This window comes from Candidatus Methanoperedens sp. BLZ2, from assembly GCF_002487355.1.
Classification (GTDB): domain Archaea; phylum Halobacteriota; class Methanosarcinia; order Methanosarcinales; family Methanoperedenaceae; genus Methanoperedens.
The window spans coordinates 1-57,671 of sequence record NZ_NTMG01000056.1 but is presented as its reverse complement, the minus strand read 5'-3'; the positions used below and the strand labels follow the sequence as shown (position 1 = coordinate 57,671).

Sequence of the window (57,671 nt, the reverse complement as noted above, 5' to 3'; positions counted from 1 at the left end):
ATGAGAATACACGCATCATTGTCGCTGATATCGGCGAGACAGTGATGGGTTTTATCGTTGATTCAGTGAGTGAGGTAATACGCCTCCCTGAAAGCAGTGTTGAGCCGGCGCCTGCTGTCATTGCCAATAAGATAGGTACGGAATATGTGCGAGGCGTAGGCAAGATGGAAGACAGGCTGCTTATCCTGCTTGATCTTGATAAAATACTCAGCGCAAACGAACTTCATAATGTAAATGCCATAGCCGCCGAAGTTGCAGCAGCGACCACTTAAAGGGCGCTGCTTTTTCACACGTTTTTCACAAATCCATTTATAAATAGGTGGATTTCAAATTGTTATTAGAATTTATCTGAAGGGGCAAATAGGCACCTGATATATAATTAATGGAGAAATAAAATGGTAAGTATAAAAGATTTGTCTTTAAGTAAGAAGCTGCTGGGCGGATTCGGGCTTGTCAGCATCCTGCTTATAATATTGGCGATTGTAAGCATAACCACCCTTGGCACAATAAACCAGGAAACAAATAAAGTGATCGATAATGCGATTACAAGTAAAGAAAAAGCTCTTGCCATGGATGTAAGTATGCTGGAAGCAAGACGTTCCGAAAAAGACTTTTTTGCGCGTCTTGATCTTACATATGTCGATAAGGTAAAAGCATCGGTCGCGAATGTTAAGAAAGAAGCGCAAGATATTCAGGAACTTGATGTCCCCCAGGAAAGAAAGGACATGTCAGTAAAAGTGATAACTGAGATCGAAGGTTACGAAAAAGCCTTCCTTGAGACTGTTGAACTCTATAAGACAAAAGGCCTTAATGAAAACTTAGGATTGCAGTTTGAAATGAGGAGTGCGGTGCAAGCTGTTGAAGCAGAAATCACGAAACAGAACGATGACCAGTTAATGGCAGATATGCTGACACTTAGGAGAAATGAAAAGGATTACATAATGAGGCAGGATGTAGCATATCAAAAAAAATTGCATGATAATGAAAAGATCCTTATGAGCCACCTGGCGGCCAGCAAGCTGCCCCAGGATGTAAAGAATGATATCAATGCCAAGCTCCTTGTTTATACAGAAGCTTTTGATAAGATCGTGGATATAGATAATAAGATCGCATCCAAAACAGCAGAATTCACAAATTATGTACATGCAATAGAGCCTATAATAGCTGAATTCGAAACAGATGCCGATGCAGACCAGGCTGCAGCGCTTGCCGGAATAGCCAGTACGAATTCAACCGCTAAGACCACCATCATAGTGCTTTCCATAATAGCTATAGTATCAGGTCTTGGAATCGGGATATATATTTCCCGCGCTATCACAAAACCTGTGGATGAAGTTGTCCTCGGGGCGAAAGATATTGCATCTGGCAAACTGAATGTCAATATGCAGAATAAATCCAGGGATGAAATTGGCACACTTTCCGGCACATTCCAGAACATGGCAAATGACCTGAATAACGTTATAGGAGATGTTAGTAATGTGATGGGGGCGATATCAGAAGGAGACCTCTCAAAGCATGTCCAGGTGGATGCAAAAGGAGATTTCAACAAAATAACCACTTCAATCAACAATATGCAGACAGACCTCCGGCTGGTTATTGGCGATGCTAATGAAGTATTGGATTCGATGTCCCATGGCGACCTGACAAGGCATGTCCAGGTTGAAGGTAAAGGTGATTTCGGAAAGATCACAAGCGGGATAAATAACCTGCAAAAAAGCTTGCAGCAACTGATATTATCAATGAAGCAAAGCGCAGAAAGGGTAGCTTCTACAGCACAGGAACTTTCAGCGGCAAGTGAGCAAATGAAAGCTTCCACGGACCAGATTACAAATACAACACAGGATATTGCCACAGGAGTAAGCTCGCAGTCCTCCAAGATGGCTGAAGTAAGCCGTGCAATGAGGGAGATGTCAGAAAGCATACAGGAGGTCGCCACGAACTCACAGAAAGCTGCGGAAGGTGCGACATCTGCCAGCGCGACAGCCCAGCAAGTGGGCAAGATGTCAGATGATGTTGCAAATAAGATGTCTGAGATCCAGTCAACCGTGGATAATTCAGCAACAATGATAAAACAGCTTGACAATAAATCCCAGCAGATTGGCGAAATTATTGGCGTGATTACCAATATCGCAGATCAGACAAACCTCCTTGCCTTAAACGCAGCCATAGAAGCGGCCAGGGCAGGAGAACACGGCAGGGGCTTTGCAGTAGTTGCAGACGAGGTCAGGAAACTTGCCGAAGAATCCCGTGGTGCGGCAAACCAGATCACTGGATTAATAAAAGATATCCAGCAGGGTACAAAACAGGCTGTGACATCAATGGAACTGGGAACAAAGACCGTTGGTGAAGGAGCAAAGACCATCGGGGAAACAGTTGGCGCCATCAATAAGATAGTTAAAGCTGCCGGAGAAGTGGCTACAATGGTGCAGGAAATAGCTGCGGCCGCAGAAGAACAGTCCGCCTCTATCGAAGAAGTAACCTCTTCAGTAGAGGATGTATCAGCCATAAGCGAACAATCCGCAGCAGGCACACAAGAAACATCAGCAGCTGCAGAAGAGCAGTCAGCTACAATGGAGCAGCTTGTGAATGCAGCCCAGGAACTTGCAAAACTATCAAATGAATTGCAGGCTGAAGTGGGCAAGTTCAATCTCGGTGAAGCTGTAACAGCTCCTATAAAACAGGAACCGGCCAAAATAGAATTTAAACCAGTTCCTGATAATAAAGCTGCAAAAGAAGTGCAATCCAAACCAGCAAAAGAAGTGCAATCCAAACATGCGAAAGAAACGCAATCCAAGCCTGCAGTTGCTCATGAAAAAACAAAAGAATACAAGCAAGCTTCAAAGGTTAGGGCAACAAAGAAGGAAAAAGAAGAAGCTGAGGCCAGGAACAGTCCTTCTGAAGAAAGCCTTGGAGACCTTATAAAATAGGAAGACGTTATGGCAGAACAACAACCACAGGATGCAAAAGCAAAATCCGGCGACGAGCTACAGCTTGTCGTTTTTAATATCGGCACCGAAGAGTTCGGTGTCGAGATCATGAACGTGCAGGAGATCATCCGCATGACAAATATTACAAAGATACCGCAGGCATCAGGATATGTGAAGGGGATTATCAACCTTCGCGGCAGGATAATCGTGGTGATAAACCTCAATGTGATAATGGGCATGGAGAGCAAAGAAAATAATGAGAATACACGCATCATTGTCGCAGACATCGGCGAGACAGTGATGGGTTTTATCGTTGATTCGGTGAGTGAGGTAATACGCCTCCCTGAAAGCAGTGTTGAGCCGGCCCCGGCTGTCATTGCCAATAAGATAGGCACGGAATATGTGCGAGGCGTGGGTAAAATGGAAGACAGGCTGCTTATTCTCCTTGATCTTGATAAGATACTCAACGCAAACGAACTTCATAATGTAAATGCCATAGCCACCGAAGTTGCAGCAGCGACCACTTAAAGGGCGCTGCTTTTTTCACACATTTTACACTTACTCATCAGAAAATCAATGAAATCGGAGGAATAAACTGAAATGATACATATAAAAGACATGTCTTTGAGCAAGAAGCTGTTGGGGGGGTTCGGCCTTGTCAGTCTCCTGCTTATAATAATAACCGTAGTAAGTGTAATAACAATGGACACAATCCAGAATGGAAACAACAAACTGATCGAAAATACGATCACAATGAATGAAAAGAGTCTTGCCATGGATGTAAATATGCTTCAAGCAAGACGTTCCGAGAAAGACTTTTTTGCGCGTCTTGATCTTACATATATCGATAAGGTAAAAGCATCGGTCGCGAATGTTAAGAAAGAAGCGCAAGATATTCAGGAACTTGATGTCCCCCAGGAAAGAAAGGATATGGCAGGAAAAGTAATAACCGCAATAGAAGGTTATGAAAAAGCCTTCCTTGAGACTGTTGAACTCCATAAGACAAAAGGATTTGATGAAAGTTCAGGAGTACAGCTTGAACTCATTACAAAAGCCCGTGATGTTGAAACTGAAATCAAAAATCAGGGGGATAGCCTCTTATATGCAGAAATATTGGAATTGAGGCGAAATGAAAAGAATTATATAATACGAAATGAAGTTTCAAATCAGAAAACACTGCACGACAATGAGAAGATACTCATAAAAGATCTGGCAGCAAGCAAAATATCTCAGGATAAAAAGGATATTATTAATGAAAAATTACTTGCATATACGGCAACTTTTGATAAATTGGTTACCATCGATGCCAATATAGCATCAAAAACAGCAGAATTCACAACTTACGTCCATACGATAGAGCCCCTGATAGTTGAATTCGAAAAAGATGCCAGCGAAGACAAAGTAGCACAGCTTGGCCAGATGGCAAGTACAAATTCAACTGCAAAAACCACTGTCTTAGTACTCTCTTTATTAGCTATAGTATCAGGTATGGGCATTGGTTTTGTTATTCGACGCCTGATCACAAAACCTGTGGATGAATTAATATCGGGTGCAAAGACGATATCAGATGGGAAACTGGATGTTAAGCTTCTCAATAATTCAAAAGACGAAATAGGTGTACTTTCAAACACGTTCCAGACCATGGCGAACGATTTGAATGCTGTTATCGCGGATACTAATATGGTGCTTTCTGCAATGTCTCAGGGTGACCTGACCAGGAATATATCAGTGCAGGCAAGAGGAGATTTCGAGAAAATCACCACTGGTATACAGATTATGCAAAACAGCATACATAAACTCATATCATCTATGAAGGCCAGTGCAGAAAAAGTAGCATCCACTGCCCAGGAACTTTCGGCTTCAAGCGAACAGATGAAAGCTTCCACTGACCAGATATCGGGCAGCACACAGGAGATAGCAAAAGGCGTAAACTCGCAGGCATCCAAGATGACTGAGATAAGCCGTGCCATGAGAGAGATGTCAGAGAGCATCCAGACGGTCGCTACGAATGCCCAGAAAGCCTCTGAGAGTGCTGGTTCAGCCAGTTCCATAGCCCAGAATGTAGGCAGAATGTCAACTGATGTATCGAAAAAGATGACAGAAATACAGTCAAATGTAGATAATTCTGCAACTGTTATCAAACAGCTCGCGGGTAAATCGCAGGAAATAGGCGAGATAATTGGGGTTATCACCAATATCGCTGACCAGACCAACCTCCTTGCCTTAAACGCAGCCATAGAAGCTGCACGTGCAGGAGAGCATGGAAGAGGTTTTGCAGTGGTAGCGGATGAAGTAAGGAAACTCGCTGAAGAATCCCGTAGTGCTGCCAACCAGATCACAGGATTGATAAAAGATATACAGCAGGGCACAAAGCTGGCTGTAACCTCTATGGAACAGGGAACAAAGACAGTGGGCGAAGGCGCAAAGAACATAACAGATACCGTAAATGCCATAGACGGGATAGTCAAAGCAGCCGCAGACGTTGCCACAATGGTACAGGAAATAGCGGCAACCGCCGAAGAGCAGTCTGCCTCGGTTGAAGAAGTAACCTCTTCTGTAGAGGATGTTTCAAGTATAAGTGAACAATCAGCAGCAGGCACAGAGAAAACATCAGCGGTCGCTGAAGAGCAGGCAGCTACAATGGGCCAGCTTGTAGCCGCAGCCCAGGAAATGGCAAGATTGGCTTCGGATTTACATAATGAAGTGAATATGTTCAAACTTGATGATGGTGTTTCGACAAAATCAAAACATATACATGAGGCATCAAAGGATAAAAAAGCTGAATTGGAATTGAAGAACAGTCCTTCCGGTCAGGGCCCGATTGCATCTGTAAATTGTTGGGAATACAAGAAATGCGGAAGGGAACCTGGCGGAATTAATGTGAAAGAATTAGGCGTATGTAAGGCCAGTCCTCATTACGGACGAGAATGCTGGAAAGTCGCGGGAACATTCTGTGGTGGGAAAGTACAGGGAACAGCGGCTCAAAAGCAGATCAGTTGCATTGTTTGCGACTGGTATAAAGAAGTCAATACAAGAGGACATAATGACTGAAAAACAACCACAGAGATCATGAACGTGCAGGAGATCATCCGCATGACAAATATCACAAAGATACCGCAGGCATCATTGTCGCAGATATCGGCGAGACAGTGATGGGTTTTATCGTTGATTCAGTAAGTGAGGTAATACGCCTCCCTGAAAGCAGTGTTGAGCCGGCCCCTGCTGTCATTGCCAATAAGATAGGCACGGAATATGTGCGAGGCGTGGGTAAGATGGAAGACAGGCTGCTTATTCTCCTTGATCTTGATAAAATACTTGGCGCAAACGAACTTCGCAATGTAAACAAGATAGCAACAGAAGAGGCAGCAGCGACCGTATGAGGAAGTTGCTTTTTTTCACACGTTTTTCACAAATCCATTTATAAATCGGTAAACTTATTTTGTCATGTAACTTAAAATTTTTGGAAAGAGCGAATATTATGAAAACCAAAGATATCAGCATAAAATACAAAATTATAATTTTTGGATTGATTCTATCAATAATACCGGTGATCATCATAGGATTATATGCCTATAATGAAACACAAAGCTCATTAAACGCAGAGATACAGAATAAATTAACAGAACAGGTTAAACTGGAAAAAGATACTGTAGATATGACATTTTCCCTTGCACAGAATAGTGTCAACAGTTCACTCGGAGTTGCAAAAGCCCAATTCTATTCCAGGGGAAAACCCAGTATCGTAAATGGCAAGATGCAGCTGGGCGACAATTACGTAGTGAATGGGAACTTTGAGATTGTAGATTCAGTTAAAAATATGGTAGGGGGTACAGCAACTGTATTTCAGGTTATAGGGGATGAAGCTGTTCGAATTTCCACAAATGTAATCAATAACGATAGTTCGCGTGCGGTAGGAACAATAGTTTCAAAACCAGTGTATGATGCTGTTATAATGCGCGGTGAGACATATTACGGCAGAGCATGGGTAGTTAATGCATGGTATATGACAGCTTATGAACCTATTAAGGATGGATCAGGGAAGATAATCGGTATTTTGTATGTTGGTATTCCTGAAGATCCATTCGTAAATCAAATCAAAGAGAAGATGAAGAGCATAGTCGTGGGAAAAACAGGTTATCTTTATGTTATTGATTCAAAAGGCAACCTGATCATACATCCGAACCTGGAAGGGGAGAATCTCTATGAATATGATTTCATTAAAGAAATAACACAAACAAAGGAAGGATATATCCAGTATCCATGGGAAGGAAGGGATAAAGTAGTTGCATATACTTATTATGAGTCCAGGGATTGGATTATAGCTTCAGGAAGTTATCTTGAAGATTTCAGCGATCCGATTTATGCAATAAGGAATGGCCTGATAATAGTAATCTTAATTTTTTCAGTATTGGGGTCGATTATTGGAATATGGTTTTCAAGATATCTCACCAGACCAATCGGCAGAATGCTTCGCATCTCCAATAAGATTGCAGCAGGCGACCTGACAGTCGTGGTGAAAAGGATGTCAAATGATGAGATAGGTCAGTTATTCGGTGCTCTGGCTACTATGACCGAAAACCTGAGATCAGTTATCGGAAAAGTGCAAAGCTCCGCATTGAAAGTAGCCTCTACGGCTCATGAACTTTCAGCATCAAGTGAAGAGATGAAAGCATCCACCGACCAGATATCAAACACCACACAGGACATTGCAACGGGTGTAAGCTCACAGGCTTCCAAGATGTCTGAGATCACCCGTGCTATGAAGGAGATGTCAGAAAGCGTCCAGCAGGTCGCGATGAATTCCCAGAAAGCAGCACAAGGTGCAACTGCTGCCAGCACAACTGCACAGAACGTAGGGAAGTTGTCAGAAGATGTGGCCAAAAAGATGTCCGAAATCCAGTCAACTGTAGGTGGCTCAGCAACTGCTATAAAACAGCTTGCAGGTAAATCTCAGGAAATAGGCGAAATAATCGGTGTGATAACAAACATAGCTGACCAGACCAATCTCCTTGCATTGAACGCTGCAATAGAAGCTGCACGTGCAGGAGAACACGGACGGGGCTTTGCCGTAGTTGCTGATGAGGTCAGGAAACTCGCTGAAGAATCCCGTAGTGCTGCCAACCAGATCACGGGATTGATCAAAGATATACAACAGGGAACAAAACAGGCTGTGACGGCCATGGAACAGGGAACAAAGACAGTAGGTGAAGGCACAAAGAATATAGCAGATACCGTAAATGCCATAGGCGATATCGTCAAAGCAGCCGCAGACGTTGCTACAATGGTGCAGGAAATAGCGGCAACCGCCGAAGAACAGTCTGCCTCGGTTGAAGAAGTAACAGCATCTGTTGAGGATGTAACAGCCATAAGCGAACAATCCGCAGCAGGCACACAGGAAACATCAGCAGCCGCAGAAGAGCAGGCAGCCACAATGGACCAGCTTGTGAATGCAGCCCAGGAAATGTCAAAATTATCAATTGAATTGCAGGATGAGGTTGCCAAATTCAAAATAGACATATCTGCAAAAGAACAAAAACACGCATATGAACCTGCAAAGGTCGAGTACAAACCTGCCAATGAACGAAAAACTGCTGAACATGAGGCTGTGGAACATAAAACACCTGAACATAAGACTGCAAAATCCGGGCCTGAAGGCAGCCAGAAGAAAACGAAGGAACACAGTACTCCAGGCACTATATCAAGTAAGGATGAGATAGCTGACATCGGAAGCAGTCTGAAGGATTCAAGCCTTCAAGACCTGATAAAATAGGAGTATTGATATTTTAACAATATTGATGGAGAAAGAAGGATGAATATAATAAAAATAATCGATGGTGCAAATGAACAGACCATTGATAAATTCAATATTAGTTCGAAAATCATCTACAGCTTCGTTGTGGTTGATGTATTGATGTTAATTATGGGATTTGTAGGTTTATATGAGGAGAACGTAAGTGGTTTTATTGATCCGAAACTGGCTATCATGCTTTGTATCATTTTTATCATATTTTCATCCATACTCATGTGTATGGGTCTGACCCGTTCTATAATGAAACCGTTAAATGAATTTATAAATGCAGCTGACAAGATCGCTGAGGGGGATTTAACAGTGGAAGTAAATGTCTCCTCAAAAGACGAACTCGGAAAACTTGCCGAATATTTCAAGAGAATGACTTTGAATCTGCGAACTTTAACTGGCAAAGTCCAGAATGTTTCATCAAAAGTAGCCATTACTGCCCAGGAACTTTCAGGATCAAGTGAGGAAATGAAAACTTCCACAGATCAGATATCAAACACCACGCAGCATATTGCCTCAGGCATAAGCTCGCAGGCATCCAAGATCAGTGAAGTCAGCCGTGCGATGAAAGAAATATCACAGAGCGTCCAGCAAGTTGCAACGAGCTCTCAAAAAGCAGCGCAAGGCGCAACTGATGCCAGCACGACTGCTTCGCAGGTTGGTAAAATGTCCGATGATGTGACTCTTAAGATGGCTGAGATACAATCAACTGTGGATAATTCAGCAACAGTAATAAGACAGCTTGACGGCAAATCACAGCAAATAGGCGAGATAATTGGGGTTATCACCAATATCGCTGACCAGACCAACCTTCTTGCCTTAAACGCAGCCATAGAAGCTGCACGTGCAGGAGAGCATGGAAGAGGCTTTGCAGTTGTAGCTGATGAAGTCAGGAAGCTCGCAGAGGAATCCCGTAGTGCCGCAAACCAGATAACCGGCTTGATAAAAGAGATACAGCAGGGTACAAATCAGGCTGTTGTGGCCATGGAAAATGGTACAAAGACCGTTTTTGAAGGTACAAAAATTATGGAAAACACAGTATCAGCTATCAACCAGATAGTAAAGGCAGCAGCAGACGTAGCAGCAATGATTAATGAAATTGCAGCAGCCACAGAACAACAATCCGCCTCTGTTGAAGAGGTAACATCTTCTGTAGAAGATGTGTCATCGATATGTGAAGAATCAGCGGCAGGTACACAGGAAACCTCAGCCGCAGCTGAAGAGCAGACAATATCAATGGATGTGCTTGTTAATGCAGCCAGGGAGCTGGCAAAATTATCTGACGAATTGCAGGATGAGGTTGCCAAATTCAACATCGGTGAGTTTGTAACATCACAAATAAATGCATCAACAAAGACGGCAAAAAATAAACCTGAAAGAAGTCAGAAGAAAATGAAGGAACAAAGTACTTCAACTTCTGGCACTACATCAACTAAGGATAAAAAAGCTGATGTTGGAAGCAGTTATGCGGGTTCAAGCCTTGAAGACCTGACAAAATAGGAGGATACAATGGCGCAAGTACAACCACAGGACGCAAAAGCAAAATCCGGCGACGAGCTTCAGCTTGTCGTTTTTAATATCGGCACCGAAGAGTTCGGTGTCGAGATCATGAACGTGCAGGAGATCATCCGCATGACCAATATCACAAAGATACCGCAGGCATCAGGATATGTGAAGGGAATTATCAACCTTCGCGGCAGGATAATCGTGGTGATAAACCTCAATGTGATAATGGGCATGGAAAGCAAAGAAAATAATGAGAATACACGCATCATTGTCGCAGATATCGGCGAGACAGTGATGGGTTTTATCGTTGATTCAGTAAGTGAGGTAATACGACTCCCTGAAAGCAGTGTTGAGCCGGCCCCGGCTGTCATTGCCAATAAGATAGGCACGGAATATGTGCGAGGCGTGGGTAAAATGGAAGACAGGCTGCTTATCCTGCTTGACCTTGATAAGATACTTGGCGCAAACGAACTTCGCAATGTAAACAAGATAGCAACAGAAGCTGAAGCAGCAGCAGTGACCGTATAGGAAAGCTGCTTTTTTTCGTTTTTCCACACATATTTCACAAATTCATATATAAGAAAGCATGTTTAATTTTCAAGTATTGATGAAATTTGGAGAACTTTTTAGATAAAAGTTAACAGGTAATATTATGGGCTTGATGAAAATTATGGACGAGGTCAATAAGTTAACACTTGATAGGTTAAATATTGGAATGAGAATCGCATATGGTTTCATTGTAGTTAATATATTGTGGTTAGTTGTGGTGTATTTTGGCTATTATCATGAAAGAATTATTACATTTATGGACACTGATGAGATAATCATAATTTTACCTTTTTTAACAATCATGTCATCTATACTCATCTGCATTGGATTGACACGTTCCATTATGAAGCCATTAAATGAATTTGAGATCGCTGCTAATCGAATATCTGAAGGAGACCTCACACCGGATATGAAGTCTATATCCAGTGACGAGATAGGATTACTTGCAGGATACTTTATAAAAATGACGTCTACACTCAGACATATAACTGGAAAGGTACAGGATATCTCTTTAAAAATGGCAACTAAAGCACATGAGCTTTCTATATCAAGCCGGGAGTTGAAATCTTCAATTGACAATGTATCAAATAACACGCAGGGTATAGCAGAAGTGTCAAGCCAGCAATCAAAAAAAATAGATAATATCAATGAGATCGTAAATGAGATATCAATCATCAAGCAGCAGGTTACAGTTGGATCGGAAAGGACGGCACAGGCTACAAAAGATTCCAATAATACAGCAAGGGAATTACTCAAGAAATCAAATGACTTGATGAACAAAATAAAGGATATCCAGAACTCAGTAAATAAATCCGCCCTTGTAATTAAGAGTCTTGATAGTAATTCTGAGAAGATAGATGAAATAGTAGGAGTAATAACTAAAATTGCGGACCAGACAAACCTGCTTGCCTTAAACGCTGCAATTGAAGCAGCCCGCGCTGGGGAGCATGGAAAAGGGTTTGCTGTTGTGGCAAATGAAGTAAAGAAACTTGCAGAAGAATCAAGGAATTCGGCAAATAAGATCACAGAACTGATAAGAGAGATACATAAGGAAACAAAAAAGGCTGTTGATAACATGGATCTTGGGACAAAGACCGTTACTGAAGGCACAGAAACAATCGACTCCACTATATCTTCAATAGATAATATAGTTGAAGCGTCTGGAAATGCTGCTAATATGTTCAGTGAAATAATTGAAATGGCAAAAATGGAGACAACTTCGATGGAAAAAGTAAAATCCTCAGTTGATGACATTTCTATACTGGCTAAAAAATTTAAAGTGACTACTGAGGAAGCAGATGCACAACTCCATGAACAGATGGCATCTGTTAGCAGGTTCACAGATATCGCCAGGGAATTAGCAGAATTGTCGGATGAATTGAAAAATGAAGTTGCTTTATTCAAACAAAAAGATTGACAAGTTCACACATTTTTCACAACTGGGTTTATAAAGATATGGAGGATTAAAAAGAATTATGGCACCGAATAATTGCTGGGAATTAAAAAATTGCGGAAGAGAAAAAGGCGGAAAAAAAGTAAATGAATTGGGAATCTGTCCTGCATCACCTTCTCATGGCAGAGATTGCTGGGCTGTAGCAGGGACTTTCTGTGGCGGCAAGATTCAAGGAACCTTTGCTCAAAAAAAAGCAAGCTGTTTGACATGTGATTGGTATAAAACAGTAAACTCAACCTGAAAATCTTAATTCTTTATATTTGTAATAAAATTATTATTATCTTATCCTAGTAAAATCTTTTTTGGACGTAGAAATTCTCAATTTTAATCTCATCGAAGCTGTATTCACACTTTCTTCACAAAATATGTTATATTCAGGAAAAATCAATTTTCATTTAAATATAACATCGGATCTCCATCTAAAAACGATCCTTAGAGGTTTATTATGGAATTAATGAAAATTATGGATTCTGTCAATGATCGGACCCTTAACAGGTTCAAAATAGGTATGAAAATCGCTTATGGTTTCATTGTGGTTGATATTCTTATGTTGATCGTGGGTTTTATGGGTTTATATGGTGAGAGTGTAAGCGCTTTTATTGAACCGGAACAGGCCATCGTCCTGTTTATTTTATTCGCAATAATCTCATCCATACTCATGTGCATAGGATTGACACGTTCAATTATGAAACCATTGAAAGATTTTAGCCATACAGCTGACAGGATATCACAGGGAGATTTAACAACTGAGGTACTTGTCTCCTCAAAGGATGAACTCGGGCAATTGGCGCAATATTTCAGGAAAATGACATCAAACCTCAGGCATCTGGCAGGTAAAGTCCAGAACGTCTCGTCAAAAGTAGCTAATACGGCCCGTGAACTTTCTGCATCAAGTAAGCAGATAAAAGCTTCCTCAGACCAGATATCAAGCACAACATGTGAGATGGCAACAGGTGTGGGCCAGCAGTCATCCAGAATGGTTGAAGTTAGCCGGGCCATGAAGGAAATGTCAGAAAGCATCCAGCAGGTTGCAGTGAACTCGCAGAAAGCAGCACAGAGCGCAAGTACAGCCAGCACGACTGCCCAGCAGGCAGGCAAGATGTCGGGAGATGTGGCACAGAGCATGACCGGAATCCGATCGACAGTAGATGATTCAGCAACTGTAATAAAACAGCTTGATGGGAAATCACAAAAGATAGGTGAAATTATCGGCGTGATAACAAATATAGCTGACCAGACAAACCTTCTTGCATTGAACGCTGCGATAGAAGCTGCACGTGCAGGAGAACATGGCAGGGGTTTTGCAGTAGTGGCTGATGAAGTCAGAAAACTGGCAGAAGAGTCAAGAAGTGCCGCGAACCAGATTACCGGATTGATAAAAGAGATCCAGGAGGGTACGAAACAGGCTGTACTGGCAATGGAAAAAGGCACAAAGACCGTTGAGGAAGGAACAAAGACAATGGAAGGCACAGTATCAGCGATCAATAATATAGTCAAGGCTTCAGTAGATGTATCATCTATGATCCATGAAATAGCAGCCTCAGCCGAAGAACAATCCGCTTCTGTTGAAGAGGTAACCGCAACTGTAGAGGAAGTTTCAGCCATAAGCGAACAATCCGCAGCAGGCACCCAGGAAACATCAGCAGCCGCGGAAAAGCAGGCATCTTCTATGGAGCAGCTTGTGAATGCAGCCCAGGAACTTGCAGGATTATCAAATGAATTGCAGGTGGAAGTGGCTAAATTCAATATTGGTGAGAAAATAGATAAGTAAAAGGATGCAGCAGTATTTACTATTTCGATACTGGTAATATTGCTTGATGACTACCCTTCATTGATCGATACACGAGGTGTTTTATTCATTTTGGTGGCTGTTTTGGTTGTTTCAAAGTTGCCTGTCAATTATATTATTTAAATATCAGGAAAGAAGAAAATTGTATTTCAACCATAAGTTTTATTACTAACATTCACCAATAAAGAATAAACTCGTCTTTTTTTAGACCAGTTAAAATAATTAAGAGTAAGGAGGTTTAATTAAATGAATAAATATACAGGTATCCTGGCTTGTATGCTTGTGTTTGCAATGTTTGCAGGCACCGTTTCAAGCGAACAGGTTACTACAGTCGAACAGGTTGCTATAGCCGAAAAGATGCCCGCTGGTGTGATGCCAGCGCCAGATCAGGCATTTAATTTCACAAAGATTGAAATTTCTCCCCGATATACAAATTTCAGGTTAATGCCGGGAGAAAACAAAGAAACGACAATTACACTCAGGAACAAAGAGAAAAAAGCAGTTAGCGTCAAACCCAATGTAGTATCAGCGCCATACGGCGGATATAATGTGGATCCCCAATGGATCACGGTTACTCCTGAGAGTGCAGAAATACCAGCAGGTGGCAGCCAGAAATTCACCGTTAAAGTTACCGTACCGGAGGATGCATCAATAGGTAATTCCGGTGTCCAGATAGCATTCACGGATGAAACAATGCCAACGCCATATCCGAGCCCGATCCCTAATTATATTCATGCGTTGCAGCTATCAGTTGATGTATGGACTAAGCCAAAGATACAGATAATGGCACCGTATATAAACGATATGCTTGAAGCAGGAAAGGGATATGACTATGAGGTAAAACTCAAGAATATCGGGACGGAAGCAATAAAAATCGATCCTAAAATGAGTAACGATAATATGTTCTACGGAGGACCAGGACAGGCGGCGCCAGCTTTTACTGATGATGCAATAACAATAACTTCACCTGCCAGTGTTCCTGCTGGTGGGACTGAAACCGTAAAGATCCATGTGCAGGTTCCCGCAGATGCAAAAGGTTACTATAACGGGGCCATAAAACTTAATATCGATGACCCATCGGTTCAGGAATGGGACGGAAGGGTCCAGTTGAGCTTCAATGTCTGGACACAGCCATCTGAGCCATTTGTGAAGAGTTTTAGCATGAAAGAGGTAAAACCCCTGACTATTGAGATAAGCTCCGGTTCTAACTATGGGTATCCATACGGGATAGCAACAGGAAAAAATAAAAAAGAGCCGTCATTTGAAACAACACTTATTGGGCCCGGTGGTCAGGCCGACCTTAAAGTCACAAAGACAGTGATTAAGGGTATGGTTAATATGGGCGGCCAGATCCCACCATGGGAACTTGACAGCAAGGGAATATACCAGGAAAATGGGGCCCAGCTTTTAGAAACCTATGAGACAGCAGGTTTGATAGGTGAGTGGACACTAAAAGTGCTGCCAAAGAATACAGAGAGTTTTGAATACTCTATAAAAATAGGGGAGTAATCCTCTCCTGTTTATTTTCCTGGATGCATGTGAAAAGACCTATCCCTGATAGGAAAGTACTTATGGAGATTAGAAAATGAATATTAAAATAATAGTCACCATTATATTGCTGATTCTCGCACTTGGTATCGGACTGGCTCTTGACCAGGGGAACTCAAATGCCAGGCCGGAATGGGTACATAATGTCCAGTGGCAGGGTGACCGGCCGGATAACGCTGGAGAAATCGAAGAATTGTTATTTCTGGAAATAGCACCTTATAAGACAGAGTATGAACTGGTGAATATCAGTACAAATGGTGATAAGAATAAGATGGATATCAAGGTAACAGCCACCACACTTGATTCGGAAATTCCTGATATATACGATTTTGTATTTGAAGAAAATGATTTGTTGATGACAGGCTATCTCCTTGAAGCAATACCTGCGGCTTACAGGAACGATGCTATTGGAATAGCGTTAACTGACAGGGATCTGGCCACATCGGTATCGGTTAGCAATCCGGGTGTCCCTTCTGTGAAACGGATATTACCTAAAACATCTGAAAAATTCTACATGCCAAAAACCCTGCTTAGTGTTTCATGGAGAGGTATTTCCGCACTTGTTGACCCTGATGAAAGAAAAGTTGTCCAGGTCTGGAAAGAAGGCACAAATACAAATATCAAACAGTAATTGGGTGAATTTAATGAGCTTCATAGATAAGATGGTGGGAACAATAACAAGCCCGAACAACGAAACAAAAAAAATAGCAGAACAGCCCATGATCGAGGAAGCTGTAATGATAATAGGGGTATATGCGATCCTTAATGCAATCGCAGCATATATACTATCAAATAAGATCATATATATTATCCAGGGGTTTGATAATACATCAATGCGATCCCTGATGGCTCTCTCCTCTATTGTGGCAGCGTTGTTCGCAACGATCCTTATCTGGTTAATTGGTACCGGAGTAATTCACCTGTTGTCTATGGCGGCAGGTGGTGAGGGCAAGCTCTACCCGCAGATGTTGACAGTAGTCGGATTCAGCATGCTCCCCCTGATTTTCAATGGAATTATCAGCATAGGGATTTATTCAGTGATCGAGCCCCGGGTAATAAATATCTCACCTTCCAATCCAATGGCATTGAATGAATTATATTCAAGTCCATCTTTTATGGCTTTAGCGCTTATTGGTATTATAATTCAGGCATGGACCACTATTATTTTATATTTTAGCATACACAACGCTCATAAGATATCAACTAACTCATCGGCAATAATTGCTGCAATCCCATTAGTCATAAGTGTAATCTTAACGGCCTGGGGCTTCAGGGGAATGGGCATCCTATGAAGGCAGTATTGGATATTGAAAATGTCCAAAAATCATACTTGCTTGGCAAGATCGAAGTGCCGGTTTTAAACGATATCAATCTTACAATCAATGAAGGTGAGTTCGCTGCAATAATGGGGCCATCAGGAAGCGGAAAAAGTACACTTATGAATATTATCGGCTGCCTTGACAGACCTACATCCGGGAAAATTGTTATTGCAGATATGGATATTTCAAAGCTTTCCGAAATCGAACTTGCCCGGATACGCGGGAAAAAGATAGGTTTTGTTTTCCAGACATTCAATCTTATCCCGCGTCTTACTGCACAAAAAAATGTGGAACTGCCTATGGTCTACCAGGATATCCCCGGAAAGATGAGGGCAAAAAAAGCAAAAACGCTTCTCGAATTGCTGGGTCTTGGGGAGAGATCCGGCCATAAACCTGCGGAACTTTCAGGTGGCCAGCGCCAGAGAGTCGCGATCGCGCGGGCTTTAGCTAATGAGCCTGAGATCATTCTTGCTGATGAGCCAACAGGGAATCTTGATTCAAAAACAGGACAGGAAATAATGCAGATATTTGATAAACTCCACAGCGAAGGAAGAACCATTCTGATGGTCACCCACGACCGGGAGCTTGCAGGTAATTGCGACAGGATTATCAGGTTAAAGGATGGTAAGATCGAAAAAGGAGAATGAAAAAGGAGAGTAAAATGGAAAACGCGGTTCGTGTCTTGAACCTGTCTAAATCATTCAACGGGCAGAATGTTGTCAGGGACATATCATTTGATATCTCAAAAGGAGAGGTCTTCGGGCTTATAGGCCCGAACGGCGCGGGAAAGACAACGATAATACGGATGCTTCTTGATATAATAAGGCCGGATTCAGGAGAAATAAGGATACTGGATGACAGGCTTTCCGAGGAAACAAAAAACCGGATCGGTTATTTGCCGGAAGAACGGGGGCTCTATAAAAAACTCACGGTATTTGAGACCCTGACATATCTTGGCGCCCTGAAAGAAATAGATTCAGAAAAAAGAGCTACATTTCTTCTTGATAAGATGGGGATGTTACAGCACAGGGATAAAAAAATCTCTGAACTCAGCAAGGGGATGCAGCAAAAGATACAGATAATAGCGGCCATCATCCATGATCCTGATTTCATAATCCTGGATGAGCCTTTCAGCGGCCTTGATCCTGTCAATATGAAACTCGTGAAAGAACTCATAATGGAACTTGGAAAAGAGGGAAAAACAATTATTATCAGCACACACATGATGGACCAGGTGGAAAGGATGTGCAGCAGGATATTCATGATACATAAAGGAGAAGGTGTGCTGTACGGGAAAATTGAGGAGATCAAATCCCGGTACGGTAAAAACACTGTTTTACTTGAGTTCGAAGGTGAACTGAAAAACATACAGGGGATCAAAAAAATGAATAACTCTGGCAATTATGCTGAATTAATACTTGAGCCAGGAGCAGATCCGACTGAGGTCTTAAAAAAACTGGCTGAAATGGTCAGGATCAATAAATTCGAGCTTTCAATGCCTTCTCTTAATGAAATATTCATCCGGGTGGTGGAGGGGACATGAGCAAGTGGCGCATCATAGCTAAACATGAGTACCTGACAAATATCAAGCGAAAGGAATTCCTGTTTATTACATTTGTGATTCCGCTGTTTATTTTTGCAATAATGGGTCTTTCATTCCTTTTAATAGGAATAGGAGGGCACAATGAGGAAAATAAGATAGGTTACGTTGACAATACCGGCCTTTTTGATCCTTCAAACCTGACAAAATATACTGATGAGGATCTTGCAAGAAAAGACCTTCTTGACAATAAGATCACGAATTACTTTGTTATTCCCGAAAATTATACAGCTACAGGAAAAATCATAATATATTCTTCAAAAAAGAACTTCGCAGACAATATGAAGATAGAAGAGCAGATCAGGAATTTTCTTCTTGACAATCTCTTAAAGAATGAGCCTTCTGACATTATTCAGAGAATAAAGAAGCCTCTTGACCCCGAATATTTCACCCTGAATGAAAAAGGTTTAAAAAGCGAAGACAGCGGATTTGAGATAATATTATTACCTCTTGTATTTTCAATGCTTTTTTCCATCTCCATATTTGCTTCTTCGGGTTTTCTCCTTCAAAGTGTTATTGAAGAAAAAGAGAACAGGATAATGGAAGTAATACTTTCATCTGTTTCCCACAAGGATCTACTTACAGGCAAGATCATTGGTCTTGGGGCTCTTGGGCTTACCCAGGTATTTATATATTTGACAATTGCAGCGGTGATATTATTAATTAATCCTTTAGCTCTTTATCTTATCATTTCGCAGATCCATATTTCTATTCCATTATTGGCAGCCGGGATTATTTATTTTATACTGGGTTACATAGTCTTTGCAGGCATTATGGCAGGCGTTGGGGCTATCGCAACGACATCCAGGGAAGGACAGCAGATAGCAGTTATATTTTCATTAACCGGATCATTTCCCTTTATGTTCTCACAATTCATAGTCACAAACCCGAATGAAATCTTTGCAAAGGCGCTTAGCATTTTTCCACTCACATCGCCAATAACGATGATAATGAGGCTCTCAATAACAGATGTACCTTTTTATGAAATAATAATCAGTATATTTGTACTGGTTTTTTCAGCCTACTTTACTATAGAGATATCTGTAAGGATCTTCAGGGCAAGCCTGTTAATGTACGGGAAAAAACCAACTATCAAGGAGTTAATAAAATATGTACGACAAGGTTAAAATATTTCTAGCAATATCAATTATAATATTTTCTACAGGGATTGGCGAAGCCAATATCGGTGAAGACTCACTCAAGATCAGCCTCATAAAATACGACCCTTATCCGGTTAATCCTGACACGGATTTCAGCATATGGGTCCAGGTCAAGAACGTTGGTGAGAACGATGTGAGCGGGGCAACTATTGAGTTCCTGCCAAAGTACCCGTTCTCAATAAAACCAGGCGAAAGCGCCATAAGAACCCCCGGGACTATCCGGAAAAATGATGATTTCATGTATAAATATACGTTGCATGTTGATAAGAACGCTTTTGTAGGCACGAACACTCTTGAGATCGGGTACAGGATCCTGGATAACGGGTTCACGAAAAGGGAATTTGATATCGAAGTCGGAAGCGATGTAGTGGATGCAAGAGGGACTGTGAGGCTTGAAAAAACCTCATCATACCCTGAAGTCCTGATGTCAGGTGATAGCGCAACCGTAACACTGACCCTGAAGAACAGCGCAACCCAATATTCAATTAAAATGGACAATAAGGATTACAGCATGAACGCCTATATCCAATCGGCGCAGCTTGTCGGAAATGAATTCATAGAAGTGACAGGTGAACCATATTACAATGCAGGTATCATTGGACCCGGAGATTCGATAGATTTCCCTTTCTCTATAACGGCCAGGAACAATACGCCAGATGGCACATATTTCCTTGATTTCAATTTAAAGGGAGCTGCAAGGCTGTACAGCCTTAACCTGAAAATACCGATAAAAGTGGATTCTTCTTCTATCCAGAGCACGCTTTCCGAGACACCGAAATTGAATCCGGGAGGGATAATCCTGAGTGCGGCAAATAACAGGCCCAATTCAGTAACTGCTGCAACTGTTATTCCCGTAGGCAATGCGACATTTGAACCTGCGGAATATTTTATAGGTACGATGGAACCAGATGAACTTTTTACTGTCAAGTTCGATATGAAAGCAAATACGCAGGATAATATGGGTTTCAAGCTCAGGTTCAAGAACGGGAACAACTGGCATGAATCAGATGTATTGACCGTGAATCTTAACAGTTCAGGCGCATTTCCAATAGTAAATACCGAAAAATCGCCCTTGCTTCCCGTAATCATAATTATTGGGGTTCTGGCTATTATTATTTCCGGATTCTTTATAATTATGAAACGAAGGAGAGCCAAATCCGCATGAAGCTGATAGATGCCCTTGACCAGGTTTTCCTCAGCTTTAGCAGCAATAAATTCAAGACGATAATGTCATGCCTTGGCATCATAATAGGTGTCATTGCAATTGTTGTCATGCTTTCGGTTGGTGAAGGAATCCAGGCTGGTGTGGGGCAGGTGTTTAGCGGTCTTGATCTGGATATCATAACAATATTCCCTGGTGGGGCAGGATTTGAAGCAGGTAAACTCGTATATCAAAAACCTGCCGAATTTGATGATAAGGACATTCATGCCCTTGAAAATACAATAGGCGTAAAAACCGTATTACCAAGGCGTGGAGGTGGGGTATCTATAAAATTCAGGGATGAAGAGCGTTCGTTCTCATTGAACGCCATCTCTCCATCCAAAGAGCAGGATCTGGCAGAATCCATAGATATGGGACGATTTCTTCTTGAATCCGATAAAAGCGCCATAGTCATAGGGAGTGATATTGCCAGCAAGATGTTCAAATTCCCTTTAAATCCCGGGATGCGTTTGACCCTTGTCAACAAGGAGAACAATATCAGTAAGGAATTTACGATAGTGGGAATTTTTAAGGAAACAGACCAGACATCCCCATTTACAGGCAACAGGAACATGGAGATGTATACCAGTCACGAGGCAATGAAGGAATTGCTTAATTTGAATAAATATTCGTATTCCATGATACTTGTGGAGGCCGAAGACCAGAATACCATAGAAATTACAGCCAAAAAAATAGACGACAGCCTGAGGAAGCTGCATAAAGACGAAGGCTATACTGTTAATATCATGAAGTCTCTTCTTGAGTCTTTTACAGAATTCTTCAAAATACTAAAATACGGTCTCGGAGGGATAGGGGCAGTTTCGCTTGCAGTAGGAGGGATCGGGATCGTGAACGTGATGATGCTTACAGTTACCGAGCGCATAAAAGAGATAGGTGTCATGAAAGCCGTTGGCGCGACCCGTGACAATATCCGTGTGCTTTTCCTTCTTGAGTCCGGGCTTCTTGGAGCAGTGAGCGGCCTGATCGGTATAACTATCGGGGCAGGATTGTCTTTTCTAATATCAACAATGGGTGGTTTTCCGATAATGGTCAGCTGGACTTCGCTTGCGGCAGGGCTGATCTTTGCAATTGCTACTACAGTGATCGCTGGAGTTTATCCTGCAAATAAAGCAGCAAGGCTTGACCCTGTGGAGGCGCTGAGGGCTGAGTGAGGGTATGGGAAAATAACAGACAGGAAAACCAATGCAGACAAGTTCATCGAAGTCCTCCACACACAAACGACATGGCTCACCAGCCCTGCAAGTACAAAATACCACTTAAACAGAGAAGGCGGACTGTTCGAACACAGCATTGGAGTAGCCGAAACCCTGCTGCAAATGCGTACCGTACTCGCGCCAGAAATAAGCGAAGAGAGCTGTGTGATCGTTGGTCTATTCCACGATATCGGGAAGATAGGAATGCCAGGAAAGCCATATTATTTACCGGAAATCAAAGACGGCGAGCCAACAGGCGCTTACACCATAAACCCTGAGATCGTTGCCATGGGTTTATCGCTTCGCAGCCTGTATCTTGTTTCGCAGTATATCCCGCTCTCAGATGAGGAGGCACAGGCGATCGCTTACCATGATGGAATGTATGTGCCAGAAGGTCGCTCGGTGGCGCATAAAGAAGAGCCACTGCTGCTGTTGCTGCACTGGGCTGATATGTGGACGGCGAGTGTGAGGGAGAGGAAATGACTTATTTACAGAAATTGCTATTGTTTCCTATCCAAATTAACAATGTTTTTTGCCAATTCGGTTGTAACATATTTTTGTTTTGGGCTTGAGGGACTATCTGGAATTGTTTGATTTAAAAGCTCCATCTTTAATAATTTTGTCAATGAATTTTTGAAAGAGCCAGATCTTTTTATGCCAAGTTTCAATAGGATATCTTTTGATGATGCAGGATTCATACATATCTCAAGTATCTTTATTTCGCTCTCTGATAACTTATCTATTATTTCAACCTGGGCCTCTTGGGCTTGCGCCTGGGCTTTTATTCGTACAAATGTTGAGCCCAAGCTGTCCGAGGGTCTATGAAAAATGACTGTAAAGAATTTGTCGATCTGGAACTCTATCTTTAATCCTTTTTGAGCAACGGCATTCTTGATCCGATTTATGCCTGAACCCACTTTTTCGATCAGATCCAACCGAAAGAACATATCAAAAATCACGGGATTGCGGGCTACACTTTTTCGTCCCAGTTCTTCCTTACCAAATAACAGTTCTCCGGGATTACTGATCTCTACCCTGTCATCAAATATTTCCACCATTACCCTTGCCCCTTCTTCGAGATAATCACGATGAATTATGGCATTCAGAACCCCTTCTCTTAATGCTTCGTAGGGAATCTCAGGGATCTCGATACGCGGTCCAGCGTCTTTGATTTCATATTCAAGGCGTAAATGCTGTTGTAAGAATTTTATTGTATTTTCATAATCAGTGACAGGATCATCACGAAAATCCTTGCGGTCAAGGATTTTGACCTTATCCTTTCCTTTGTAAAGTACGCAGGTAATATAAGCCTGGCGCAGGTATAGCTCTCGGTTCTTCCCGAAAAATAGGATCCCTCCATTATTTATTACGAATTTTCCGTTTACCTGCCCCATACCGAGATTATGAATTATATCTTCTTTTTCCCCTGTTTGTGTGATACCGATCCTTTTTATTATGTTATTGAACTTTAGTTCATCAAAATCCTGTGGATACTTGAAATCTGTCCTCAACTGGCCCTCGAATCGTATCTTGCCGGTTTTTTGCGCATAATAGAATATCTCATCACGGCGCATTTTCTGGGAATTTGCCCTCTCCTTCCTGCAATATCTGTTCAAACCGGATTTTTTTCATGGAGAGATCTTCGATCATAGTGAATAACTCAGGTTGTAGCTATTTTATTGTCTCCTTGCTATATAGAAGCCCTGGATTCATTAAATTTGTCTTTTGTCTATGAACTGTAGCGGATATGAACCTTAGATCATTGCCATGGGTTTGTCGTTGCGCAGCCTGTATCTTGTTTCGCGGTATATCCCGCTTTCAGATGAGGAGGCGCAGGCGATAGCTTATCATTATGGGATGTATGTGCCAGAAGGTCGCTCGGTGGCTCATAAGGAAGAGCCGCTGCTATTTCTTCCTCATGCCAAAAAGTCCTTGTTAATTGGATAAAATATCGCCCAATCCTGTTGGAGTAAATTTATATTCTAGTCTGTAATTTATCTACATAATATGGATATTCTCCATTTTTGGTCATTCGGTTGAATTCTTCTCCAAATATTTCTTTTTGCATCTCCAGTATTTTTGGTGTGAGTTTTTCAAACCACTGATTAATCAATTCCTGTTGTTTTTCAGTAATTTCAAATTTTGCTATATTAAATTTTCTTCCATTCATATTTATACTATTTGTAATTATAAATATAATTATATTGTATAAATCATCCCTTCTTTTGGCAACTCTATTTCAACTCCAATATCTGACATAAACCTTTTAAAAAGCTCAGGCTGATTCGTATGTATCGGGAAGACCTTTTTCGGTTTTATCTCTTCGATAGCCTTTTTTAGTTAGCGGTGTTGCATGTCCCATGCATGCACCCGGTACAGGGGAATTCCATAATGAGCAAGCAGGTTAAAGAATTTGTCATACTTTCCCTACAATTAATTTAAATCGTTATTATTATTCTATTTATCAGTATTGTTTGAATCGGACACGTATGACACGTTGCGACATGAAAGTCGCATCACAAAATGCAAATGAACTTGTTTCTAATACCAGATATTTTGCTGAATTTGCGAATGGTAGAACTCTCTATATTACTGCAATTTTGCCTGCATCTGTAATTATGTATCCATCGTCGCCTGTTATGTATCCCATTGCCTTGAGTTCTCGCAGGTGGTTGTATGCCATGCCTTTGGAGATGCCCACTTTTATAGCTATTTCCTGAATGGAGCTCACTCCTGATTTGATTTGTTCCAGTATTGCCTTTTTTGTGTCAGATATGTTGAAGCCAAGTATTGGGAAGTCGATAATGAAATTGTCTTCTTCAGTAACATAGACTATGCGTTTTACCATATCGCTTCGTGTGTATGCGCCAAAGAGCGCCCCGAAAGCCTGGGGTTTTCTGCCGCCTGAAACATTTATCATAATGTGGTTACCACGGGCGTGCTCTTCTTCTATGATGGTTGCCACATCCTGAGCAACTTTGACCGGGTCGTAAAGGGATGTGTTCTTTTTCACAATCGTGATCACCTTACCAAACGTGTCTTCCAGGGTCTGTTCAGAGCGGAGTTTTTTTTCATCTGTTCCTTCTTCTGTGAGAAGGATGAGTTTTGATGGGGAAAGACGAGTGACACATACAATGACTGGTTCGAGTGAATATATTGTAGAGATGAGTGTAAGATTTGTCATTGATGAGTATTATAGTGTTAGTATTATATATTATTTGTGTAGGTATTTTTGTATTGTTATTGGAAACATATGGAAAAGTATATATTCAATAAATATCAGTATACGTTTACTATATACAATGTGATTCAATTATGAATAAAATACAGGTATATTACCAATACTGGGGCAAAGCAGAAGAGCCTGTTGAAACAGCTCATCATTTATTCCCATATCATTGTTTGGATGTGGCAGCTGTGGCTAATCAATGGTGGGCACACAGTTCAAGTATTCGCCGCAGTTTCACTCAAGAAACAGGAATAGAGGAAAAACAAATCCATGCATGGGTGATGTTTTTTATTGCGTTGCATGATTTTGGAAAATTAGACATTCGTTTTCAGATGAAAGTACCCGAATTAGCGAAATGGAATTATGGGGGCGAATTACCTAAAAATTCACAGAGTAAAAACTATTATCACGGTGAACAGGGCTATACTTGGTTAGTACAGGAAAGTGCATCGTATTTTGAAGGTGTCGAAGACAAACCTAAGCGATGGTTACAAAATTGGTTTGCCTCCACTGCCGGACATCATGGAGAAATACCAACAAATGCCGAAGACAATCCTCCAGCCTTTGTTCCACCATCCATCAAAAAACAAGATATTGACGCTCGTAAAGAATGGGTACAAGATTTATATCGACTCTTTTTACAGCCGGCGGGTTTGAATTTTGAAGATATCCCCACAAAAGAACCACCAATTCTACTCGCCGGTTTTTGCAGTATATGTGATTGGTTAGGTTCCAACACGCATTGTTTTCAACCTAAAAATACAATACAGCCGTTGAAAGAATATTTCAATTTCATCAGCAAAGAAAATAAGGCACTTCAGGTTCTACATGATTTTGGTTTACTAACTGAGGTCAAAAATAAAGGAGGAATGAGAGACCTTTATCCAAATCTTATCCCAATAAATACACAGGTGTTGATTGATGACTTAGCAGTACAACAGAGCATGATAATTATTGAAGCCAATACCGGCAGTGGAAAAACCGAAGCGGCATTAGCTTATGCTTCCAAATTATTAGCGCAAGGTTTAGCGGATAGCATTACCTTTGCTTTACCAACCCAGGCAACTGCCAATGCCATGTTAGAGCGATTAGAAAAAGTTGCCGACAAGATTTTTAATGGAGGGAAAAATGTCATTCTGGCACACGGTAAAAGAGATTATAATGATCGTTTCAAAAAACTAATTCAACAAAGCCAGCGAACCGTTAATGTGCAAGGCGAAGATGAAGGCGGAGCACAATGCAGTGAATGGTTGTCTTCAAGCCGAAAACGTGCTTTTTTAGGGCAAATTGCTGTGACTACAGTGGATCAAGTTATGCTTTCTGCCATCAAATCCCTGCAACATTATTTCGTGCGTAGTTTTGGGGTTGGCAAAAGTGTATTGATTATTGATGAAATCCACGCTTATGACGCTTACATGTATGGTATTTTGGAGGTGGTAATTAAACGACAAAAACAAGCCGGTGGTAGTGTGATTCTCCTCTCAGCAACCTTACCAGCAGCTCAAAAACAATCACTATGCAAGGCATGGGGCGTTGAAACTGGAATTGAAGAACAACCATATCCGCTAATCTTGCAGGCAACGGATGACGAAGTTAAGACATTCACTTTAGCGGAACACGAAATCGGCCAGGACAAAATCGTCAATATCGAATTATGGCAAAATGATGATTGTAGCATCACGACAGAACAACTTGAAAGGATTGTTCAAGCTGCGAAAAAAGGCGCTAAAATTGGGATTGTATGTAATTTAGTTGATGATGCACAGCGATATGCCCATAGTCTCAGTGAAATGACTTCTGTCTCCATACCTGTTGATATTTTCCATTCTCGTTATCGCTATTGTGACCGGATGGATAAGGAAAAAGTGGTATTAGGGCAATATGGAATAGGCAGATCCAATCAAGGGCGTATCCTGGTTGGTACGCAAGTGATTGAACAATCACTAGATATCGATTTTGATTGGCTGATCAGTTTTATTTGTCCGGTTGATCTACTTTTCCAGCGCATGGGACGATTGCACCGCCATAAAAAAGAGCGCCCTGAAATGAATAAAAAGCCATTATGTACTGTGGTGATGCATAAAAATATTAACCTGAACACAGCAGAAACAGTGAAAGAATCATATGGATTGCATGGTCTGATTTATAAAAATATCCGAGCTTTATGGCGAACACAACAATTATTACAGCAACATGAAAGCATAAGATTTCCTGATGCTTATCGTGATTGGATAGAAAGCGTTTATAAAAAAGATGCATGGAAGGATGAATCTGAATCATTAACAAAATTGTTTGAAGAATATCAAATGGAACAATTTGCCAGTAAATATGTCTCAAAAGGATTAACTCAGGAAAATACTTACTTTAGAGATACAGAAGGTAATGCAGCTTCTTTGACAAGGGAGGGTGAAATGAATTTGAGTATCATTCCTGTGATGGAAAAAAATGGAAAGCGATGCTTTTTAGATGGGACTGATGTTCCAAATGCTAACGACAAATATAATCGTGAACTGTTGAGTCAAAACAGTCTAAGTGTTCCAAATAGTTGGAGAGCAATATTACCGAAAAGTCAACATGATATTTTTTATTTGCCTATGCAAAAAAGGGATGAAGGTTGGCGATTTGATTATGAAAATGGTTATTTATTTTATACCCAAGAGCGAGGTTTGCAGAAGGTGCAGAAGGAAAAAATATGAATAGCTTTAATTTATTGACTGAAAATTGGATTCCAGTTCAACAACACGGACAGTTTGAAACCATAAGTTTAAAACGCTTGCTTTGTAAAGATGAAGACTGGCAAATCTGTTTGTCCCGTGATGATATGGAACTAGCTGCCTTGCAATTGATTGTCTGTCTAGTACAAGTTGTGTTTATGCCGAAGGATGAGGATGAATTACTAACTGCGTACAAAAAACCGATGGATGAAGCGGATTATGATAAAGGCGTAAAACCGTTTATGGAATGGTTTGACTTGCTGCATCCTGAATTTCCGTTTATGCAGCGCAACGATGTCAAAACGGATAAATTGAAATCAATTCAAGCGTTGTTGGTTGGATTGCCAGAAAAAACAAGCTCTTCAGCATCATCACATAAATTTTTCAATGAAGTTGAAGAAGTTACTGGTTTAAATATTGGACTGGCAGCTATTATATTATTTAATCGTGCAATTAATTCTCCGTCCGAAGGTGGTGGATTTAAAGGCAGTTTGAGAGGTGGTTCACCTGCAACAACATTAATTGCAGAAGAACGTCTGAGGCAAACAATATGGTGCAATGTCCTGACTCAAGAAAATATACAAAAGCGTTACCCAAATTTTGCCATTGATCCAAAAAATGATTTACCAACCTGGATAGATTGCATTATTCCAAATTCAGAGTTTTATTCGTACAATATCGGCTTTAGACGAGGATTATTTTGGCAGCCAGCTAAAATAAAATTAGCTATTGAAAACAATCAGGTAATTGGGATAGAAACTGAAAAAATGAATTATAAGTTGAAAGATGAACCTGATAAGCGTTGGCTACATCCTCATAGTCCCAAAAAATGGAGCGGACTTGAGGGAAAAAGAGAAGAAAAATATCTTTCATTTACAACTACTGCGCCTGCCTGGACTCAATTATCTACTATCCTGTTTAAAGAAGAAATGGAAAAGGAAGGACATGAGCCTTCCCTAGTGATTATTCAATATAGGGATATATTTAGAGGGAAAACACTCCAATTGATTGTCGGAGGATATCGTATTAATAAAGCTAAAATTGAACAACGTCGACATGAACTCTTATCTCTCGCACAAGGCTGGGATGATAAAAATGGACAAACATATTTAAAATATTTGGTGGTTTTGGGTTTAAATTACAGAACCGAATTACGAAATAAGCTTTATGGATTAGCTAAGAAAATGGGTGGAGAACATGGTTTGATTGGTCTTTCAGATAAAGGGCAAGAATTATTTTATCAACAATCTGAATCTCTGATTCACAACCAGTTTGCACAAATAGATTGGCAACAAGCTGATCAAAAAATGATTTTATTTAAAAAATCATTAAATCAGTTGTGTAAAAATATATTTGACCAGCTTGTATTACCATATGAACACGATCCAAAATTTCTAAGTGCAATAGTTAATAGCCGCGCTGGATTAAATGCAGCTTTAAGGAAAATAGAGGAGAATATAATGAATAAATATGATGAAAAAAAATAGGAGGTAAATCACAATGAGCAAATTTATCGAACTTCATGAGCGTTTTTGGCAAACTCTGGATAATGGACAGCGTGCCGAAATACGAAGAGTATCAACTCTTGAAGACCTGGAAACCTTGCCGGCATTTTATCATCTTCTTGGATACTTTGGGCCAAAAGATGTCAAACAATGGGCAAGAGTAGTATTCTTCTTGCCGTTTATTGAAAAGCATAACAACGATGCAAAACAATTGGGTAAACAATTTAAAGAAGCAAAAATAAACGAGAAACGCATTTTTCAGATTGTTCGCTCAACGTCACCAAATGATCTGATCCAATTGCGGAGAGTTACTCAACAAGCTAAATTAAGCAGTATCAATTGGGATACATTTGGCAAAAGTCTATTTTATTGGAATAATATCTCAAAAAAACATTTAATTCAAAATTTCTTTATTAAATTAAAAGATGAGGAATAAAACATGGACGAAAAGAATTATATAAACTACCACATTTTAATTTCGCATAGCCCATCCAATCTCAATAGGGATGACATGAACATGCAAAAAACTGCTGTTTTTGGGGGAACAAAAAGAACGAGAATATCAAGCCAGAGTTTAAAGCGGGCAATAAGACAGTCAGATTATTACAGGAAAAATATCAGTCAGCCCAGTGATAGAACTCGACAATTAGGTCAATTGACTGAAAAATATGTAAAAATTTTGCATGATAAATATCCAGAGAATATAGTCAAATCTGTTATCTCATTGATTTCAGGAGAGGCAGAAATTAATGTAAATACACAGTCCGGTGCTGTAGCCGCATGGGTTGTCTCTGAAGTAGAATCATATTGTCAACTATATCAACAGTTACAAAAGGAAAATCCAGATACTAAAGAATTTGAAAAAGCTTGGAAAAATGCAACTGATAAAAAAAAGCTAATTGAAGATAAGACTAAACTATCACTATTTCGTAAGACATTGCAAAATGGACAGGATATTGCATTATCAGGTAGAATGGCAACATCTGGTATTATGACCATTGTCGATGCCTCCCTTGCTGTTGCCCATGCTATTACCACACATACCGTTGATGGCGATATTGACTGGTTTACCGCTGTGGATGAACTCAATCAAGATACTGGTGAAACTGGTTCTGCACATCTGGATACTACTGAATTTAGTTCGGGAGTATTCTATCGATATGCAAGCTTAAATATAAGGCAATTACAGGAAAATTTAGGTGATATTGACCGCAAGCAAGCATTAGAAATTGCTGCGCATGTCCTTCACCTGCTGGCAACTGTCGTGCCTTCTGCTAAACAAAATTCATTTGCAGCGTTTAATTTAGCTGATTTTGCATTTGTCAGTTTTAGTGATCAGCCAATTTCATTAGCGAATGCCTTTGAAAATCCTGTTAAAGCAGGCGCTGATGGATTAATGGTACCATCTATCAACGCATTTGTAAATTATCATAAAGCCATCTGTAACGCCTATGGATTAAATAAAGACAAACAAGCATGCTTTAACACTAAAGGATGTAAGATGGAGATTGTGACGGATAAAGGCAATGATTTTTCAGCATTTAAAGATTGGTTGAAAAGCGATGGAATATAAATAAGGAACGAAACCATGCAGGATTTTCTGATAATCAAGTTGCAGGGGGCTATGCAAGCATGGGGTGGTCATACCTTTGAGGATTATCGCCCAAGTCACATTTTTCCGACCCGAAGTGCAGTTGTCGGCTTATTAGGAGCTTGTCTTGGTATAGACAGAGCGGACATAAAGGGCAGGGCAGACTTAAATGCCAGTTTTGAGATGACAGTGAGAGCTGATAGGCGAAAGGTTCACAAGGAACAATTTGGACAGATCAAAGAGAAAATCCTGACCATGCAAAAAATGACCGATTTCCATACTATTTTAGATGCGCGAAGGGTCGATGGTTCTCAAAGAGAAGATGCAATTATTTCACATAGGGAATATCTTTGCGATGCTGAGTTTTCAGTGGCATTAGGATTTAGAAATAATGCAGTGTTTAATTTGGAAAAGGTTAAAGCTGCTATTCAAAAACCGCATTATACACCATCTTTGGGACGGCGTTCCTGTCCAATACAAAGCCCTTTATTTAAAACAATAATATCCGCCGAAAGTGCACAAGAAGCACTTGCCCAAATAGAACCAATGCAGGGGACGTTGTATAGTGAACAAAAGTTACAGGGTTCTGTTCCTATACGAATTCGTGACATACCAATAGAAGATCTAATAAGACAATTTTCTACACGGACACTCTACATCTTGGGAGATAGCTATGTATTATAGTCAATGTGTTCTTAATTCTGTAAAGCCAGTCAATCCTTATTTGCTGCATGAAAAAATATGGCAATTATTTCCAGATAAAGCTGATGAAAAACGCTCATTTCTATTTAGAGTTGAAAATCTGGGGCAAAGAGGTGTGCAACATATATTACTAATGTCCAGTTATGAACCACAACCAGCGAATGGCGAATTAATATTATTAAATAAACCAAAAAAGGTTCAATTTGATGGCATTACAAATGGGGGGAACTATAGATTCATGTTACGAGCAAATCCAACTAAAAGAATTAAAGATTCAGGTGGAAAAACTTCCAATCAAGGTAAAGTCAGAGTCCCAATAATTGATGAAGAAGAAATTATTGCATGGCTTAACCGACAGTTAAAGGATTTAGCAGAGATCAAAGCAGTAACTTTAGCTCGACAGGACTTGCTTTACTTCCAAAAGAATAAAGGAAATCAAAACCACTTTGGCAAAATTCAAACGGTAACCTATTCAGGTATTTTAACAGTCATAGAAGCTAAATTATTGGTCAACAAAATGATTGAAGGTATTGGCCCCGCAAAAGCTTTCGGATGTGGATTATTAACACTCGCAAAAATCTAATTACTGCATTTCCCATTAACAAGAGATAAATCAATGCTTCCTAAACTCAAACCCATAGCAATTAAAGAACGCATTTCCATGTTATTTCTGGAAAAAGGAGAGCTTGACGTCCTTGACGGCGCATTTGTCCTGGTGGACAAAAACGGAGTGCGCACCCACATTCCTATAGGAAGTGTAGCCTGCCTGATGCTTGAGCCCGGCTCACGTGTATCCCATGCAGCGGCAATCCTTGCTGCAAGGGTAGGTTGTTTACTTATCTGGGTGGGTGAAGCAGGTGTGCGTCTCTATTCAGCAGGTCAACCGGGCGGCGCGCGCTCTGATCGTCTTCTCTATCAGGCTAAACTGGCTCTTGATGAGGAATTACGGCTCAAAGTGGTTCGCAAGATGTATGAATTCAGGTTTGATGATGATATTCCCTCAGGCAGTAACGTAGAGCAGTTGCGCGGTATGGAAGGAGCGCGGGTGAAGAAAATGTATGAATTAATGGCGAAACGCTATGGGATTGAATGGAAAGGACGGCGGTATGACAGCGCAGAATGGGGAAGCGGAGATTTGCCGAACCGATGCCTGAGTTCTGCCACTTCCTGCCTGTATGGTGTTACTGAAGCCGGGGTGCTGGCGGCAGGATATGCGCCGGCTATAGGTTTTGTGCATACCGGAAAACCTCTTTCGTTCGTATATGATATTGCTGATCTGTTTAAATTTGAGACTGTTGTGCCGGTAGCTTTCAGTATTGCTGCCAAAAAACCAACCGACCCGGAAGGTACGGTGCGCCGGGCATGCAGGGACTCATTCAGGGAAACTAAACTTCTTAGAAATATCATTCCTGCTATTGAAGAGATTCTGGCAGCAGGAGGCATTTCTCCACCAGAAGACGCGCCAGATGCTTTGCAACCAGCGATTCCAGTTGAAGAGGGGATTGGTGATGCTGGTCATCGTAACTGAAAATGCGCCGCCCAGTCTTCGAGGTAGATTGGCTGTATGGATGCTGGAAATTCGCGCTGGTGTATATGTTGGAGATTTTTCTTCGAAGGTAAGGGAAATGATCTGGAAAAATGTTGAAAAGGGACTGGATGGCGGAAGCGCGATAATGGCATGGAGCGCACAAAATGAAGCCGGTTATGATTTTATGACTATAGGAGATAACAGGCGTATGCCAGTCGATATGGTTGGTGTGAAACTGGTGTCTTTCTTGCCGAATGGCTGATATATTTTGTAGGATATACTGTTGGTGATAATATTATGATAATTAAGGAACATAAATATAATTTAAAAATTAATATTATTACACAATATTATTTATTTGAGGAGGAGAGCGGTAAGAGATTTCCGGTTTAATAATATAAATAGTAAAGAGAGTTCCCCACCTGCGTGGGGATGAACCGTGGAAACACCACTTTTGATATATATGCTGATGGAGTTCCCCACCTGCGTGGGGATGAACCGACCGCAAAGGCAACAGATACAAAATATCTAAAGAGTTCCCCACCTGCGTGGGGATGAACCGGGTAACATGTGATGAATGTACATATTCAGCAAGAGTTCCCCACCTGCGTGGGGATGAACCGCCAGGGAACATCTCCCGGCCACATCTTGAAGTGAGTTCCCCACCTGCGTGGGGATGAACCGTGCTGCGGGTTGTGTTGCTCCGCCCGATCCGAGAGTTCCCCACCTGCGTGGGGATGAACCGGAAATCACATTCTTTGAAATGCCTTTGAGAAAGAGTTCCCCACCTGCGTGGGGATGAACCGTATTGGAAAAAAGGGGCAACGGTAGGAACTATGAGTTCCCCACCTGCGTGGGGATGAACCGGGACGGATCTATAAAATCGCCTGGCTGCGTCAGAGTTCCCCACCTGCGTGGGGATGAACCGAGCAGCAAAGCGATATCTGGACTCTGTGGGGTGAGTTCCCCACCTGCGTGGGGATGAACCGGGCAGGAATACATGACAGTTGGCAATACTGTAGAGTTCCCCACCTGCGTGGGGATGAACCGGAAAAGATTAAAAGATGTATTGATTTGCCAGTGAGTTCCCCACCTGCGTGGGGATGAACCGAGATTGAGGTACGTGAAAATCCGTCTATTGTGGAGTTCCCCACCTGCGTGGGGATGAACCGTCCATTTATAGGATGTATACAAATTTGTTACAGAGTTCCCCACCTGCGTGGGGATGAACCGTTAAAGCCACAACCACGCGCCAGGCAGAAATGGAGTTCCCCACCTGCGTGGGGATGAACCGCGCACATGGTTTTGATGTTCAGGGGGTGGAATGAGTTCCCCACCTGCGTGGGGATGAACCGGTCGTGGTAGTGAACTACGCATCTGTTATCTTGAGTTCCCCACCTGCGTGGGGATGAACCGTCCTGGGCTGGATCTCGAACACAGAGGGCAAGGAGTTCCCCACCTGCGTGGGGATGAACCGGCGATAATCCGATCGTAACCCATACCTTCCTGGAGTTCCCCACCTGCGTGGGGATGAACCGAAGGGCGCGAAAACCCTCAAGTTCTTTGATGAGAGTTCCCCACCTGCGTGGGGATGAACCGACCATACAGATGTGCGTACTCCTGGGTGTAGAGAGTTCCCCACCTGCGTGGGGATGAACCGGTATGCTTGAGAGATTAAAGGAACAAGAAGATGAGTTCCCCACCTGCGTGGGGATGAACCGAGCAATTCAGCAACGCATTACAGGCTTGCAGTGAGTTCCCCACCTGCGTGGGGATGAACCGAAAATACAGTATCTTATATTTTGCTTCGTTGAGAGTTCCCCACCTGCGTGGGGATGAACCGACAGAGTTATATCTTGTCTCTCTTTACCACACGAGTTCCCCACCTGCGTGGGGATGAACCCTTAATGATAGACAGGTCAGGGCAGTGATGTATGTTAAGGAAAAAGGGAGGATTACAAATAAGGAATATAGGGGGATGTTTGATATCACAGATAGAATGGCGCTCATCGATCTGTCTGATATTTGCGCGAAGAATATATTTGAAAGGATAGGTAAAACAGGGAGAAATATAGAATATGTTTTATCTCGAAATAAACTCGAAAAACCCGAAATTGATAAGAATAATTGATGAGGAAAGAGAGGCGGTAATGACTGACAATAAAATCAAACATATCAACCAACCTGGCGACTACTACTTTTGCTCCCTTTGCGCCGCCTGGCACCTCTGCACAAACGATCCTTCATCCAATGGCAATCAGCATTTATCACATCTTGAGGAGAATGAGACAAACTCCCCAGCCTCAAAATATTTCTTCTGCTACCTCTGCAGCAAATGGCATACAGACGCCAGAAAAGAGCATCTCCAATACCGTCTGCATATCAAGCGAGATCCCAACATTATAACGGCGCCGATAGTTCGACAATTCCGTGCTCACTCAACTTCAAATTCTCATCATTTCCCTACCGCTGTCCTCGGCTCATTCGACGGCGCCGCAGGTCTCTGGAAAAATGAAACTGAGCTTCTGAATAGTATTCCTTCAATAACAGCGCGTGGCTCATGCGAGAGCGTTCTTGCGCTCGTCAAAAGCCTGGATAAAGACCTGCATATCCAGCTTTTTAACCGAAAAAATGGCTTCTCTTTCATCGTCAAAGGGCTGAAGATCGCCGAAATAAAGCTCGGTTCCGGCGGCTTTATCCTGAGACTGATCCAGAACATTCTCAATCAGGGTTACACGAGCGTTCATCAGGATAAAAAGGATTTCGTATATCCAGGATCAGGAAACAATCCAATTTCAGGCGCAGACCTGCGAACTCATTTCATCAGAGAGGCAAATAACCTGATCTCCCTTCGCAAAAACAACACCATCGGATACCGCGAAAAATGGCTTCACTCCCTGCTCATAGATAAAATGCAGGATGGCAGCCTTCCCGGTCTTGACCTTGAGTTCCTGTATTATGAAACACCTGTGGGAATGGTCAAGCGAAACAAACAGTTTGGACGGGAGCATATTGATCTTCTGGCGAAAGAAAAGCACAGCAAAGCGCTGGTTGTTGTGGAAGTCAAGAAGAAAGGCGAAGATATGTATTCTGCTGTTTTCCAGGGGCTTTCTTATGTGGAGTGGCTCTTCAAATACAAGGAGCGGTTAAAGCCAAGAATAGTGCAACTTAGCTGGGATGTTGATATAGATAAACTGAAATTGATCGTGCTTGCACCTGATACGGAATTTAAGACTGCAAGATTGGATCTGGCTGTCTTGGAGCAGGTCAAAAAGCTAAACTGCGAGGTAATGGCTGCATATATTGATCGGGATTGGATAAAGGATGAAAATATTTCTATAAAAGGAATAAAACCATTTTAGCTTGGATCGGAAGAATAAATCTAATCATAATGAAAGAATGTGCGAAAAATGGGATATCAACACGAACACAAACGAACTCCGGCGCGTTAGTTCGTATCAGTTCATGTTGTTCCGTTTTTTCATACAGGAATTTGACTATTTCAAAACATCCACAAGCGCAACCCTTTCCAGGACAAGTTCGGGGATCTTTTCAACACCAGCAGCTTTGATCTCTTCATCGGTAATATTGAAAATGTCCATCAAATCCCTGTTCTTTGATCCCTCATATTGCACAACATCCTTCGGTGTTATCTCATCAAACTCAGACAGATCAACATCCTCACCGATAGCCACAAGTACAATATTGTTCTTTCCGTTATGTACACCGATTTTCATGGCACGGTTTATCTGGCGCGTGCCTGCTGCATAAAGCATTATTTCTTTCCCGAGGTCGTTTGCGATATTCCTGCCTGTTTTGAATGAATCAATCGCTTTTTCGATAGCGAACATGAGATGATCTTTACCAGCCAGTTTATCAGCATCAAGCGCCAGGATGACAGAGTCTTTGCCGTTCCTCATTTCTTTAATTTTTATAAGGAAAATTTCAATATCCTCGATAAATATTGTACCTTCCATGATCTGAATCATGATTCTTCCCATGCTTTTATTAAGTCGATAGTATCCACAATAAGATCATGCAAAGCCCCATCATTGTTCTTATCTATATCATTTAAGATATCGATCATAGTCCGGTCAACTTCTTTAGAAATAGCAGACATGGTTGTCTCTTCATCCATATCTGTATTCTTATTCTTGTGGGAATCTGTCAGGTTTCCTATAATAGAAATACCTACAAGGTTTCCAAGGGCGTGAAGCGCATGGATTTCACTTGCGTTTTTTTTCAATTTCACACCTTCCCCGAAAAGCAATACCGAACGCGCTGCAATTATCATGGAATTTGCAAATATAGGATCGATATCGCCATCCTTATCAGAAGAGAAGAGGATCATTCCAAGCAGGTCTTCTGAAAGGGATTTCGGGAAAAATGTGGCAAAATGATCCAATGCATCCACGTATGGCTGTTCTTTACTACCAACAAGTGATTTTAAATATGTATCATCGGGAATAGATTTCTTCTCCAGTTTTTTTAATTTAAGCTTGAGGTAGCATCTGTGGCAGATATCCAGGGTGTAATATTTATAAGTTTTACGGGAAGGCTTACTGCAGAAGAAACAGTCTGTCATGGTTTTCAATAATGTTAGAAGGATTATTTATGTGCTCCTTTTTGGGATATTTATTGAAAAGTTTTACTTTTAAACTCTCTTGAATAATTTATCAAGTTCCTGCCTGTTAAAAGATACCATCGTTGGCCTTCCATGAGGGCAGGTATATGGATTCTGTGTCTTGAAAAGCTGTTTGATGAGGCTTTCCATCTGGGAATTAGAACAATCAGCTCCGGCCTTGATGGCGCTTCTGCATGCGATGCTTTTGGTTACCCGCTCAAATATCCCGGTCTCTTCTTTTACTTTTCCTTCTGAAAGGATATCAGATATTATATCATGCACCATCCCTGGGTCTTCAAGTTTTCCCAGGACAATAGGGACAGCCGTTACTGCAAATGAATCATGTCCGAATTCAGATATTCGAAAGCCGAACTCTTCAAGATAGGGAATAGTATCTTTTATCAATACTCTCTCCCTGGGATCAAGTTCAAGGTTAATCGGAACGATTAGTTCCTGGGAATCATCCCTCTTTGATTCGCGAATAAGGTCAAAAAATATGCGCTCATGCGCTGCATGCTGGTCTATGATCATCAAACCGTTCTTTGTTTCGGCAAGGATATACAGGCTATCCACCTGCCCAAGTACCTTTACATCAGGCATCTCAATCCCAATCTCAGTCTCAGCACCACCTGTATTTTCCCTTTCCATGCTCGCCCTTTCTGATTGCCTGAGTCTTCTTTCCGTGTCTTTTACAGACGGCCTGAAATCGCTGACAGTCTCTTTTACATCGAAAGATCCGGCCGCAGGAGTTTCGTAAAGCAGCTGCTGCGTTGGTATCTTTATATCAGGAATAAGGTCTTTGTGCGAAAGTGCATTCCTAACAGCCTGCGTAACCATATCGCAAATATCCCTCTCGTGGCTCAGACGCACCTGGTTCTTGGTTGGATGGACATTTACATCCACTTCCCGTGGATCAACATATATCTTTAACACCGCGATCGGAAAACGCCCTTTTGGTATAAGGGTACCGTAGGCGTCCCTTAGCGCAAAACCGATCGCTCTTGAATTGATATTCCTGTCATTGATATAGAATGACTGGTAATCAAGACTGCCCCGCGTCAGGGAAGGTCTTGAGACAAAACCTGTTATTCGCACAATAGCAGATTCAAGATTTACCGGAAGCATTTCTCGTGCGATTTCCTGGCCATAAATATGAACGATCGTATCTTGAAGTTCGGCTGCGGATGAGCGCAGCAATTCTTTTCCATTGTTGAAAAGAGAAAAAGAAATGTTATTATGTCCAGGCGCTATTCTTGAAACTATATCGATGATATGGGTAAGTTCAACTGCGTCGGATTTCAGATATTTCTTCCTGACCGGTGTATTGTAGAATAGGTCATTTACTATAATTGTCGTCCCATCAGGGGCTCCGGTTTCTGCAATACTTATCAGGTTCCCGCCCTGGATGATCACTTTTGTACCGGATAATTCATCTTTTGTTTTTGTGATGATCTCGACATTAGCAATTGCAGAAATGGAAGACAAAGCTTCACCCCTGAATCCCATTGTACTGACGGTCTCTATATCTTCGATTTTCCTGATCTTGCTTGTAGCGTGTTTCACATAAGACAGCGCAGCATCATCCTTGCTCATCCCGCAGCCGTTGTCTGTGATGCGGATCGAGCCTTTACCGCTTTTTGTGACCTCGATCCTGATAGTGTTTGCACCCGCATCTATTGAGTTCTCGACCAGCTCCTTGACAACAGAAGCAGGGCGTTCGATCACTTCACCTGCTGCTATCTTGTTTATCGATGCTTCATCAAGGATCTGGATTTTTCCCATTTTATTTTATCAACCTGAATTCCACTTTTTCTGTTTTGTTTTTTTCAAAGCTTTTCTTTTATGATATCATACTGGTTATATAAAACCATGCTCAGGATTATACATATCGACAAAGAATAGAACACCGTATCAGTACCAAGGCCGGTAAATCCTTTTTCCAGTACATACCTCAATCCCCCGATGATTGCCGCGATCATGAAAGCAAGACAGGCTGAGGCCACGGCGCCGCCAAGAAGGAACCAGGGATATACTGCCCCTCTTTTTTCATAAAAAACAGAAGCAAGGACGAAAAGGATCGCGAACATGAAAAAGAGAATATAAGGTTTGACCGGAAATGGATTGATCTTAATAATATAATTTATCCCGTAGACCACTGTTACCATTATAAGAATCGCGATCCCAAAGACTATTGAAAGTACCCTGATAAAATCCCCGGGAACGAATTTAACTTCTATTTTTCCTATGACAAAATATAAAATAAGGCTCAGTATCATGGATATGGAAAATGCATATGCAAGAGTCTCGATACCAATGCCTGACAATCCCTTTTCCCAGATATATTTCATTCCAGCCACACACGCTATTATCAGAAATGTCAAACACGCGGATGCTATTGCGCCGCCGATAAGCTCCCTGTGAAAAAAAGCTTTTTTCTCACGTTCAAAATATATTGTGAAGATCACGAACCCTATAGAGAATATGAACAGGAAATAATATGGCTCATAGGGAAAAACGATGTGACCGGTCTGGAAAATATAAGTGAGCCCATAGGCAACAGAGATCATGATAAATGCAATTCCGGCTACGATTGCCAGTATCCGGGTAAAGTCATTTGATTTGATTTTGATAGTATCCCTCTGAAAACAAAATATAATTAAGGGTATATAAACATGATGTCATTAAGAATCAAAACTCAAATAGCAATAATTTAATAATACAAGATAGTTATTGTGCTTTGTTAAGAGTGTAAAATTATTTAATTAATAAACATTCGGAGATAATCAAGAATGAAACTTCCTGTAGTTCATCTACCAGACATACAGGCGAACCAGCCTGATATAGCTATAACATTGACTCGCGTGGGGGTAACAGATGTCAAGAAACTTGTAGAAGTGGCGAGAAAGGATAAACGCCCTATCGTACTTGTATCTACATTTGATATCTTTGTTGACCTTCCTTCTGACAGGAAAGGCGCGAATTTATCAAGGAATTTTGAGGCCATAGATGAGGTGCTTGAAGAAATGATCGCATCTCCGGTTTATGAAATAGAGGACTTATGCAGCGAAGTCGCAAAAAGGCTGATCGACAGGCATGAATATGCTTTGATCGCTGAAGTAAGGATGAAAAGTGAATATATCCTTAAAAGGGAAACACCTGCGACAAAATTGAATTGCCAGGAAGTTGTAAATATTTTCGCCGAGGCAAAAGCGATACGTGGTAAAACACTCACCATAAGAAAACTTGTAGGCGCTGAAGTACTTGGTATCACCGCATGTCCATGTGCCCAGGAAATAATGGTTGATAAGGCACGAAAGGAATTAAAGAAGCTTGGCGTGGAATCGGATGTAGTTAAGAAATTCTTGAATAATGTGCCCATGCCCACACATAACCAGAGAGGGCGGGGTATAATTTCGATAGAAACTCATGACAGTCATTTTGTCTCGCTTGAAAAGATCATCAATATCATCGAGAATTCCATGAGTTCGCAGATGTTTGAATTATTGAAGCGGGCTGATGAGGCTATGATCGTTGAAAGAGCGCACAAGAATCCCAAATTTGTAGAAGATTGCGTGCGGACCATGGCCCAGAAAATCGTTAATCAATTCCCTGAGCTGCCGGATGACTCTGTTATTGTGGTAAAACAGATAAATGAAGAGAGCATCCACAGGCATAATGCATTCGCAGAAAGGAAATCAACACTTGGGGAATTGAGGCAGGAAATCAATAACATTGGGTGAGATGGATACTAATAGTTCACACGACAGAATTATTGTCATGATCATGTTTTCATCCATGGACATGTTTCAGCTCAGTTCAACTCATTATAAAATTCGAAAAGTTCGCAAAGCGTAGCAGCAAAATCTTTGCATCCTTTGAGTTCTGTGCGGTTGAAAATTCTATATTATCCCAGCATTTTAATGGATATTAACGTTAAGTAAACTATATATTTAAGTAATGCATTTGTATGATTTACATAATCATTATGAGGGATAATTTTGGCAAATAAGAAAAAAATACTAATCAAAAAGACGGGTGCAACCCGTGTAAAAGAAAATAAGACATTATATATAGGAATTGACCTTGGAACTAACCATACTGCAATATCGACAAGTGAAGGGAAGAAAAAGAGCATTCTTAGCGTTGTCGGTATCCCAAAAGATGCAGTAGCATCAAAATTCCTGAAGAAAGAGCGCCTGTATGGTGATGAAGCATTAAAACACAGGGTTGCTCTTAACATGTTCAAACCTATCGAGTCCGGGTTATTAAAGAACCAGAGAGAGGACCTTGAGGCTGCCAAGGGCCTGCTTCAATATATAATGGGGCTTGTGGATGCTAACCACGATGTAAAAAAGTATGCCATTATAGGAGTTCCGTCCCAGGCCAGCGTACTTAACAAAAAGATAATTACAGAAATGGCAAAAGGTTTCTTTGATGGGGTAATGGTTGCAAGCGAACCTTTTTGTGTTGCATATAACCTGGGAGAGATGGAACATTCCCTGGTCGTGGATATAGGGGCAGGGACCACGGATATATGCAGGGTACATGGTACTCTTCCGGAACCTGATGACCAGATAAGCAGCAACAAAGCCGGTGATTATATTGATGCTGAATTAGTGAGGCTGATCTCTGAAGAATATACCAATGTCAGGGTAACAAATGAAGTAGCAAAAAAATGGAAAGAACAGAGTTCATTCGTTGGTGAGTCTCAGGAAGAAATTGTTGTTGATGTACCTGTTGATTCTTCGATACTTAAATTATCAATTACAAAAGATATAAGAATGGCATGTGAATCCATTATTCCAGATATTATGTCCGGTATATCCAAACTGATATCCACATATGATCCTGACTTCCAGGAATATCTGCGCAATAATATCTGGCTGGCAGGCGGAGGAAGCCAGATCAGGAACATCGATGTTGTTCTAACCAAAGAACTTGAATTAATCGATGGCGGAAAAGTCTTCAAAGACACAGACCCTGTCTTTAGCGGTGCTAATGGAGCACTGAAACTGGCACAGGATATGCCGCCTGAATTCTGGCAAACTGCATAGATGCTGGAAAAGCTTACTGACACAACAATTGAAACCCAGAGGAAATGGCTGAAATTCCTTCTTGCAAGGGTCGGCCATAACAATCTCCCGAAGCTTTTTAATTACTACCAGAGCATAGGCTGGATCAGTGGATCAGCGGCTGAAAAACTACTCGATACCGCAAGTCTGGAGAAACGCTACAAAGGGGCCTCATGGACTCTTTCTGCCGAGGAACAGCGAATATCAAGACTTTTTATTGAGAAGCTAAAAGGGGAGGATATAAAAGATTCTCTTCTAAATGTTCCTTTTTCAGGAAAAGCGAGACCTGATGTTGAAAAAAAAATCCAGATCAAACCATCGGAACATATTCATCCTGCTGAAAAAAAGAAGATGGAGATCAGTATACACCGCCGCGAAGTCACTATCAATAACCTTGAGCAAGAACTGGAAGAAAAGTATGCAGAGATTGGAGGGCTAAAGGAAAGGATAAGGGAGCTTGAAAAAGCTCTTCTTGAAAATCAGAAAGAAATGATGAGAAAAAAGATATTTATGGATATCATGGATCAAAACATAAAGTTGAAAAAAGCAGTTCGAAGGGGCAAGAACAAGAACAAGAACCCTGAGAGGTCAAAAGAGCTGGTTTGACCAGAATAATCCCGGCAGAGCCGCCTGTCGGATTGATCAAGAAATTATTCATCTTTTTTGAATTTCAATGATTTGAAATGGGGGCCTTTCCAGTACACCATTTTCTCAACATTTATCTGTATGATCACATCGTTCTCACCAAGGGGCTTATTCTCTATTACTTTCTGATATTTGCTTTTAAATTCGTGATAGATGTCATAGTATAATTGCAGCGTCTCTTCAGACAGGAAATATATTGGTGCCTTATCTGTAATAGCGGCTGTACCCTGGGCCATAACTCCTTCATTATTGAAAGGATTTACAGGATCACGGATATCGATTGTAATACTGATATTGGGATTTTCAGACAGGTTCTTGACCTTTTTTGATCGATCATTTGTGATGAAAAAAAGTTTCTGTGAATTCTCATCGTATATGAAAAAAACCGGGGTCAGATGCGGCTGGTCATTTTTATCGCTTGTGCATACATAACCGAAATAATTACCGTACAGGATATTTCGTATTTCTTCGGGTATTCTCTCACTTAACGTTATCATGTTTATGCTTTTGATATTTTTTAATGCTATGTAGTTGTCAAAATTAGGTATTTTAATATTGTTTGTTGTATAATAATCGCCATGTCACCACATAACAGAACCTATTTTTAGTTAAATGTTACTATTTTGAAGTACAATTTTAATAAAAAGTGATGTTTTGACAGATGAAGAACTTTTTCTCTTAAATTCAAAAAGTATTGGGATGAATTGATTTGAATATAAAGCTAATCAAATATTCTAGAAGTCGATATGTATTTAATAATTTCTTGGGAGATTTCTACCAAGCTAGATACGGTCACAAAATCGTTCAAATATCCCATAATCCTATCCTTATTTGGTTTGCTTTTTATCATCTCTTTTTTCATTGATTCTAAATCAATTAACATATCATGATTATCTTTTAATGAACTATCAGCTAAAATCGAATCTGCTAATGCATTAACGAGAGCGTCTAAATGTACATCTCTTGGTATTTTTATTTGCTTTATATCAGTACCAATCGCAACTTGAGAATCTGTAATATTTTGAGCATTTATTGTGATATTCGGCTTATACTCACGGTGTTTTCTCATTTCTTCAATTAGTATTTGTGTTTCTGTTTTTCCATCTTGGATTATCTGCATAAAGTATGCATTAATTTCATTTCTTTATATAACTTCCGATGCATCTTTATATTCGCTCATCAATTAAGGCATGGTAGAAAATCTGATAGAAATAGATTATGTAAAAAGGTAAATTCTATGGATTCATTTCGAATTTTTTTTAGTTACTCAACAGATGATAAAACCATAGTAGGGAAGCTTAAAGAACAGCTTGAGTTCATGGGGTTTGAAGTTTTTTTAGCACACGATGATATTGAACCAAACATCGAATGGCAATATGATATTATTAAAAACATAAAAGGCTGTGATACTTTTATTCCGTTGTTGACAAAAAGTTTCCGAGAATCTGCCTGGACAGACCAAGAAATAGGCATGGCAGTAGCAACTGATAAGTTTATAGTTGCTCTCCAAGTAGATTTTCCCCCTTATGGTTTTCTTGGAAAGAATCAGGGCTTAAGAATAAAATTATCTGATATTATAAAAGATAACCCTGAGAATGTTAAAAGAGCCTTTAAATATTATGCTGAAAAAATTGCTAAAGTAATAATAAATAAATTTGGGGAAAATATGAAAAGCTTTGTCATCAATAATTTTATTAGAAGTAAGGATTTTTATCAGGCTAACGCAAGAGCTAAATTATTGGAGTTTTTTCCTGATTATACAGCCGAACAAGCCAATCAAGTACTTATAGCAACAATCGACAATACGAAAATTTATTATGGATATACTGCAAAAATAGAATTGACAAAGTTTTTTAAAAAGTATAGGGGTGTTCTAAATCTAACGGAAGATGGCATAATAAATATTTGGAGTGAGTAAATAGTATGCTTTGTAGCTAAAAACTCGTTAAAAACCGTTTAAATCTTTATGGAAAAGGAAAAAAGGAGAGACCGGGCTCAATTCGTGTTATTAATTATGTAAGGAGTAAACTTAAGAAAAAGTAAAATTCAATGCAATAGAACTCATAAAAATGAGCCTAATTGCATGTTTTTCAGATTCTATGCTTTAACCAATTTCTTGATGTCAAATAAAGGTATGTGATAATTCTTTGATACATCAAGTTCGGCTTTTATCAGTGCTTCATGTTCGTTTATACCGCTATACATGAATGCTTTCTTTCTCTTTGAGATGGCAGAAAGTACGTCGAATATGTCCATTTTTGCCTCGCCTCCTTAATATCTTATGTATTTCTATAAATATAAAACTATTTAATAATTAATAATAATGAAAATTCTTAATCATGACAGAACATAACTTGCCTTTGTTATATGTTAAAAGTAAAGTGGGGTTAAGCTGTTTGTATTGGGTCCCTGCTTTTAACCCTTTAGACATCAGTGAGCCCATCCAATAAATCAACATATAATCCTACCTTATATCTACATAAATTTCCATTCTTCCAATATAGACAGTTGCTACATAATTTAATTAGCAAAAGTGAATAATAGTGTAACAGTTACAATATATGCAAGTAAAAATCGTATTTGTAAATCTCTTATACTATTGTAAAATTACAATAGGAATCATGACAATTGACTCGTACATGGAATTTCGAGTTATTGCCTATTGTAACTTGTTACAATAGGAAGGGCAATTTTTGGATGGGCTCGACATCAGTTATATCGTTCTATATTGGTAGTCTTTGCTCATATACAATAATTGACCGTTGATAGTAGGGGATGGATTTTTAAAAGGTGGATCTAGGGATCCGCATATTTACAGCGTCGGGGTCAAGGGGTAGAGAACGCCAGCCCTTTGGAAGGGCTGGATGAATCGTACCCCTTGGAATACTTTCACTTCCCTCTCCTAAAGCATATATCCTGCTATACCGAAACAGGAAGTAGCATGAGAAAAACATACCAATTCAGATTATACCCGAATAAGAATCAGGAAGTTAAACTGAATAGTACACTTTCCACATGCCGACGCCTATACAACGATTCTCTGGCTGAACGAAAACTACAGGCGGAGCTTAACAGGTTAAGAAGAGAATTTAACGTTTGTCCTTGGGGAAAACCTGAATGGATAAGCTGTTATGAGCAACAAAAAGCAACGGCAGCCAACAAAACATCCTATCAAAAAGAAGTTTTTTCTCAGGTACTACAAAATGTTCTCAAAAGAGTGGATAGAAGTTTCAAAAATTTTTTCAATGGCTTTGGTTATCCGAGATTTCAGGGAAGGAATAGGTACAATTCATTCACATACCCACAGTCTGGATTTGGAATTGAAGATGGGAAAATAATTCTTTCAAAAATCGGAGCTATCAAGCTCATTCAGCATCGAGAGATAGAAGGAAAGATAAAAACCTGTACGATTAAAAAGGATATTGACCAATGGTATGTCAGTTTTTCAGTAGAAATGGATAATCCTGTATCTGTTGAAATCAAAAACGAAATTGGGGTAGATGTAGGTCTTTCCTCTTTGCTCAGACTGAACAACGATGATAGAATCGAACCGCCTGAGTTCCTGAGAGAATCAGAAAAGAAATTAACAAAGCGACAGATAAGGCTTTCGCGGAAAAAGAAAGGAAGCCATAACAGGAAAAAACAGGTTAAGATCGTAGCCAAAACTCATCGGGCGATCAGGAATCAGAGAAAAGATTTTGCTCACAAGATAAGCAGGATGCTTGTCAATAAGTATGATAAAATTGTTTTTGAGGATTTGCAGATACGAAACATGATGCAGAACCACCATATTGCCAAATCCATAGCTGATGCAGGATGGTATCAGCTGATCCGGTTCACGACTTTCAAGGCAGAATGTGCCGGAAAGATCGTTGAGCAGATCAATCCGAAAGGAACATCACAGAATTGCAGTGGATGTGATAGTCCAGTACCGAAAGACCTTTCAGTGAGGATACATTCATGTCCTTTCTGTGGTCTTGTTCTGGATAGGGACACTAATGCTGCAAGAAATATATTAGCAAGATCAAAAAGTACCGCAGGAACTGCGGGAATTAACGCTTGTCCGAGTGGACTCAATAGGGCCATGATGACGCAAGACGCGCAAGCCCTTTAGAGTTGCGTAGTTCACACCGGTACACTTATTTGTTTTGCGCCTCTCCAATAGATTATTTTAACTGGTTTTACTTCCACAAGTATCCTTGCAATAATTGGTGTCAGTTGCCATGCTTTTGGTAATTCTGAAGTTGAATATTTCTTTGTGTATTCAGGATATTTTTTCATAAATAACTTAAGAGCCGCAAGCATATCTATGAAATGCATTGGAATGTCCATTATGCCGTAGATTTTGACTTCCCCCGTAAAAAGAACTGCTTTGTTTTCATATATGTTACTCATATCCCTTTTATCTATCAGGAAAGCGACCTTGTTGTTTTCCTGCATGATCTTTAGTTTTTTCGCTTCTTTGGATGTATTAAAAAAGATTTTCTGTCCGTCAAAAATATAAACAACCGGAGTTACATGGGTTTTTCCTTTCAGGGAAGTGCCGATATATGCGAAACTTGATTCATTTACCAGATTATAGATATCTGGAGGAAGCCACGGCACTGTTGAGATTATATATGCTGAGTAAAGCGAGGTAAGAGTTACAAAACCCATGAAAAACAATGTGATCACGACCAAAAAAGCATCTTTCTTGAACAGGGGCAATAAAAGAAGGGAAATAATTCCGAAGAAGACATTATTAATATCAAGTTTTTGAAGGTATCGAAGTTCAGTGTATGGCGTATGTTCAAGCTCACTTCTTTTTTCCGCAAGTTTTTTAAGTCTTATAGATCTCCATAAAGCAAGGACTGATGTCCATAACCCAAGCCCCATCCTGTAGCAAATATCCCATATCAGGAGACTTACGAACAATAATAAAACCGGGTGAGGAGCTTTTCCAAGCCACATATCCAGTAAATCCGTGCCAAAATAGTAAAGATAAAACATAAAAGGGATGAAAATAACCAGCCCTGGCACAGCCTCATAATGATTTTTATGGAAAAGTATCCCTTTATATCTCTCAAGTAATTCATTTTCATCCTTGCTTAACGGGGCCCTGAATTTACGAAGTGTTGGCGCAAGTTGCAGGATCAGAAGACTCCATGACACTGCTACAAGGATGGCAAGTGAGCCATATAGCAGGGAAATCTGTTCAAGATCAAAGATAAAACCAAGGGTTATGCCGATTACAAGAAGCAATAAAAATTGGAGAAGGATGCTGTATTTGTAGGACAGTAGAGAAAAAGGAGGTATCCTGCCAACGATTTCTTCATATATCCACTTCTTTTCCTTCATGGGCTCATTCTCCATTTAATGTTCTGATGGAATGCATCAATAATAAACCCATAATATTAATCGCTATCAGAGAACAAATCGATAATATTATTTATAACTTATTACATTTATACCGTTGGTGAGGTATAATGAACTTTAAAATTATTTCAATATTTATCATGGTATTATCTTTGATTTTCCTGGGATGTGTTGATGAGGAAACTGGCGTAACTCCAGTTCCGACTCCAATAGCAACGCTGACTGCTACGCCGACTCCAGTGCCCACGGTGGTCCCGACAACTGTGCAGCCAACACCGATACCGACAACCGCCAGAACGCAGATATTATATACTTCTGATGTTGACGATTTATATGGGTTTTACAAGGTAACCGTAAGAAATGGTTCATCAAATTATACTAATCGTACACTTACAATAAATGCAGGTGATACAGTCAAATGGATAAGTGTAACTGAGACGAATTATCCTCTAACGGTCGTAAGTCAGGAGGGCTTATGGGACAATTCCAGTTCCAGATTGAGGACTTCATATAGCTGGTTCAATTACACATTTAACAATCCTGGAAATTATGAGGTTTACATAAAGGAATTCCCGAAACTTGCTCACCAGAAGATCATCGTGAATCCCTGAACCATAAACTAAAAAATATTTTTAAATGAATTAATCATTATGAATCATGATGATTAATTCGTAAACTTTAAATGTAAAACATAGGAAGTGCATTTCCTAACAAAATCATTTTAGTATCGAATTGATGTGACTAGAATAGAGTTACTGCTCAGCAGTAAACAGCTACATAGAGATAGGAGGCGGTTTTATACACAAAGAAGAGTTAATCCAGCTGCATACACTAATGGTGCAAATGAAGAAGTTTTTTGAGGAAAATGGCCATGGAGAATTTGTACAATACCAGTCCCTTCAGATAAGCCCCATACACGTGCATCGAAGCAAAGCCGAACACAAACATGCAATTTTCATTCTTGGTAAAGAGATAGCTTCTGTAATGACACTTGATGAATTCTCAGGACCGGGAAGAACACAGGTGCGAATGCAGGAACTTGCAAGCCGCGCTGTGGATGAAATGATGCATTAAAAAATAAAAAAACGTCTCTTTTTTTTCAAGCTTTCGAAACATTTCGAAGCATATATTAGGTACTACAATAAAAATAACGGATTGTTTGATGACCCGTAATGGATATTTTTGGGTTCATCATGTGAGGGATATTTTATGGAACTCAATGGAGTAGAGATAGAAGATACATTTGCGGAAGCATTTCCGATAAAGATAGCTAGAATATTGATCACAGGCTCAACACGGCGATGGGCAATGGTTGCGGCACAGGAGGCAACAGGCTTTGGAACCTCTGTAATAATGTGCCCTGCCGAAGCCGGCATTGAAAAGGTTGTTGATGGCAGTGAGACACCTGACGGCAGGCCTGGTGTATATATTTATATATGCACGTTTGGATATAAGAGTCTTGAAGAGCAGTTATTAAAACGTCTCGGCCAGTGCGTCCTGACTGCCCCAACTGCTGCAATGTGGAATGGACTTCCGAATGCTGAGAAGCAATTTGATACGGGATTCAAGCTCAAGTTCTTTGGTGATGGATTTGAATCCGAAACCAATATTGGTGGAAGAAAAGCATATAAGATCCCCATGATGCAGGGCGACTTCATTACTGAGCACAGTATCGGAGCGCAGGAAGGCATTGCAGGCGGCAATTTCTTTATTATGGCAGATACGCAGATGACGGCTCTTACCGCTGCTGAAAATGCGGCTGATTCAATAATGATGCAGACAGGTACGATCACTCCTTTCCCTGGCGGTATCGTGGCAAGCGGCTCAAAGGTTGGATTTACAAATTATAAATTCATGAAAGCAACAACCAATGAAAAATTCAGCCCTTCAATAAAAGCAAAGATAAAAGATACAAATGTGCCTGCTGATGTAAATGCAATATATGAGATCGTTATCAATGGACTTGATACGGAATCAATAAGCAGGTCCATGAAAGCTGGCATCGCTGCGGCTGTAAGGGTCCCTGGTGTCAAGAAGATAAGCGCAGGGAACTATGGAGGCACCCTGGGCCCACATAAATTCTACCTCAAAGACCTTATTTAAACAGGGGTGAATTCCCCTTTTCTTTTTTTACTGAAATTCTTTATATTATTTGAAAATCTATTCTAATAAGAAGCGACATTCAAAGGTGAACCACATGAAAGACGTTATTGAAATAATAAAAACGCGGCGATGTGTCCGTAATTACAAAGAAGACCAGATCCCTGATGACGATATTAAATTCCTCATCGATTGCGCCGGATATACCCCTTCAGGTTTGAATATGCAGCCATGGGGTTTTTTGGTGATAAAAAATAAAGATGTTTTACGGCGGCTTTCAGAATTTGGAAAAAAATTCATGATCCCGTTGCTGGAACAATTTAAAAATACATCACAGGCTGCGGCTGATTTTCTTGCATTTCTTAAAACAGAAGGCTCAGATATGTTCTATAACGCACCTTTGATGGTAATAATCCTTGGGAATAATAAAGCACCTACGGCAGTTTATGATTGCTCAATGGCAGCCCAGACAATGATGCTTGCTGCCCATTCCATAGGGATCGGTAGCTGCTGGATAGGAGGCGTCCAGCGCGCCCTGATGGATGAAAAAATCATGAAAGAACTTGGCGTACCTGAAGGATACATCATTGTTGCTCCACTGATATTCGGGTATCCGAAAGGCAGTACGGAAATGCCTGAAAGGAAAGAGCCTGAAGTGGTCTGGGTGAAATAGGATAGAAGATGGTTGATTTTTTGTTATGCGTTTTTCTATCTGCGATCAATGCAACAAGCAGGATATTTGTATCCAGGAAGAGTTCTCAAAAAAAGTTCGGGAATTTCAGGCGCTTTTTCCCGCAATAAATGCACAGAATTAATATTACCATCTCAACGTCTTCTGCCATGCATCCTTAAGCACATCGATCCCTTCGCTCAGCACCACTTTCTCCCCGTCCATCACAGTAAATTCCTGCCGCGCTGTGACAGCGCCAACATCTGCGAACACATTTCCTTTCATGAGCGCCTCGAATCTCTTCACATTTCCAGGCGCCACTGTGACCACAAAGCGGCTCTGGGATTCTGAGAATAATATCGTATCAGACCGCTTGATGTTCTCAACAGGGACTTTCGTTAGCTCTATCGTCATTCCGAGATCGCCTGAAAATGCGCTTTCAGCCAGCGCCACGGCAAGACCACCGTCAGAGCAGTCATGGCAGGAGGCAACAACGCCGGAATTTATGGCTTTTTCAAGAGCGATATACAATTTTCTTGCAGAACTGGCATTCACTCCTGGGACATCATTCCCGATAAATCCCAGGGATGCATAATATTCTGAAGCTCCAAGTTCGTCTTTCGTAATACCCAGAACGTAAACCCTGTCATCAGGATGCTTCACGTCCATTGTCACTGCTTTTCGCACATCTTCAATTTTACCGATCGTTGAAAAAAGAACAGTTGGGGGAATGGATATTTTCCTGCCCCCTATCTGGTAATCGTTCTTCATGCTATCTTTGCCTGAAATGCAGGGGACACCATACGCTTTCGTGTAATCATACAGCGCCATGTTGGCCCGCACGAGCTGCCCGAGTTTATATTCGCCGTCAGGTGTTTTTTCTGATTTCTCAGGGTCGCACCAGCAAAAATTATCAAGACCTGCAAGATGATCAAACGAACCGCCTACTGCAATGTGATTCCGTACTGCTTCGTCGATGGCGCAGGCCGTCATGTGGTACGTATCAATATCACCGTATCTCGGACAAATGCCATTTGCAACAACAACTCCTTCCATGTTATCAAGCAGCGGACGGATAACCGCTGCATCACTCGGACCATCACCCGTCAATGGTTTGATGACTGATCCTGCCTGAACTTCATGATCATACTGCCTGATGACATATTCTTTTGAACAAATATTAAGACGTGAGAGAAGATTTTTCAGAGCAGCGGTCAAATCTACAACACCAAGCACAGGCTCTTCAAATTTACGCTGTATCCACCGAGCATTCAGTTTCATGGTCGGAAGACCATTATGCAGAAACTCCATATCCAGATAAGCCACATTCCTATCCCCGTATTTTACATGGAATTTACCTGAATCTGTAAAGGTTCCGATAACTGTGGCCTCAACATCCCTTGTTTTAGCAAGAGTGAGGATCTCATCGATCTTCTCCGGAGAAACAGCAAGCGTCATTCTCTCCTGTGACTCTGAAACAAGGATTTCCCATGGGTCAAGTCCCGGATATTTCAGGGGGCATTTATCAAGTTCGATCAGGCATCCTCCTGAAAGCTGCGCCATCTCACCCACCGATGATGAAAGGCCGCCTGCGCCGTTATCTGTTATTGATCCATATAATCCCTTATCGCGCGCCTCAAGCAGGAAATCAAGCATCTTCTTCTGGGTTATGGGGTCGCCTATCTGTACCGCGGTAACAGGTGAATCCTCATCAAGTTGCAGTGATGAGAATGTTGCGCCATGGATGCCGTCTTTACCGATACGGCCGCCGGTCATTACTATAAGGTCACCACTATGGATCTCCTTCAGGTGGGAGGGTTTTCCATTGATCATTGAAGGCATTATTCCGCCAGTTCCGCAATATACGAGAGGTTTTCCAAGATACCTCACATCAAAAACGATACATCCGTTCACTGTGGGAATACCGGATTTATTTCCGCCATGTTCAACGCCGCGTCTTACACCTTCAAATATTCTCTTGGGATGAAGAAGCCGTGGTGGAAGCTCTTTATCATAAAAAGGAGATGCAAAACAAAATATATCAGTATTAAATATCAATCGGGCACCGATTCCCGTGCCCATGGGATCGCGGTTCACGCCAACAATACCTGTTATGGCGCCGCCGTAAGGATCAAGAGCAGAAGGGGTGTTGTGGGTTTCCACCTTCATGACAAGATTGTACTCATCATTGAATTTGATCACGCCCGCATTATCGGTAAAAACAGAAACAAGCCATGGTTTGTTTATTTCCTTTGTGGCGCGCTTTATGAAAGTATTAAAAAGAGAGTTTATTACAAGGCTTCCTTTATCATCCGAATAAGTTATCTGGCTATTGAATATTTTATGTTTGCAGTGCTCAGACCACGTCTGGGCAAGCACTTCTATTTCCACATCCGTAGGAAGTGTTAGCCCAAGGTCTTTCCTTTGCGTTCTCATCTTTTCCGTATTAAAATATTCCTTGAGAGCGATCATTTCCCCATGATTTAAAGCAAGAAGTCTCTGCGTGCTTAATTCCTTTAATTTTGTATCACTTATATTAAGGTCAAGTTCCACAACTGCTGGTTTATGTTTTCCTTTTACGATAGGAAGCGGCAGATGTACACCTTTTTGTTTATCCCAATCTTTACTATTGATTATTACCCATCGTTCAATAAGGGTGTTTGCAAGAAGCCCTCCCGCGATCTTATCAGCATCTTCTTTTGTGATCTTCCCGTTTATCAAATATTGTCTTGAAAAATATACCCCTTTTATTGTGGTTTTCAGGATATCTTCAGATGCTTTTTTCGCGGTAGCTCCGACGTTATCAGTCACACCAGGCTTAAAGCCCACTTCAATGAGCCAGGAAAAATCCTCAGCAAGCGGTTTATGGGAATATTCCTGTATCACGGGATCTGCAAACAATTCTTCACCGAGAATCTTTATCTGTTCATTGGAAATATCTGCATCGATAGTATAAACATCAAGTGTCCTGACATTTTCAACATTTATGTGCAGGTCTTCAACTATCCTTTTTCTTGTGCTGTCTCCCAGTGCATCTTTTATCCCTTTTTTAAAACCGACTTCAATTCTGCTGGCCATTATTCATTCCTTTTTGTTGATCCTGGTTCTGTATCGCTAAACGCGTTATATTATGAGAAGCTGATATAAAAAAATATGTAATTAGAACCAGTGAACTGTTGTAACAAAATCAAAAATATGAATCAAGAAAAAGAATGATGGCCAATTTATGATGTAATCATAATTTTTTAATATCTGATCCTGATTGAAACTTTTTACCAGCATGCACCATGCCTGCCAGGATAGCAGCTGGTGGGGCCACAAGGGCTGCTACTAATCCCGTTATAAATGCCGTTTGTATCGATGCATAAACTGCAATTATGCCCAAAGACAGAAGAATTATTATAGAACATAATTTATCTATTTCAGTATGCATATTTGAATCTCCTTATTTTATATGTAATTTTTGCGCAATTTGAAATTGCACTGGTACCGATATGTTAACTTCATTAAGCAGAAAGATAGAAGAACAATTACAACGCTCAATTCGTTTATTCCGAACATATGTGACCTCCTTATTTTATTGTGCAATTTATGCACAATATGACAATATACCTTAAAGTATATAAAATTATCTAAAAACGCAACATTTGCCCAGAGAACCTATGAATATCAAAATGAGGAAAAATAAGTGGAAAAGACTTATAAGACTTATAACTGATATTCGCAGCCTGCGCCCTGTCCTATCCCCTCATCCACCCGTACATGGATCTTCGTGATATTATCTGCTCCACTGGCTTTCAGACCTTTAGCTAAATTTGATGCGAAATATTTGCACAGGTCTTCGGCACTCACGGAATTTGTGGGGAGGAACATAATATCTTCAAGAGGAAGAACATATCTTTTTTTGCTATCAATGATCTCAATCGATACGCCATCACTTTTCTGTATCAGGAGGCGCGGGTCTTTTTCTGCGATTAGGACCTTGTGGTCAAGCCTGTCGCAAATCCTGTTAACTATTCCTTTTACGGTCTCAAAATCAATAATGAACTCACCCTTCTGTTCGCCCTCGATCCTGACGCTGATAGCGTATGTATGACCATGAAGGCATCCGCATTTTGGGTGATTGGGGATGAAGTGGCATGCTGAAAATCTCAGTTTTGCCATCCAGCCGTCTATTTCAATGAACATGTGTTCGCTTAAGTACTCATGCAAGTATAATCTTTTCCTCCATATTTTCGAGACTTTTTAATTTATTCTGAAAAATGAATATTTACGTGGGTACTCAACCATAGAGTACGCAGAGACCACCGAGAGAGGTCATTTCATTTATCTCTGTGTTCTCTGTGCCCTCTGTGGTTTTTTTATACAATAAAATAATACTAATGTCATAATATCCTATTTAACCATGGCCAAAATATCGTCCACGTCCATTATTTTAATATTGTCCATTTTCATTTCGTTTTTATTTTTTGTTATGAATATTTTTTCTGCTTTGATAAAAGTTGTTTTTTCCACGAATTTTTTTAGATCGTTGCTATCGTATTTTCCCCATTTTACTTCTCCAATGATAACCGCCTTATTTCTTACGGTTATAATGAAGTCCAGCTCTTTTGAAGGCGTTACATAATATTCTTTTTTTCCATGGTAGGCGCTGGCGAACAAATCCCCGATAAAATTTTGGACTGCAAAATTTCTTAGTTTTTCTATAGTCGGCCTTGCTTCTTCAAAACTTACGTCCCTGTCTTCAAAACCGTATCGGTCAGCAAGATAGAAAAAAGCCTCCATAACAGGTGAAGACAATCGGTACATTTTTTTCTTTGAGGAATATATCGGCAGGGGATCCACCAGCCCCATGCCTTCCATATTTTTAATATACGGAATTATCAAAGAGCTGTCTGCCCGAGTGATCACCTTTCTGCTGGCAAGGATCGAGGCAATATTTTTGTAATCCAATTCGCCTGCTCCTATAAGCCTCAATATGGCCTCATATACCTTCGTGAACTCTCTTTCCTCTTCAGTAAATATCTCTCCGACAAGCGAAGGAACCGTGAATTTCGAATATTTCAAGAGATCATATATGACCTTTTCACTATCGCTTTCCTTCGTATAAAAGGGAATAGTCCAGGCATCTGCAAGATATGGGGCAAGTTCAATTGCCTGCATCGCATCCATTTTTTTTGAAAGCTCCCGTAATATGTTCACTGGCCTTATCAGCCCGAGCTTGTACTGCATAGCCAATCCAAGGAGCGGTGATTTGCTTCCGAACAGCTTTTTTATAACCCTCATGCTGGAGCCTGAAAGGATAACCTTTCCTTTTGGATGAAGAGTGGATATTCGCTCAATAACAGATTCAGGAAGCCTCTGGAACTCATCTATCACCACTTTTTTATCAGCAAGAAGCAGCTCCGATACTGCCCTTGAAAAATCGTCCATATTGTTTATTCTGCTGATGATGAACTTTTCGGCTAAAATGCTGCCATCCCTGTTTACCCTGAAAAAGACATCGTATTCCAGGAAGTTTTTTATTAAAAATGTTTTCCCCACTTTTTTTCTTCCATATATTAATATCCAGCCGTTTAATTTTTTTATTTCATCGGACTCGTCCCTGTATATAATTTCTGAACCCCTATTCATGAATGGTGGTTCAGGATTTATATAGGTTTCCTTAACTTGAGAGTGTTTCAATTCATGTTGGAAATTTTGTTGTGATACAATATAATCTATGGACTTGTATAGAATTAAACGCCTATCTTAAGTTTTAGGGCTTGATAAGACAGAAAGAAGGCGCACAACTTGGAAGAACCTAAAAGCGTTCTACGCAGGCTGTCCCAAATCCCACTTCAATGAAAAAATGACATTATTTTCAATTCGAG

Annotated in this window: 53 protein-coding genes (1 of these 53 running past the window's edge); 38 read left to right on the top strand and 15 right to left on the bottom strand. The window is 40.7% G+C overall.

The genetic code is table 11. The features are described 5' to 3' along the window. The 20 genes from CL181_RS10300 to CL181_RS10205 all read left to right on the top strand — a co-directional run. Positions 1-272, top strand: partial view of a chemotaxis protein CheW gene (locus tag CL181_RS10300; RefSeq protein ID WP_097299228.1) — the 3' portion only. Its footprint begins 247 nt before the window's first position; 272 of the gene's 519 nt are visible here — the last part of the coding sequence; its start codon lies beyond the left edge, outside the window; its stop codon occupies positions 270-272. 123 nt (positions 273-395) lie between these two features. Beyond that, complete coding sequence (locus tag CL181_RS20885; RefSeq protein ID WP_097299227.1) at positions 396-2,927, top strand: methyl-accepting chemotaxis protein; 2,532 nt, start codon at positions 396-398, stop codon at positions 2,925-2,927. A 9-nt stretch (positions 2,928-2,936) separates the two neighbouring features. Next, complete coding sequence (locus tag CL181_RS10290) at positions 2,937-3,455, top strand: chemotaxis protein CheW (RefSeq protein WP_097299226.1); 519 nt, start codon at positions 2,937-2,939, stop codon at positions 3,453-3,455. A 72-nt stretch (positions 3,456-3,527) separates the two neighbouring features. After that, a complete protein-coding gene (locus CL181_RS20880; RefSeq protein ID WP_097299225.1) occupies positions 3,528-5,978 on the top strand; it encodes a methyl-accepting chemotaxis protein in 2,451 nt (816 codons plus the stop codon). Then, positions 5,975-6,307, top strand: a complete 333-nt coding sequence (locus CL181_RS10280; protein WP_097299224.1) for a chemotaxis protein CheW — start codon at positions 5,975-5,977, stop codon at positions 6,305-6,307. Before CL181_RS20880 ends, CL181_RS10280 begins: the two co-directional genes overlap by 4 nt. Before the next feature lie 98 nt (positions 6,308-6,405). Beyond that, the gene (locus tag CL181_RS10275) at positions 6,406-8,697 is read left to right on the top strand and encodes a methyl-accepting chemotaxis protein (RefSeq protein WP_097299223.1); all 2,292 of its coding nucleotides are present in this window, start codon (positions 6,406-6,408) and stop codon (positions 8,695-8,697) included. 39 nt (positions 8,698-8,736) lie between these two features. Further along, positions 8,737-10,224, top strand: coding sequence for a methyl-accepting chemotaxis protein (locus CL181_RS10270; RefSeq protein ID WP_097299222.1), 1,488 nt, complete (start codon positions 8,737-8,739; stop codon positions 10,222-10,224). A gap of 9 nt (positions 10,225-10,233) precedes the next feature. Further along, a complete protein-coding gene (locus tag CL181_RS10265; protein WP_097299221.1) occupies positions 10,234-10,758 on the top strand; it encodes a chemotaxis protein CheW in 525 nt (174 codons plus the stop codon). Positions 10,759-10,882: 124 nt separating this feature from the next. Then, complete coding sequence (locus CL181_RS10260; RefSeq protein ID WP_097299220.1) at positions 10,883-12,196, top strand: methyl-accepting chemotaxis protein; 1,314 nt, start codon at positions 10,883-10,885, stop codon at positions 12,194-12,196. A gap of 58 nt (positions 12,197-12,254) precedes the next feature. Further along, positions 12,255-12,473, top strand: coding sequence for a two-CW domain-containing protein (locus CL181_RS10255; RefSeq protein ID WP_097299219.1), 219 nt, complete (start codon positions 12,255-12,257; stop codon positions 12,471-12,473). A 204-nt stretch (positions 12,474-12,677) separates the two neighbouring features. Next, positions 12,678-14,003, top strand: coding sequence for a methyl-accepting chemotaxis protein (locus tag CL181_RS10250; RefSeq protein ID WP_097299218.1), 1,326 nt, complete (start codon positions 12,678-12,680; stop codon positions 14,001-14,003). 264 nt (positions 14,004-14,267) lie between these two features. Next, complete coding sequence (locus tag CL181_RS10245; RefSeq protein WP_097299217.1) at positions 14,268-15,530, top strand: hypothetical protein; 1,263 nt, start codon at positions 14,268-14,270, stop codon at positions 15,528-15,530. Positions 15,531-15,606: 76 nt separating this feature from the next. Continuing rightward, positions 15,607-16,200, top strand: coding sequence for a hypothetical protein (locus CL181_RS10240; protein WP_097299216.1), 594 nt, complete (start codon positions 15,607-15,609; stop codon positions 16,198-16,200). Positions 16,201-16,213: 13 nt separating this feature from the next. Continuing rightward, positions 16,214-16,861 (top strand): Yip1 family protein, encoded by a 648-nt coding sequence (locus CL181_RS10235; protein WP_176505161.1) that lies wholly within the window; start codon positions 16,214-16,216, stop codon positions 16,859-16,861. Beyond that, entirely contained in the window at positions 16,858-17,535 is a 678-nt protein-coding gene (locus CL181_RS10230; protein WP_097299214.1) for an ABC transporter ATP-binding protein, read from the top strand. Before CL181_RS10235 ends, CL181_RS10230 begins: the two co-directional genes overlap by 4 nt. Positions 17,536-17,549: 14 nt before the next feature. Further along, positions 17,550-18,431: an ABC transporter ATP-binding protein gene (locus tag CL181_RS10225; RefSeq protein WP_097299240.1), complete on the top strand. Its 882-nt coding sequence runs from the start codon at positions 17,550-17,552 to the stop codon at positions 18,429-18,431. After that, positions 18,428-19,615 carry an ABC transporter permease gene (locus CL181_RS10220; protein WP_097299213.1) on the top strand — a complete coding sequence of 396 codons (1,188 nt, stop codon included), beginning with the start codon at positions 18,428-18,430 and terminating at the stop codon, positions 19,613-19,615. Before CL181_RS10225 ends, CL181_RS10220 begins: the two co-directional genes overlap by 4 nt. After that, positions 19,599-20,813 (top strand): COG1361 S-layer family protein, encoded by a 1,215-nt coding sequence (locus CL181_RS10215; protein ID WP_097299212.1) that lies wholly within the window; start codon positions 19,599-19,601, stop codon positions 20,811-20,813. The genes CL181_RS10220 and CL181_RS10215 overlap by 17 nt, the downstream gene beginning before the upstream one ends. After that, positions 20,810-22,021, top strand: coding sequence for an ABC transporter permease (locus tag CL181_RS10210; RefSeq protein WP_097299211.1), 1,212 nt, complete (start codon positions 20,810-20,812; stop codon positions 22,019-22,021). The genes CL181_RS10215 and CL181_RS10210 overlap by 4 nt, the downstream gene beginning before the upstream one ends. Positions 22,022-22,033: 12 nt before the next feature. Further along, entirely contained in the window at positions 22,034-22,546 is a 513-nt protein-coding gene (locus tag CL181_RS10205; RefSeq protein WP_097299210.1) for an HD domain-containing protein, read from the top strand. A gap of 17 nt (positions 22,547-22,563) precedes the next feature. Here CL181_RS10205 and CL181_RS10200 read toward each other — a convergent pair whose 3' ends face one another. From CL181_RS10200 to csa3, 3 genes are all read right to left on the bottom strand, one after another. Beyond that, positions 22,564-23,679, bottom strand: a complete 1,116-nt coding sequence (locus CL181_RS10200; RefSeq protein WP_141398869.1) for an ATP-binding protein — start codon at positions 23,677-23,679, stop codon at positions 22,564-22,566. A 359-nt stretch (positions 23,680-24,038) separates the two neighbouring features. Then, positions 24,039-24,233 carry a hypothetical protein gene (locus CL181_RS10195; protein ID WP_097299208.1) on the bottom strand — a complete coding sequence of 65 codons (195 nt, stop codon included), beginning with the start codon at positions 24,231-24,233 and terminating at the stop codon, positions 24,039-24,041. A gap of 414 nt (positions 24,234-24,647) precedes the next feature. Beyond that, on the bottom strand, positions 24,648-25,247 hold the full coding sequence (gene csa3 / locus CL181_RS10190) for a CRISPR-associated CARF protein Csa3 (RefSeq protein WP_097299207.1): 600 nt from the start codon (positions 25,245-25,247) through the stop codon (positions 24,648-24,650). A gap of 131 nt (positions 25,248-25,378) precedes the next feature. On the opposite strand from csa3, the gene cas3 reads away from it, so the two are divergent. The 9 genes from cas3 (at position 25,379) to CL181_RS10145 (ending at position 36,694) form a co-directional block, all read left to right on the top strand. After that, positions 25,379-27,988: a CRISPR-associated helicase/endonuclease Cas3 gene (cas3, locus tag CL181_RS10185; protein ID WP_097299206.1), complete on the top strand. Its 2,610-nt coding sequence runs from the start codon at positions 25,379-25,381 to the stop codon at positions 27,986-27,988. After that, entirely contained in the window at positions 27,985-29,493 is a 1,509-nt protein-coding gene (gene casA / locus CL181_RS10180) for a type I-E CRISPR-associated protein Cse1/CasA (RefSeq protein WP_097299205.1), read from the top strand. The genes cas3 and casA overlap by 4 nt, the downstream gene beginning before the upstream one ends. Before the next feature lie 13 nt (positions 29,494-29,506). After that, complete coding sequence (gene casB / locus CL181_RS10175) at positions 29,507-29,947, top strand: type I-E CRISPR-associated protein Cse2/CasB (RefSeq protein ID WP_097299204.1); 441 nt, start codon at positions 29,507-29,509, stop codon at positions 29,945-29,947. A 3-nt stretch (positions 29,948-29,950) separates the two neighbouring features. After that, positions 29,951-31,084 (top strand): type I-E CRISPR-associated protein Cas7/Cse4/CasC, encoded by a 1,134-nt coding sequence (gene cas7e / locus CL181_RS10170; RefSeq protein ID WP_097299203.1) that lies wholly within the window; start codon positions 29,951-29,953, stop codon positions 31,082-31,084. A 15-nt stretch (positions 31,085-31,099) separates the two neighbouring features. Further along, positions 31,100-31,786, top strand: a complete 687-nt coding sequence (gene cas5e / locus CL181_RS10165) for a type I-E CRISPR-associated protein Cas5/CasD (RefSeq protein WP_097299202.1) — start codon at positions 31,100-31,102, stop codon at positions 31,784-31,786. Continuing rightward, entirely contained in the window at positions 31,776-32,387 is a 612-nt protein-coding gene (gene cas6e, locus CL181_RS10160) for a type I-E CRISPR-associated protein Cas6/Cse3/CasE (protein WP_097299201.1), read from the top strand. The genes cas5e and cas6e overlap by 11 nt, the downstream gene beginning before the upstream one ends. Positions 32,388-32,420: 33 nt before the next feature. Further along, positions 32,421-33,332 carry a type I-E CRISPR-associated endonuclease Cas1e gene (gene cas1e / locus CL181_RS10155; protein WP_097299200.1) on the top strand — a complete coding sequence of 304 codons (912 nt, stop codon included), beginning with the start codon at positions 32,421-32,423 and terminating at the stop codon, positions 33,330-33,332. Next, a complete protein-coding gene (gene cas2e, locus CL181_RS10150) occupies positions 33,313-33,594 on the top strand; it encodes a type I-E CRISPR-associated endoribonuclease Cas2e (RefSeq protein WP_097299199.1) in 282 nt (93 codons plus the stop codon). The genes cas1e and cas2e overlap by 20 nt, the downstream gene beginning before the upstream one ends. A 1,816-nt stretch (positions 33,595-35,410) precedes the next feature. After that, positions 35,411-36,694: a hypothetical protein gene (locus tag CL181_RS10145; RefSeq protein WP_097299198.1), complete on the top strand. Its 1,284-nt coding sequence runs from the start codon at positions 35,411-35,413 to the stop codon at positions 36,692-36,694. A 135-nt stretch (positions 36,695-36,829) separates the two neighbouring features. On the opposite strand, the gene cgi121 is transcribed toward CL181_RS10145, so the two are convergent. The 4 genes from cgi121 to CL181_RS10125 form a co-directional block, all read right to left on the bottom strand. Next, the gene (cgi121, locus tag CL181_RS10140) at positions 36,830-37,321 is read right to left on the bottom strand and encodes a KEOPS complex subunit Cgi121 (protein WP_176505160.1); all 492 of its coding nucleotides are present in this window, start codon (positions 37,319-37,321) and stop codon (positions 36,830-36,832) included. Beyond that, positions 37,318-37,917, bottom strand: a complete 600-nt coding sequence (locus CL181_RS10135; RefSeq protein ID WP_097299196.1) for a hypothetical protein — start codon at positions 37,915-37,917, stop codon at positions 37,318-37,320. Before CL181_RS10135 ends, cgi121 begins: the two co-directional genes overlap by 4 nt. Positions 37,918-37,986: 69 nt before the next feature. Further along, on the bottom strand, positions 37,987-39,738 hold the full coding sequence (gene mutL, locus CL181_RS10130) for a DNA mismatch repair endonuclease MutL (RefSeq protein WP_097299195.1): 1,752 nt from the start codon (positions 39,736-39,738) through the stop codon (positions 37,987-37,989). Positions 39,739-39,782: 44 nt separating this feature from the next. Further along, positions 39,783-40,523 (bottom strand): hypothetical protein, encoded by a 741-nt coding sequence (locus CL181_RS10125; protein ID WP_097299194.1) that lies wholly within the window; start codon positions 40,521-40,523, stop codon positions 39,783-39,785. Positions 40,524-40,745: 222 nt separating this feature from the next. Between CL181_RS10125 and mptA the strand changes: the two genes are divergently transcribed. The 3 genes from mptA (at position 40,746) to CL181_RS10110 (ending at position 43,634) form a co-directional block, all read left to right on the top strand. After that, entirely contained in the window at positions 40,746-41,696 is a 951-nt protein-coding gene (gene mptA, locus CL181_RS10120; protein WP_097299193.1) for a GTP cyclohydrolase MptA, read from the top strand. 258 nt (positions 41,697-41,954) lie between these two features. Next, positions 41,955-43,010, top strand: a complete 1,056-nt coding sequence (locus tag CL181_RS10115) for a rod shape-determining protein (RefSeq protein ID WP_176505159.1) — start codon at positions 41,955-41,957, stop codon at positions 43,008-43,010. Then, positions 43,011-43,634: a FlaD/FlaE family flagellar protein gene (locus CL181_RS10110; protein ID WP_097299191.1), complete on the top strand. Its 624-nt coding sequence runs from the start codon at positions 43,011-43,013 to the stop codon at positions 43,632-43,634. Positions 43,635-43,678: 44 nt separating this feature from the next. On the opposite strand, the gene CL181_RS10105 is transcribed toward CL181_RS10110, so the two are convergent. Beyond that, entirely contained in the window at positions 43,679-44,170 is a 492-nt protein-coding gene (locus CL181_RS10105) for a pyridoxamine 5'-phosphate oxidase family protein (protein ID WP_097299190.1), read from the bottom strand. A gap of 224 nt (positions 44,171-44,394) precedes the next feature. After that, positions 44,395-44,793: a hypothetical protein gene (locus CL181_RS10100; protein WP_097299189.1), complete on the bottom strand. Its 399-nt coding sequence runs from the start codon at positions 44,791-44,793 to the stop codon at positions 44,395-44,397. Positions 44,794-44,910: 117 nt separating this feature from the next. Between CL181_RS10100 and CL181_RS10095 the strand changes: the two genes are divergently transcribed. Then, positions 44,911-45,591 (top strand): toll/interleukin-1 receptor domain-containing protein, encoded by a 681-nt coding sequence (locus CL181_RS10095; RefSeq protein WP_097299188.1) that lies wholly within the window; start codon positions 44,911-44,913, stop codon positions 45,589-45,591. 179 nt (positions 45,592-45,770) lie between these two features. On the opposite strand, the gene CL181_RS20340 is transcribed toward CL181_RS10095, so the two are convergent. After that, positions 45,771-45,929 (bottom strand): hypothetical protein, encoded by a 159-nt coding sequence (locus CL181_RS20340; RefSeq protein ID WP_176505158.1) that lies wholly within the window; start codon positions 45,927-45,929, stop codon positions 45,771-45,773. A gap of 685 nt (positions 45,930-46,614) precedes the next feature. Here CL181_RS20340 and CL181_RS10090 point away from each other — a divergent pair. After that, on the top strand, positions 46,615-47,787 hold the full coding sequence (locus tag CL181_RS10090) for an RNA-guided endonuclease TnpB family protein (RefSeq protein ID WP_217993144.1): 1,173 nt from the start codon (positions 46,615-46,617) through the stop codon (positions 47,785-47,787). A gap of 11 nt (positions 47,788-47,798) precedes the next feature. Here CL181_RS10090 and CL181_RS10085 read toward each other — a convergent pair whose 3' ends face one another. Next, complete coding sequence (locus CL181_RS10085) at positions 47,799-49,010, bottom strand: pyridoxamine 5'-phosphate oxidase family protein (RefSeq protein WP_176505157.1); 1,212 nt, start codon at positions 49,008-49,010, stop codon at positions 47,799-47,801. Between the two features lie 128 nt (positions 49,011-49,138). Here CL181_RS10085 and CL181_RS20335 point away from each other — a divergent pair, with 128 nt between their 5' ends. The 4 genes from CL181_RS20335 (at position 49,139) to CL181_RS10065 (ending at position 51,801) form a co-directional block, all read left to right on the top strand. Continuing rightward, complete coding sequence (locus CL181_RS20335) at positions 49,139-49,639, top strand: hypothetical protein (protein WP_097299186.1); 501 nt, start codon at positions 49,139-49,141, stop codon at positions 49,637-49,639. Positions 49,640-49,805: 166 nt separating this feature from the next. Next, positions 49,806-50,102, top strand: coding sequence for a UPF0058 family protein (locus CL181_RS10075; protein WP_320410176.1), 297 nt, complete (start codon positions 49,806-49,808; stop codon positions 50,100-50,102). Between the two features lie 135 nt (positions 50,103-50,237). Further along, positions 50,238-51,131, top strand: coding sequence for a formylmethanofuran--tetrahydromethanopterin N-formyltransferase (fhcD, locus tag CL181_RS10070; protein WP_097299184.1), 894 nt, complete (start codon positions 50,238-50,240; stop codon positions 51,129-51,131). A gap of 94 nt (positions 51,132-51,225) precedes the next feature. Continuing rightward, positions 51,226-51,801, top strand: a complete 576-nt coding sequence (locus CL181_RS10065; protein ID WP_097299183.1) for a nitroreductase family protein — start codon at positions 51,226-51,228, stop codon at positions 51,799-51,801. A gap of 144 nt (positions 51,802-51,945) precedes the next feature. Here the strand turns inward: CL181_RS10065 and purL are convergent, their stop codons facing one another. From purL to CL181_RS10045, 4 genes are all read right to left on the bottom strand, one after another. Continuing rightward, positions 51,946-54,876: a phosphoribosylformylglycinamidine synthase subunit PurL gene (gene purL / locus CL181_RS10060; protein ID WP_097299182.1), complete on the bottom strand. Its 2,931-nt coding sequence runs from the start codon at positions 54,874-54,876 to the stop codon at positions 51,946-51,948. 157 nt (positions 54,877-55,033) lie between these two features. Continuing rightward, positions 55,034-55,231, bottom strand: coding sequence for a hypothetical protein (locus CL181_RS10055; protein WP_097299181.1), 198 nt, complete (start codon positions 55,229-55,231; stop codon positions 55,034-55,036). Positions 55,232-55,506: 275 nt separating this feature from the next. Then, complete coding sequence (locus CL181_RS10050) at positions 55,507-55,986, bottom strand: 6-pyruvoyl tetrahydropterin synthase family protein (protein WP_097299180.1); 480 nt, start codon at positions 55,984-55,986, stop codon at positions 55,507-55,509. Between the two features lie 207 nt (positions 55,987-56,193). Continuing rightward, positions 56,194-57,432 carry an AAA family ATPase gene (locus CL181_RS10045; protein ID WP_097299179.1) on the bottom strand — a complete coding sequence of 413 codons (1,239 nt, stop codon included), beginning with the start codon at positions 57,430-57,432 and terminating at the stop codon, positions 56,194-56,196. Positions 57,433-57,671 lie beyond the last annotated feature (239 nt).

Excerpts from the sequence above, each read along its gene's own strand:
- CL181_RS20885 (WP_097299227.1), top strand. The coding sequence starts at position 396 with ATGGTAAGTATAAAAGATTTGTCTTTAAGTAAGAAGCTGCTGGGCGGA.
- CL181_RS10290 (WP_097299226.1), top strand. The coding sequence starts at position 2,937 with ATGGCAGAACAACAACCACAGGATGCAAAAGCAAAATCCGGCGACGAG.
- CL181_RS20880 (WP_097299225.1), top strand. The coding sequence starts at position 3,528 with ATGATACATATAAAAGACATGTCTTTGAGCAAGAAGCTGTTGGGGGGG.
- CL181_RS10275 (WP_097299223.1), top strand. The coding sequence starts at position 6,406 with ATGAAAACCAAAGATATCAGCATAAAATACAAAATTATAATTTTTGGA.
- CL181_RS10270 (WP_097299222.1), top strand. The coding sequence starts at position 8,737 with ATGAATATAATAAAAATAATCGATGGTGCAAATGAACAGACCATTGAT.
- CL181_RS10265 (WP_097299221.1), top strand. The coding sequence starts at position 10,234 with ATGGCGCAAGTACAACCACAGGACGCAAAAGCAAAATCCGGCGACGAG.
- CL181_RS10260 (WP_097299220.1), top strand. The coding sequence starts at position 10,883 with ATGGGCTTGATGAAAATTATGGACGAGGTCAATAAGTTAACACTTGAT.
- CL181_RS10255 (WP_097299219.1), top strand. The coding sequence starts at position 12,255 with ATGGCACCGAATAATTGCTGGGAATTAAAAAATTGCGGAAGAGAAAAA.
- CL181_RS10250 (WP_097299218.1), top strand. The coding sequence starts at position 12,678 with ATGGAATTAATGAAAATTATGGATTCTGTCAATGATCGGACCCTTAAC.
- CL181_RS10245 (WP_097299217.1), top strand. The coding sequence starts at position 14,268 with ATGAATAAATATACAGGTATCCTGGCTTGTATGCTTGTGTTTGCAATG.
- CL181_RS10240 (WP_097299216.1), top strand. The coding sequence starts at position 15,607 with ATGAATATTAAAATAATAGTCACCATTATATTGCTGATTCTCGCACTT.
- CL181_RS10235 (WP_176505161.1), top strand. The coding sequence starts at position 16,214 with ATGAGCTTCATAGATAAGATGGTGGGAACAATAACAAGCCCGAACAAC.
- CL181_RS10230 (WP_097299214.1), top strand. The coding sequence starts at position 16,858 with ATGAAGGCAGTATTGGATATTGAAAATGTCCAAAAATCATACTTGCTT.
- CL181_RS10225 (WP_097299240.1), top strand. The coding sequence starts at position 17,550 with ATGGAAAACGCGGTTCGTGTCTTGAACCTGTCTAAATCATTCAACGGG.
- CL181_RS10220 (WP_097299213.1), top strand. The coding sequence starts at position 18,428 with ATGAGCAAGTGGCGCATCATAGCTAAACATGAGTACCTGACAAATATC.
- CL181_RS10215 (WP_097299212.1), top strand. The coding sequence starts at position 19,599 with ATGTACGACAAGGTTAAAATATTTCTAGCAATATCAATTATAATATTT.
- CL181_RS10210 (WP_097299211.1), top strand. The coding sequence starts at position 20,810 with ATGAAGCTGATAGATGCCCTTGACCAGGTTTTCCTCAGCTTTAGCAGC.
- CL181_RS10195 (WP_097299208.1), bottom strand. The coding sequence starts at position 24,233 with ATGAATGGAAGAAAATTTAATATAGCAAAATTTGAAATTACTGAAAAA.
- csa3 (WP_097299207.1), bottom strand. The coding sequence starts at position 25,247 with ATGACAAATCTTACACTCATCTCTACAATATATTCACTCGAACCAGTC.
- cas3 (WP_097299206.1), top strand. The coding sequence starts at position 25,379 with ATGAATAAAATACAGGTATATTACCAATACTGGGGCAAAGCAGAAGAG.
- casA (WP_097299205.1), top strand. The coding sequence starts at position 27,985 with ATGAATAGCTTTAATTTATTGACTGAAAATTGGATTCCAGTTCAACAA.
- casB (WP_097299204.1), top strand. The coding sequence starts at position 29,507 with ATGAGCAAATTTATCGAACTTCATGAGCGTTTTTGGCAAACTCTGGAT.
- cas7e (WP_097299203.1), top strand. The coding sequence starts at position 29,951 with ATGGACGAAAAGAATTATATAAACTACCACATTTTAATTTCGCATAGC.
- cas5e (WP_097299202.1), top strand. The coding sequence starts at position 31,100 with ATGCAGGATTTTCTGATAATCAAGTTGCAGGGGGCTATGCAAGCATGG.
- cas6e (WP_097299201.1), top strand. The coding sequence starts at position 31,776 with ATGTATTATAGTCAATGTGTTCTTAATTCTGTAAAGCCAGTCAATCCT.
- cas1e (WP_097299200.1), top strand. The coding sequence starts at position 32,421 with ATGCTTCCTAAACTCAAACCCATAGCAATTAAAGAACGCATTTCCATG.
- cas2e (WP_097299199.1), top strand. The coding sequence starts at position 33,313 with ATGCTGGTCATCGTAACTGAAAATGCGCCGCCCAGTCTTCGAGGTAGA.
- CL181_RS10145 (WP_097299198.1), top strand. The coding sequence starts at position 35,411 with ATGTTTTATCTCGAAATAAACTCGAAAAACCCGAAATTGATAAGAATA.
- cgi121 (WP_176505160.1), bottom strand. The coding sequence starts at position 37,321 with ATGATTCAGATCATGGAAGGTACAATATTTATCGAGGATATTGAAATT.
- CL181_RS10135 (WP_097299196.1), bottom strand. The coding sequence starts at position 37,917 with ATGACAGACTGTTTCTTCTGCAGTAAGCCTTCCCGTAAAACTTATAAA.
- mutL (WP_097299195.1), bottom strand. The coding sequence starts at position 39,738 with ATGGGAAAAATCCAGATCCTTGATGAAGCATCGATAAACAAGATAGCA.
- CL181_RS10125 (WP_097299194.1), bottom strand. The coding sequence starts at position 40,523 with ATGATCTCTGTTGCCTATGGGCTCACTTATATTTTCCAGACCGGTCAC.
- mptA (WP_097299193.1), top strand. The coding sequence starts at position 40,746 with ATGAAACTTCCTGTAGTTCATCTACCAGACATACAGGCGAACCAGCCT.
- CL181_RS10110 (WP_097299191.1), top strand. The coding sequence starts at position 43,011 with ATGCTGGAAAAGCTTACTGACACAACAATTGAAACCCAGAGGAAATGG.
- CL181_RS10105 (WP_097299190.1), bottom strand. The coding sequence starts at position 44,170 with ATGATAACGTTAAGTGAGAGAATACCCGAAGAAATACGAAATATCCTG.
- CL181_RS10100 (WP_097299189.1), bottom strand. The coding sequence starts at position 44,793 with ATGCAGATAATCCAAGATGGAAAAACAGAAACACAAATACTAATTGAA.
- CL181_RS10095 (WP_097299188.1), top strand. The coding sequence starts at position 44,911 with ATGGATTCATTTCGAATTTTTTTTAGTTACTCAACAGATGATAAAACC.
- CL181_RS20340 (WP_176505158.1), bottom strand. The coding sequence starts at position 45,929 with ATGGACATATTCGACGTACTTTCTGCCATCTCAAAGAGAAAGAAAGCA.
- CL181_RS10090 (WP_217993144.1), top strand. The coding sequence starts at position 46,615 with ATGAGAAAAACATACCAATTCAGATTATACCCGAATAAGAATCAGGAA.
- CL181_RS10085 (WP_176505157.1), bottom strand. The coding sequence starts at position 49,010 with ATGAAGGAAAAGAAGTGGATATATGAAGAAATCGTTGGCAGGATACCT.
- CL181_RS20335 (WP_097299186.1), top strand. The coding sequence starts at position 49,139 with ATGAACTTTAAAATTATTTCAATATTTATCATGGTATTATCTTTGATT.
- fhcD (WP_097299184.1), top strand. The coding sequence starts at position 50,238 with ATGGAACTCAATGGAGTAGAGATAGAAGATACATTTGCGGAAGCATTT.
- CL181_RS10065 (WP_097299183.1), top strand. The coding sequence starts at position 51,226 with ATGAAAGACGTTATTGAAATAATAAAAACGCGGCGATGTGTCCGTAAT.
- purL (WP_097299182.1), bottom strand. The coding sequence starts at position 54,876 with ATGGCCAGCAGAATTGAAGTCGGTTTTAAAAAAGGGATAAAAGATGCA.
- CL181_RS10055 (WP_097299181.1), bottom strand. The coding sequence starts at position 55,231 with ATGCATACTGAAATAGATAAATTATGTTCTATAATAATTCTTCTGTCT.
- CL181_RS10050 (WP_097299180.1), bottom strand. The coding sequence starts at position 55,986 with ATGTTCATTGAAATAGACGGCTGGATGGCAAAACTGAGATTTTCAGCA.
- CL181_RS10045 (WP_097299179.1), bottom strand. The coding sequence starts at position 57,432 with ATGAATAGGGGTTCAGAAATTATATACAGGGACGAGTCCGATGAAATA.